Here is a 57,095-nt window from a genome sequence, read left to right on the forward strand (position 1 = left end):
CGGTGAGCCGGACCATGTCCACTCCTGTGGGGTTCGGGTGCACCACCCAAGGCTGGCGGCCCATCTCCGTGAAGATCCACCCCGCGCTGTTGGCCAGGAACGGTGTCGGGATCGCAATGATCGCCAACCACCCGAACCATTTCTGATGGGGAGCCCGCCCTCTGCGAGTCACCCACAGGCCTGCCAGCGCCAGCGCCGCGGAGCCGGCAGCGAAGCCGATCATCGCCCGGAACGACCAATACGTGACGAACAGGTTCGGCGTGTAGTTACCCGGGCCGAACTCTTCTTCGTACTGCGCCTGAAGGTCTTCGACGCCCTGCAGCGTCACGCCGGAAATACGGCCTTCTGCCAGGTAGGGCAGGACGTACGGCACCTCGATGACTCGTGTGACGCTGTCACAGTTGTTGTGTGTGCCGATGGTCAGGACGGAGAACTTCGGATCGGTTTCCGTCTCGCACAACGATTCCGCCGAGGCCATCTTCATCGGCTGCTGATGGAACATCATCTTGCCCTGACCGTCGCCGGTATAGATAACTCCTACGCCTGCAATGATCATGACGAGCAGACCGAGACGTGTAGCCGGGCGGAAGACGTTTCGCGCTTCGCCTTCGAGTTCGGCCGCCTCGTCGGGTGCCGATTCTCGAAGTGCGGCAGCACGCCGCATGTTTCGTACCATCCACCATCCACTGACCCCGGCGACGAAGGTAGCGGCAGTGAGCCACCCACCCGTGATCACGTGAGGGAATGCCCAGACAAGTGTGATGTTGGTGAACAGATCGGTGATGCTCTCGAGTTGCGCTCTCCCGGTTTCCGGGTTGTAGACAGCTCCGACCGGGTGCTGCATGAAGGAGTTGGCCGCGAGGATGAAGAACGCCGAGGCATTCACGCCGATCGCGACCAACCAGATGCACGCGAGGTGCACAAGCTTCGGGAGCCGACTCCAGCCGAAGATCCACAGGCCCAGGAAGGTGGATTCGAGGAAAAACGCCACGAGACCCTCGAGCGCCAAAGGGGCCCCGAAGACGTCACCGACGAAGCGGGAGTACTCGCTCCAGTTCATCCCGAATTGGAATTCCTGCACAAGACCGGTCGCCACGCCGAGGGCAAAATTGATCAGGAACAGTTTTCCGAAGAACTTGGTGAGCCGATACCATTTGTCGTCGTCGGTCACGACCCACATCGTCTGCATGATCGCCACCAACGGAGCCAAACCGAGAGTCAACGGCACCAGGATGAAGTGATATACGGTCGTGATCCCGAATTGCCAGCGGGCAAGATCCAGCGCTTCCATGTCCACCCCTATCGAGCCGATGTTCTGCGACTGCGGCTCCGCGCGATACCGCTACGGAAAATAATCAGGAAACCCGCTGGTGTCCCGGAAACCCCGGAATGAACCCGGACACAACGCAACTGAGTGCACTCAGCGGCGCCAGAATAACACCGCGACAACGACAGTGCAGCGAAATTCGATCGGAATCCGACATATTTCACCCTGGCGAGAAGGGTGAAACGCAGAGAAACCGTAGGTCATCCTTTTCGGTGGCCTTCTTGCTTTTGCCGGACGTTTCGAGCGGGAGGCGCCGATTGTTCCCACTGGTCACGCTGCCGCGCGGGGGCACCCCACGAATCCCGCGAGTGTGACGGCACGGTGCGATCAGACCCGGGAGCAGCCCGCGACGATGGTCAGCGGTAGCCCTCCAGTTCGGTGAATCTCGAGTGGAGCCGAAAGAGCACGACTATCCCTGCGAGTGCCAGAGCCACGCCGACCGGCGCCAGGCCATACCTATATATGCGACGACGAGTCGCTGCCCAAGGCCCCGGACACCGCTGCGAGGATGAATCCGACCAGCACCATCGGGAACCACAGACCGATAGCTGCGGGTCATCAGGCCGTTCCTCTGGATCAGGCCGGATCCACCGATCGGGTTTGCCTGCCCGACTGGTCGTAGCTTCCGAATTCCCTGTCGTAATGCAGAAATCAGATTTCAGACAGAGGTAGTTCAGCCACAAACATTGGTGTCGCGTAGAGACATGCTTCCGCACCCGACCTGTCGGCCTGGCACGGCTCGACGAGCCGAATATCCTGGAATCGGCCGCTTCGACACTAACATTCATTCGCGTCCACCGTCGAAGGAGTAGAAATCACACTCTTCCTGACGCATACTTCCGTGACGGGGTTCCGAGTTCGGGCGTCATCCCGATCACCCTTGCGATCTGCAATGTACGGAGACCGAAAAAGACCGAGAATCGGGAGAAGCATTGTCGGCGAGACCCGTCGGTGGTACAGGCACCGAGTGGCACCCCGCTCTCTGGCTGCGTGCCCTCACCGCGGCGCCGCCGGCCCCTTGGCCGACCGGCCGTTCCGTCCGTGCCGCAATCAGTGTGGCCGGCCCGCTGGTGGTCGGAGCCTTGACCGACCACCTTCTGATCGGCATGTGGATCAGCATGGGAACACTGCTTCTTGCTGCCGGTGAACGATCGGTCTCCTACTCCGCGCGCTTCCGGCAGATCATGGTCACCGCGCCGCTCGCGGCCGCGGCCTACTTGTTGGGCATGCTGTCGACCGGACCACACGTGCTGGTCGTCGTGGTGATGGCCGGAGTCGCATTCGTGTCCGGAATACTCAGTGGTTACGACGGTGCGCTGTCGGTCGGCACGATGCAGGCGATGCTCATTGCAGCTCTTGCATTGGGTCTTCCCGTCGCGGCACCGTACTGGCCGGCCGCAGGGTATTTCCTCGTCGGTGCCGTGATCTACGCACTGATGTTGGGCCTCGAGGCCATGGTCGACAGACGTCGCCCGCAACGCGAGGCCCTCGTCGGCCTGTTGAGAGCGCTGGGAGACCTCGCGCGCGCACAGGCGAGGGGGTCGACCGATCTCGCTACGTCCCGCGCCTGCGCGATCGGCGCAATCGACGCATTCCATGCGAGGGCCATCAGGGAGCGGGGCAGCGCGCACGGTCCTATGCACGAATACGATCGCGCAGCGACAATCGTGCGCGCCGCGGATCAGCTCCTCGCTCGACTCATCGCACACGACGCCGACCGTTCGTTGTCCGGTGCGGCAGCGGACCGCCCGACGGTGTGCGCGGACGCTGCCGCCCACCGTCGTCACCCGCCGTCCCCTGGCACCGAGCCGGGGTCGCTCGTGCGACTCGCGATGCTCGAGGCCGCAATCTGGGACAACTCTGCCGCGCTCGACCCGTTTCCCATCGTCGTCCGTGCGCGGCTGTCACTGCCCGGCAACGCATTACTCGCTTCGGCGGGCAGACTGAGCCTGTGTACTGCGCTGGCATACTCCGCGTTCTATCTCCTGCCGATTCCACACGGCTATTGGATCCCGCTGACCGTCGCCCTCGTGATGAAGCCCGACCTGGGGTCCGTATTCGCCCGCGCAGTGCTACGAAGCATCGGCACGGTCGGTGGCGCGGTCGGGGCGGTGGTGATCAGTGGACTGATCCACGACTCGATCGTCTCGTGTTTCGCAATCGCTGTTCTCGCCACATGCCTCCCCTGGGCGATGGCACGTTCGTACTTGTGGCAGGCGCTCTTCCTCACCCCGTTGATCATGATTCTCATCGATGTCGTGGTCCCGGCCGACAGGGTGCTCGACCTCGGCCTCGACCGCATCGCAACCACGTTCATCGGTGGACTCATCGTGATCGTGGCGGGCTACGTCATCTGGCCGTCGACGAGGCACGCACAGGTCACGTCGTCGTTCGGGGAGGCACTCGGAGCCATGACGCGATATGCACGAGACGTCGCCGAAAACCTGGACACCGCGGCGATCGGCGCAGAGCGCCAGAAGGTCTATCGACTGTTGTCGAACACTCGGGTCGAGCTGCAACGCACCCTGTCCGAACCGCCGCCCGCAGGATCCGAAGCGTGGGCCTGGATCCCGGTGATCAGTGCGGCAGAACGCGTAGCCGACACGATCACGAGCGCGTCGGCATCGAGGACTCCCCCGGACACGGTCCCGGGGGCCGACGAGCTGGCTGCGCTCGCCGACGATCTCGAATCGATCGCCCAGGCGGGACCCGTCGACGAGCGCGACGAGCGCAGCCCCACTCTCCCGGCACACGGCGACAGCTCGCCCGAAGCGTCGGTTCGCACGCTCGCCGACGAACTCGCGAATCTGCGCCCGATGCTGTCACATTCCCGTGCAATTGCACCTGAGCATCCTCGACTATCCAGGTAACACCCACGGCGCGAGCGAGACGGCAGCCTCGATACCTCGGCAGGCACATCGCAGTGGCAGCGTGGTTGGCGCCGGATCCACGGTTCGAAAGCGAGTCGCCACAATGCTGATTCCTGCGCCGGACTCGCTGTGGATGGGCATACTGTGACTACGGCCGACGGCCCGTGGCCTTGTTTGTACATTTCGGCGGCATCGGGGTCTCCTGCCCCTCCGCGGTAGCGGTCGCCGCCTATCCCTCCCGGAGAGGTCGATGGCGGAACCTCGAGCCGTACCGGCAGACTCGCCTGTTCCTGCCCGCGAACTCATCGCGATCTGTGTGCTGGCGATCGTCGCCGGCGCGGTTATCGGATTCGTCGGAGGCGCATTTCGCTGGTGCCTGGCAGTCGCCGACGAGTGGCGCGTCCACATGCTGCACTGGGCACACGGTCTACCCGGTCCGAGTTGGCTGATTCCGGTAGGGGTCACTGCGCTGTGCGCCGCGTTGGCTGCGCTGATAGTGCGCCCCATCCCACTCGCCGCCGGGAGCGGAGTGCAACACGTGGAGGCCGTCGCCCGAGGCGAGGCCGAACCGCCGCGTCTTCTCGTTCTGCCCGCGAAATTCTTCGGTGGCCTCCTTGCAATGGGATCGGGACTCGTTCTCGGCCGGGAAGGCCCGATAGTACATATGGGCGCGGTGGTCGGTGCTGAATCGGCGCGCAGGGCTCGCATGAGCGACGAGCACGTGCGGTTGCTGCAAACATCGGTGTCCGGCGCCGGTCTGGCGGTGGCGTTCAATGCACCGATCGGGGGCGCGCTGTTCGTCTTCGAGGAGGTGACCCGCGCATTCCGGTTCCGCACAGTGGTACCGGTCCTTCTGTCCGTAGGGGTCGGGGTCGCCTGCTCCCGGCTGATCCTGGGCGATCGACCTGATTTCGACGTCGGCCTCCTCGATCCTCCGTCGATCACCCTCCTCCCGGTATTCGTGGTGTTCGGATTGCTGACGGGATTGTCCGGCGCCGTGTACAACCGGCTCGTGATGCGGTTGCTGGCCGCCTCCGATGCCCTGCGTTCGGTGTCGCCGATTGCGAAGGCAGCCGTGATCGGCGGAATGATCGGCCTGGTGTCCGTGGTCGCACCACTCGCCGCGGGTGGCGGCGACACCGTGTCCCAGCACCTGGTCAGTGGCGGGACCATCGCACTACCCATAATGGCCTGGCTGGTCGTGGTGCGATTCGTCGCGGGTCCGCTGTCCTACGCCGCAGGCACTCCCGGCGGCTTGTTCGCTCCGCTGCTCGCGCTCGGGGCCCTGTGGGGCGTGCTGTACGCACGGGTCGCAGAGATTCTCATCCCCGGTATCGATTCCTCGCTGGCCGTGCCCATGGCGATCGTGGGCATGGCGGCCCTCTTCAGCGCATCCGTGCGGGCTCCACTCACCGGAATCGCGCTGGTCGTGGAGATGACGGGGACGACAAGCGTCACGGTACCCATGCTCCTCGCGTCGGCGGGAGCGGTGGTCGTCGCTCATCTCGTCGGGGTCGCGCCGATCTACGACAGCCTCCGCGCGAGGATGCTCGCCTCTTCCGGCCCACCGAACCACGGACCCGTGTGAGCTCGAAGAAGCCCGGAAGATCCTGATCGAGTGCGTATGTCCTCTCCCGGTCAGACATACTCGACTCCCTGATCTCCCCTTGTGCCGCGGCCTGTTCAGCAGCTTCCGCTGCGAGCCGCTGCCCCAGCACCGATTTGCGGCGACCGTAGGCGAAGTAGGCACCCACACCCAGCCATCCACCCCGCGAACCGGATCCACGTCTCCACAGGTTCAGCATCAGCCGGCCACACGCGATCACAGCGAGGATCGGAGCCCACGGCATGAAGCGGCATCCGGAATCCACGCGGTAGGTCGGGACGGGACGGCCGAGCACCATGACGCCGACACACACGAGGACGAATGCGAACAGTGTGCCGATATTGACCATCTCTTCGAGCACGCCCATCGGGAACACCGCGCCGAGAACTGCGACGACACCGCCGACGATCAATGTGATGCGCACGGGAACACCCTTGTGGTTCGTCCTGGCAAGTTTGCGCGTCACCAGTCCGTCCCGTGACATCGCGAACAGCACTCGCGTCCGACCGAGCATCATCACCATGACGACCGTGGTGAGTCCGGCGAGACCGCCGACATTGATGACCATCTGCACCCAGCAGATACCGTGTGCCTCGAATGTGGTGGCGAGGGTGGCACTTCCATCCCGACCAGCGCGCTCCCCGTCCGCAGGTCCGTGTGCTCGACAATTCCCGTCAGCACGAGAGTGACACCGACGTAGAGCACAGTGACGATCGCGAGTTACCCGAGAATCCCTCGCGGGAGAGGTTTCTGAGGATTCTTCGTCTCTTCGGCAGTCGTAGCGACCGCATCGAATCCGAGGAAGGCGAAGAACACGAGGCTCGCGGCGGCGAGGAGTCCGCACCATCCGTCGCTGCTGCCATCAGCTCCGGTGAGCGCAGGGAAGAGCGACTGGCTGGTCAACGGATCGGGTGGGCCATATGCCTACTCCGGGCATGGTGTGCTCCTCGGGATGGGTTGTGGTGCCCGCCGAACCTTGTGGGTGACCGGCGGCCGAAACAGCTCACGGAATACGCGCACAGTACGGTCGGCTGCATTTGCATGAGCATTTCAATGTGGCAATCATGGCACTGCAGTGATCTGCGTCGAGACCTTTCGATTCAGCTGATCAATATGTTCAAATTATGAGGCGCATCACCAGGGAAAGGATGTCATCGTGTTCAGTCTCGACCGGCTCGACACAGCGCTCCTCGCGGAGCTCACGCACAACCCGAGGGCGGGCATCGTCGATCTTTCGGCCAAGCTCGGCGTCGCGCGCAACACCGTCCAATCGCGGATCAAGAAACTCGAAGAGTCGGGCGCGGTCACCGGATACCGACCGGTCGTCGACCTCCCCAAACTGGGCCTACCCCTCCAAGCGTTCATCGGCGCCGAACTCGTCCAGGCGCGGATGGGCCTCGTGATCGCCGAACTCGAGCGATTCCCCGAGATCCTCGAAGTGCACGCGACGACAGGGCGGGAAGATCTCCTGATCAGAATGGCCGCCCAGTCACAGGAAGATCTGCTGCAGGTCCTCGAACGCATCCACAGCATCGAAGGTGTCGCGCACACCACCACGACCCTGGCGCTCACCACCCCCGTGGCATATCGCACACAGCCGCTGCTCGAACATCTCACCCGAGATGCAGGACACGGACGCTCGGTTCCGTCCACCCGGCCCTGACGGCCATCCGCACCACGCAGCCATACACACGACGCGCTGCACACACAACTCACGGGGGAGTCGCCCATGGGCGACTCCCCCGTGATTTCTACGTCACACAGAATCGATGCGCTGCTCCGCAATCCGGTTCGCGGCAGCCCCGGGCGTGATGTCCAGTGCCCGCGACAGGGCGAAGATCTCGACAGTTCGATCGAATATCCCCTCGACCCGACCACGGACGGTGGCGGCGTCCGAGCCGTCGACCTCCCCCGCAACCTGGATCAGACCACCGGCATTCGCTACGTAATCGGGAACCCAGATGATGCCGCGACCGCGCAGGATCTCCTCGACGGTCGGGTCGGCCAGCTGATTGTTGGCGGCGCCGCATACCAATTGAGCGTCGATCATGCCCCCGGTCGCCGCCGTGAGTGTGCCGCTGAGAGCGCACGGGGCATAGATATCCAGAGAAGACGTAAGGACTCCGTCCGCCACCTTCACTGACGGGAAGTCCGATGTGACCCTTGCCAGTGCAACTGGGTTCACGTCGGACACGACGATGTCGGCGCCATCGCGGGCGAGTAGTTCGACGAGCCGGTAGCCTACCTTCCCCAGCCCTTCGACCCCCACTCTGTGTCCGGCGAGAGTATCTCTCCCCCAGACAGTCCGGACACCCGCTCTCATCGCCTGGAACACACCGAGCGCCGTCACCGGTGAGCTGTCGCCGGATCCCCCCGCCGCGGTCGTCCGGCCGACCGCATGCGCGGTATGCATTCCGATCACGTCGAGGTCGCCGGCGTGGGTGCATACGTCGACGGCGGTGACATAGCGGCCGCCGAGCGAATCGACGAATCGCCCGTACGCGGCGAGCAACTCGTCGCTCTGGTCGAGGGCCGGATCACCCAGGATGACGGCCTTGCCGCCACCGAGGTTCACTCCCGCCACTGCGGCCTTGTAGGTCATTCCCCACGAGAGTCGCAGCACGTCCTCGAGCGCCGTCGCGTCGTCGACGTAGGGATAGAAGCGGGTGCCGCCGAGGGCCGGCCCGAGAGCTGTCGAGTGGACCGCGATGATCGCGCGGAGACCCGTCGCGGCGTCCTCGTGGAAGACGACCTGTTCGTGAGGCCGATCGGTCAGGCGCCGAGAGCGGGATCGGTGACCGTCGGACGGGCAGCGGTGGACGTGGTCATGTGCGGATTCCCTTCGGAGGATGTGAATCGGATGGCAGGAGGAGACAACTCAGAAATCGACATCGACGCCGAGTTCTTCGAGCCGGGCGCGATACTGCTCGACGGAGCGCAGCTTGACGTCCTCGTAGCCGCGCACCATGTCCGGAAGTTCCGCGATCCGCACGGCACGGTCGTACGAGCCAGCACACAGATCGGCGACGACCTGCTCGATCACGGCGGTGTAGTGCGCGAGCAGTGCACGTTCGGTCCGCCGGACGTGGGCGTAACCGAACGGATCGAACCGGGTGCCGCGCAGGCGCTTCGCTTTGGCGAGCATCCGCAGGGTCGAATGCGACTTCGGTCCGAATCCGACCTTCCTGCTGCGTCCGAGCGCCCGCAGCACAGGCGGATGCAGGCGGTAGGTGAGCTGGTATCCACCAGGCACCTGAGCCTGCACGTCGTCGACGAAAGCGGGATCGACGAGCATCCGTGCGACCTCGTACTCGTCCTTGTAGGCCGTGAATTTGAAAAGGCCTCGGGCCACGGCCTCACTGAGGTCGGTGCGGTCGGTAAGACGACGTTCGGCCACCCACACGGAGTGCACCCGCCCGATGTACCGCGCCGCGAGCGCCTCGTCCTGGAAATCGATGAGAGCGGCAGCGCGGATCTTCACCAGTCGCTGCACTTCACCGTGAAAGGTGGTGCCGTCGAACAACCGGTCGGGCGCCACTGTCACGACGCGGTCGCGGCGTGACGGTTCGGTCGCAGCGCGGAATGAATCAGGATCGGCGATCGCGGCGCGCCCCCACCGGAATGCAGCGATGTTGGTTGCCACCGCGACACCGTTGATCTCGATCGCCTCCTCGACAGCGGCGGCCGGGATCTGCAGTCCGCCGAGTTGGTGCGCCGCTCCCACGATCAGGAAGTTCGCCGCGGCCGTCTCACCGAACAGCGCCTGCGATGCGGCGAGCGCGTCGAACGAGGCCAACTCGCGAGTGGTCGCCTCGAGCCGCGCGAGCAGACCTTCCTCATCGGGATGATGGATCGACCGGTCGTACACCATGTCTCCGGTGGGCGTGCGGCTCGTCGACGCGACCGCGACGGTCGCGGCGGTGTCGGCGTAGGCAAGATTCTTCGGATCGGTGGCGGTGAGCAGATCCAGCGCAAGCAGGCAGGATGCCCCGCCGGTGCCGACGCGATTACCCGGTTCGAGGTCGCCCACGGCGAAACGCAGGTGGGAGACCACCGGACCGGCCTTCTGGCTCATCCCGATCTGGTCGAGCGATTCGACCTCGAATCCGGCACGCAGCGCCGCAGTGGCGAGCACCTGGTTGACGGTGACGATGCCGGTGCCCCCGATCCCGGCGAGGAGGACGTTGCTGGTCCCGGCCGGAACGTCACCGGCGATGTCCGGTACGGCGGGCGGTGTCGGGTGGGCACGTCGCTCGAGCGTGCGCTCCGGTGCTGCCTCGACCGTCACGAAGGACGGGCAGTCCCCATCGAGGCACGAGTAGTCGGTATTGCACGACGTCTGGTCGATGCGCGTCTTGGATCCGAATTCGGTGTCCACCGGCTGGACCGACAGGCAGTTGCTCTTGACGCCGCAGTCTCCGCATCCCTCACAGACCGCCTCGTTGACGACCACGCGGGTGGTGCGGGTGGGCAGAGTGCCGCGCTTACGCTGACGACGCGCATCGGCCGCGCAGTGCTGGTCGTAGATGAGCACCGTGACGCCCGGAACCTCACGCAATAGTTTCTGCGCTTCGTCGAGCCTGTCGCGGTGCCACACCACGGTGCCGCGCGCGAGGGACCGCTTACGATGCCGCGTGGGGTCGTCCGAACAGATGATGATCTTACGAACGCCTTCGGTGGTCAGCTTGTGTGTCAGGTGGGGGATCTTCAAGGCACCCTCGGCGTCCTGCGCGCCCGTCATCGCAACGACGTCGTTGTAGAGCAGCTTGTAGGTGATGTTCACCCCGGCCGCGACACACGCCTGGACGGCAAGCTGACCGGAATGGAAGAAGGTTCCGTCGCCGACGTTCTGGAACATGTGCCCGATGTCGGTGAAGGGCGCCTGCCCGATCCATTGAGCACCCTCCCCACCCATCTGGGTCAGGCCCGTCACCGCACTGTCGGTGCGACCGGACAGGGTGACGAGAGTGTGGCAGCCGATTCCGCCGCCGCCGATCGAACCCTCGGGCAGGGCGGTGGAGCGGTTGTGGGGGCAGCCGCTGCAGAAGTACGGGGTGCGCGAGGTGGAGAGGACTTCGAGTGGCAGTTGCGGGAGGGGCCCCGGCCCGAGTTCGATGTACTTGCGCAACACCCGACGCAGCGGTCCGCGGATCCGCCCGGCGGTCAGCTCACCGTCGAAAGGCATGAGCGGACGCCCATCGACATCCTTCTTTCCGAGGATGCGCGGTGCGGATTCCGTGCCGTAGAGGATCTCGCGGATCTGGGTTTCGACGAAGGCCGTCTTGTCCTCGACGACGATCAGCTCGTCGAGTCCGCGCGCGAAATCACAGACGAGGTCCGGACCGAGGGGGTAGGGCATTCCTATACGCAGCAACCGGATTCCCGCGCGGTGCAGGTCCGCATCGGCGACCCCGAGGTCGAGCAATGCCTGCCGCATCGCGTCGAAGGTGGTTCCGGTGGCCGCCAAGCCGATCCGAGAGTGCGGTGGGTCGATCTCGATGACGTCGAGTGCGTTGGCCTTGCCGTAGGCCAGGACGGTCTTCCATCGCGGACCGTACAGGTCTGCCTCGGCGATCACGCTGTCGCCGGGTGCCGCCATGGGGCGCTGACGGTACGTGAACGGTCTTCCCTCCCACTCGATGTCGGGCACGGTGATGGACAGATCCGACACCAACCCATCGATCGACCAGGCTCCGTCGGCGACATCGGCGACGATTTTGAGTGCGACCACACACCCCGACGCGCGCGACAAGGCGACACCGTGAAGTCCCATCGTGACGATCTCGGCGGCGTTGCGCGGGAACAGCACGGGGATTCCCAGTGCCGCGAGGGATCGTTCACTCACGGCGGGCACGGTGGAGGATTTCGACGCCGGGTCGTCTCCGACCATCAGCAGCATTCCGCCGTTCGGGTCGACGCCGTACATGTTGGCGTGACGTAGCGCGTCCGTTGCGCGGTCGAGTCCGGGCCCCTTGCCGTACCAGACGCCGACCACTCCGTCGTGGGTGCGCGTACCGGCTCCGAGCTGCCCCTGACTTCCCCATACCGACGTCGCTGCGAGTTCCTCGTTCAATCCGGGGGTGAAAGTGATGTCGTGTTCGGCGAGCACCTTCGGCATGCCGTGCAGCATCTTGTCGAGGCCGCCGAGTGGGCTGCCTTGGTACCCGGAGACGAATGTGGCGACGCGGCGCCCGTCGCGGATGTCGCGCACGTGCTGTTCCACGAGTTGCCGTGCAATCGCCTGCACTCCGGTGAGCAGCACCGTGCCCGAGCCGGATCGGTATCGGTCGTCGAGATCGTAGGGATGTCGTTCACTTCCGCGGATCACGGTCTCCGTCATCGCGCACCACCATTCCTTCGTGCGACACGCGTGCTCAATGTGCCGCTTCGATCAGATCATTTGGTGCAGCAATAGTGGGTTTAACTACCAGATCAAGTCAATAGATGAACATACAACGGATCAAAATGTCCATATGTGATCCACGGCACATTACCAAGGTGCGCACCGTGATCAGCTACCACACTCTCGACCTCGCCGACGACGGGTCGGCCCACACTCACGAAAATCACTTGCACACGCGCGTACAGTCAGTGATGTACGACACATTTTGCCGAAAGCCCTGGCAAAATTGTCGAGGGTGCGTTAATTCTCCCTACTTCTTGCGGCCGAGGGGGGTCTGCGCTCGCGTGGAGGCGGGAGGTCAGCGCATCCGGTCGCCAGATGGACGCATCGTCGCTCTGCCGACCCAGATCACCGGGCACGCCGGGTACCGGCACGCCTGGGCAGAGCACTGAATACCGACCTGTCTCCGAAAGGAGGCCGTCATGCGTACGACTCTTTCGGCCGCGGCGTGTGCAGCCGCCGGCGCCCTGCTTCTGAGCCCTCTGGCGGCGGGGATTGCAACAGCACAGAATGCACCGAACACCGTGGGAATGTCCCAGGAACAGGCCACCAGGACGTTGACCGACGCAAATGTGCCCTGGCGCATCATCAGCCGCGCCGGCAGCACCCTTCAGGATTGCACGGTGACCGAGCAACGCGACCGCGGATACGCCACCGAGACCGACTACGAATGGGACTACGACAAACAGGAATGGAAGAAGGTGGAAACCGAGGTGTGGCGGGGTGTCGGGCTGATCATCTTGTGCAACTGAAGACGCGGTGCGAGGCCGAATCGCTCGGCCGCTGACGACACCTCACAGCTCGCGAAATCTCGGAATCAAATGCTCGGCAACGTACTTCGCCTCGTCGATGAGCGGCCAGCCGGCCAGAATCAGGGACGTAAGCCCCGTCTTGTCCCGTAGTGTCCGCACGTGCCCGGTGATCTCGTCGGGCGTGCCCGCGTAGTACACCGCCGACGAGCCGGTCGCGAAGATGTCCAGCGGCGACCATGCCGTGATGCCGGCATAGAGTCCGTCACCGAGGTACAGATCGTCGGGCTCGGGCAGCTTTCCGGCGTTGATCGTGTCGACCCATCCCTGACGCTGCGCATCGCGCGCGGTGAAAGTCGTGAGATCCTGCTGCCCGTGGGTTCGGCGCCGAACCGCATCGTCAAGCACCTCGCGGATCCGGTCGATGCCGGCGTTTTCGAACAACGACCGGAACCGGTCGAGCGCCTCGGCCTGGGTCGGCCGCACGATGACACCCGACAACGCACCGAAATCGGTGTATTCGCGCCCTTGGGCTGCCGCGGACTCACGGGCTGCAGTGAACTTGGCATCGACGAAGGTCGTCTCGCGCAACATGATCAGGTAGGCGTCGAGCACCTTGCCGGCGTTCTCCAGCCCGGCCGGTGAATCGCCGGTGCCCCACAGCGGTACCGTATGACCGCAGGATGGCGGGTCGATGCGCAGCGGCGTGTTCGGGAAGTTCGATTCCGTGCCCTCGGCGTAGATCCGATGGAAGTCGGCCCAGTACTGCTCGCCGAGTTCGTAGCGCCGATCGTGCTCGACGTTCATATCGTACTTGGTGAGGATGTTCTCGCGCCCGTTGACGGAGTTGATCATCAGTCGGCCACCGCTGAAGGCGTCGAAGGTGAGCGCCTTCTCGGCGAGCAACCGGGCCGGTGTCATATTGGCGTACACCGCGACGAGGAACTTCATTCGGCTGGTGTGCGCGGCAGCCCAGGTCGCGGAGATGAACGGATCGTTCGGCCAGGTCGCGACGAGCGCGCCGTCGAAACCACCCTCGTCGATTGTCTCGGCGAGCTCGATCTGCCGTGTCCCGTCGACGGGAAACAGCCCGTTGTGGCTCCACGGATAATCACCGTCGGCCTGGGTGAGATACCAGAAAGTCTTGATGCCCATCAGTTCTCGTCCTTCTTCGGCAGTTCGAATGCCTCGACACGGGCGTGGTGCCGCAGAGTGTCGGCGTCGACCGTGTACAGCGCGTCGAGGTAGGCCACAGCGAACGACCCCGGGCCGGTCGAGTTCTGCTCGGCGATCTCGGCCGCGACGGCGACGTGCGTGTGTGCCGCGGCCAGACCGATCAGTGCGGTGGGCGCGACTGCAAGGTAGGCCGCGACGAGGCCACCGAGCGAGCACCCGGTGGAGGTCACGCGGGGCAGCATGGCGCTACCGCCCGCGATGCGGAGTCCGGTGACCGCACCGTCGCCACCACGACCCACGAGGTAGTCGACCGGTCCCGACGCGGACACCGCATCGGAATACTCGAGCAGAGCGAGCGCCGCCGGGATCGCCGCCGCCGCTTCGTCGGCGCTGTCGACACCGCGCGTGTCGCCGCCCTGACCCGCGAGCGCGATGATCTCGGACGCGTTGCCGCGGATCGCGGTGGGACGATAGGCGAGCAGGTCCGCGGCGAGTCCGGTGCGCCACGGTAGCCCACCGACACCGACGGGGTCGAGCACCCATGGTGTCCCCGCGTCGTGTGCGGCTTCTGCCGCGGCGGTGAAGGCAGCAGCGGTTCCGTCGTCGGGTGTCCCGAGGTTGACCAGCACTCCCCCTGCGATACGCGCGAAGCTGCCTGCTTCGTGCACATTGTCGATATGGGCGTTGCTGGCACCCGCCGCGAGCAGAACATTGGTCAGGAAGTTCGCGGACACGATGTTGGTCAGCGACTGCACGAGCGGGGTTCGTGCACGTAGCGTGCCGAGAGCATCTGCGAGGTCATCGATCGTCGGCGCGTTCGTCGTGGAGGTCATGAGGTTCCTGTCACAGAGGTGTCGGGTCTGGCTGGACGTCGGAATCGGCACGCACGGCCGCGAGGACATCGCGGGGCGGGGTACGGCGTCATGGGTTTCCCTCCTCGTCCGAGATCATCGGCAGCGCCGGATCCGCAGTCCACTCGGCGAGGGATCCGTCGTACACCGCGACGTCGTCGTGACCGGTCCGCACCAGAGCGAGCGCGACCAGGCACGCGGACACCCCGCCGCCGCAGTAGACGATGAGGGGGTGCTCAGCCTCGGACACCACGGCCTCGGCCAGGGCGGCCAGTTCCGTGTGAGGACGAAGAACTCCGGCACCGAGGAGGCTCTTTGCCGGCAGGTTCCGGCTGCCGGGAATACGGCCGCGCCTGGCGTAGCGCGTCGTTGCGATGCCCGCGAAGTGCTCGGGATCGAGTGCGCAGAGCAGCGTTCCCGATTCCGAACCCGCACTGATCCCGAGGACGTCGTCGCGGTCGCGCCAGAGGCCGTGGTCGGCGACCTCCGCGGGCTCGATTGCCGCCGGCGGTGCGGACTCCTCCGAGGAGAGTGGAAAACCGAGTTCTGTCCAGCGTGCGAGCCCGCCGTCGAGGACCCGCGCGCGAATGCCGATGTTGCGGAGCATCCACCACACCCGCGATGCCCAGGTCATCTCGCCCGCGTCGTACACCACGATGTCGGTGCCAGGCCCTACACCGATGCGGGCAAGCTCAGCGGAGAGGTGTTCGGGTTCCGGTCGCGTGAAGTGCAGCGGACCGTCCGGCGCGCTGAACTCGCCGAGCAGATCGATGTGGACGGCGCCCGGTATGTGCGCTCGAGCCCAGGTGGAGTGCCCTGATTCGGGGCGGTAGTCGCCGTCGAACCGCGGTTTCGGAAACGACACGGTGGCATCGAGCACCACGGCAGCTGCGAGGTCGCGCGCAAGGTCCTCGGCGGCGACCACTACGTCGTCGCTGCGGGAATCGCAGCCCCGCGCCATCCTCGGCTTCTCCTCGATCACATCAGCGACGCTAAACGACGAATAACGTATACGCAAGTATCCGATTGTTGACGGTGGCATAATCTCCGCATACACGGAACCTCTCGACAGGAGCGCAATGACCGACCGGGGCACCACGGCCGACCTGACCGGCTCATTGCTCGGAGAACTTCCCACCGGACGCGATGATCAGACGTCGAAGCAGTACCTGAGGCTGCGCGCCGACATCCTCGCGGGCAAGTTCCCGAGCGGCGCCGCACTGCACGAGACCCAGCTCAGCGAGACCTACGGAGCTTCGCGCACCCCCATCCGGGAAGCCCTGAACTGGCTCGCCCACGACGGACTGCTCGAACGCGCCACGCGGGGATTCCGCGTCAGGTCGGGGACCCCGGAGGACGTCATCGAGATCTACGCCGCGCGCGTGGCCCTCGAATCCGAAGCCGCCGGAGCCGCCGCGATCCGCCACACCGAACTCGACCTGGCCCGACTCGAACAGCTCCATGGCTTCTGCTGCTCGGCCTCCGACGACACCGAGGTCCGGGCAGGAAACTTCCGATTCCACGAGGCGCTGTGGCAGGCTGCGCACAATGCCACCATCACCGCACTCCTCATCCGGCTGACCACGCAGCTACGGATCTACGATTCGGGCCCGCCATCGACCTATGGCGAACCCGACATACTCAACGACGAACACGACCTCATCCTGAAAGCGCTCCGCGCGCGCGACGAGTCGGCAGCCCGCAAGCACATGCGGATGCACCTCGAACGCAGCCGCGAACAGCGCATCAAGATGTTCGCGGGAGGTTGAGGGTCGGCGCGAATGGTTCAGTGCCCGTTCGTTTCCCCACCGAATACCCGCTCGACAACGGCTCGCGCACGACGCGTGACCCGCAAGTAGTTGTCGAGGAACTCGGACGCGTCATCGCTGTGTTCGCCTGCTGCGCTCGCCACGGCCGCGAGCTGCCGACCCGGCCCCGGAAGCTGATCACTCGGCTTTCCCCGCACCAGAACGAGGGCGTTGCGCGCACGGGTCGCGGTGATCCACGCGTCCCGGAGCAAATCGACGTCGGCCTCGCTGATGAGCTCGGCCGCACCGATCGCGTCGAGCGTCTCGAGAGTCGACGTATTGCGCAGCGACTCGATCTCGTGCGCGTGCTGGAGTTGCAGCAATTGCACGGTCCATTCGACGTCGGACAGTCCGCCACGACCCAATTTCGTGTGGGTGGCAGGATCGGCGCCACGCGGAAGCCGTTCGGAGTCCATCCGCGCCTTGATCCGCCGGATTTCCCGCACCGCTTCCTGGGTGACCCCGCCTTCGGGGTAACGCACGCGGTCGATCATGTGGAGGAACCGGAGCCCCAGGTCGGGGTCGCCCGCGACAGTATGAGCACGCAGCAACGCCTGGACCTCCCACGTCTCTGCCCACTGTGTGTAGTAGGCCTCGTAGGATTTGAAGGTGCGCACCAGCGCCCCGCTGCGCCCCTCGGGACGTAGGTCGAGATCGACTTCGAGCGGTGGGTCGGTGCTCGGAGCCCCCAGGAGTCTACGGACGTGCTCGGCAACGGACACCGCCCATTTCACTGCGACGGTCTCGTCGGCGTCGGGAAGCGGTTCGCAAACGAACAACACGTCGGCATCCGATCCATAACCGAGTTCGGCGCCACCGAGCCGGCCCATGCCTATCACCGCGATTCGTGCCGGCGCCGGGCCCTTCTCACGCTCGGATCCCCGGATCACCGCGGCCAGTGCCGCTTCCAGTACCGCCGACCAGACGAACGAGAGCGCTTCGCACACTTCGGGAACCGACAACATCCCGAGAAGGTCAGCACTCGCGACCCGCGCGAGTTCCGCGCGACGCAGTGAACGGGCCGCAGCGATCGCACGAGACGGATCGTCGTAACGGGACGACGACGTGACGATCGCCTTCCCCACCTCGGCGGGTTTCGGTTCGAGGAGGCGTGACCCCGTGGAGGCATCAGCGTAGAGCCGGATGACATCGGGTGCCTTGATGAGCAACTCGGGCACGTACGCCGACGTTCCCAGCACCTTCATCAGGCGTTCCGCGACCGACGGCTCGTCGCGCAGTACCCGCAGGAACCACACCGTGTCGTACAGCGCGTCGGACAGTCGCCGGTAGGCGAGCAGGCCACCATCCGGATCGACTGTCTCACCGAGAGATTCGAGCAGCTGCGGAAGCAGCAGAGCTTGGATCCTTGCCTTGCGCGACGCGCCCCCGGACAGCGCGGTGAGATGCTCGAGGGCATGCTCGGGTGCGGTGTAGCCGAGGGCTGCGAGCTGCCGAACAGCGGCGTCGGGCGACAAACGCACTGCGTCCTTGTCGAGCCTGGTCACCGATTCGAGCAGCGGCCGATAGAACAGCCTCGCATGAAGTCGGCGGATGCGCGCCGAGTTGCGTTTGATCTCGGATTGGAGGACGCCGAGCGAATCCTTCCGTCCGTCCGGCCGCATGTGCGCCGCGCGTGCGAGCCAACGCAGGTTCTCGCGGTCGTCCGGAGGCGGGAGGGTATGGGTGCGCTTGAGTCGCTGCAGTTGCAGGCGGTGTTCGAGCAACCGGAGGAATTCGTACGACGCGCGCAGGTTCGCGGCATCGTCACGCCCGACGTATCCGCCGTCGGCGAGCGCGGACAGGGCCTCCACGGTGTTGGGAACGCGCAACGATTCGTCGGTACGCCCGTGCACCATCTGCAGCAGTTGTACGGCAAATTCGACGTCGCGCAGACTGCCTTTTCCGAGTTTGAGTTCCCGTTCCCGCAGATCCGCGGGGACGAGTTCTTCGACCCGTCGGCGCATCGCCTGCACCTCCGGCACGAAGGCTTCGCGCTCTGAGGCCGTCCACACCAACGGACTCAAGGCTTCGATGTAGCGGCGCCCCAGGTCGAGATCGCCGGTCATCGGCCTGGCCTTGAGGAGTGCTTGGAACTCCCACGTCTTGGCCCACCGGTTGTAGTAGGCCACATGAGATTCGAGGGTACGCACCAATTCGCCGCGTTTACCCTCGGGACGCAGCGCGGCGTCGACTTCGAAGAACGCCGACGTTCCGATCCGCATCATCTCGCCCGCGATACGGCTGGCTCTCGCATCGGCCGGTTCGGCGACGAAGATCACATCGACATCGCTGACGTAATTGAGTTCGCGCGCACCACATTTGCCCATTGCGATCACCGCGATGTCAGTGGGGCAGGGTCCGTCCGGGACGACGGTGGCGAACGCCACCGCGAGCGCCGCGGTCAACGCGGCGTCGGCGAGGTCGGCCAGCCTCTCCCCGACTTCGAGGTACGGCACGACGGGTTCGTTCTCGACGGTCGCGGCGAGGTCGGCTGCTGCGATGAGCATCAGCTGATCGCGGTAGGCCGTCCGCAACGCCGCAACGGCCTCCGGGCCTGTGATCCCGGCTCGGTGAATCAGCCGATTGGTGCGCCCTCCGGTCTCCGGAACCGACTCGACGCTGTCGAGCATCCGAACCGTGAACGTGTGTCGGTCGGGTAGTTCGAGAGATCCCGCGAGCATCCGCCACCGGTCGGGGTGCGCGACGACGTGGTCGCCGAACGCCGCTGACGAGCCGAACAGGGCGAGCAGTCGCCCCCGGAGGCCCTTGTCGGTTCGCAGCGCCGCGTCGAGTTCGGCCCACCCATCCTCGCCGAGCACGTCGGCGAGGCGGCTCATGGTCCGCAACGCGAGATCGGCGTTGGGAGCCCGGGACAACGCCCACATCAACTCGATGCTCTCGACGTCCGTCCACCCCAATTGCGCCAGCTCGTCGGCTGCCGTGCGTTCGACGAGTCCGAGCCGGCCGGGGCCGGGTACGGCGGAGCGCGCAGACGGCGGCTTCACCATGGCGTCTACAGCCCCAGGTACTGCTCGAGCTCGAACGGGGTCACCTGGCTCCGGTAGTTCTCCCATTCCCGCCACTTGTTGCGCAGGAAGTAGTCGAACACATGCTCGCCCAGAGTTTCGGCTACCAGTTCCGAATTCTCCATCTCACGCAACGCTATGTCGAGGTCGGTGGGCAGCTCCTTGTACCCCATCGCCCGGCGTTCGGCGGCCGTCAGTGACCACACGTCGTCCTCGGCCTCGGGCGCGAGGGTGTAGCCCTTCTCGATGCCACGCAGACCGGCCGCGACGAGCACCGCGAAGGCAAGGTACGGATTGCAGGCAGAATCCGGGGTCCGGATCTCGACTCGGCGCGACGACGCCTTGTTAGGGGTGTACATCGGAACGCGGACGAGCGCCGACCGGTTGGACGGACCCCAGCACGCTGCGGTGGGGGCCTCGCCGCCGTGCACGATGCGCTTGTAGGAGTTGACCCACTGATTGGTCACCGCGCTGATCTCCGGGGCATGCTCGAGAATGCCGGCGATGAAGGCCTTGCCCGTAGCCGAGAGCTGCAACGGATCGTCCGGATCGTGGAAGGCGTTGGTCTCGCCTTCGAACAGCGACATGTGGGTGTGCATCGCCGATCCCGCGTACTGCTGGAAGGGCTTGGGCATGAATGTCGCCCGCACGCCCTCCGCCATCGCGATCTCCTTGACCACATAGCGGAAGGTCATCACGTTGTCGGCCATCGACAACGCGTCGGCGTACCTCAGGTCGATCTCCTGCTGTCCGGGCGCGGTCTCGTGATGGCTGAACTCGACGGAGATTCCCATCGATTCGAGTGCATCGATGGCGTGGCGACGGAAGTGCGGCGCCGAACGGTGGACCGACTGGTCGAAGTAGCCCCCGTCGTCGGCCGGAACCGGCGGTGCGCCGGGTTCGCCGTTCTCGACGAGGAAGAACTCGATCTCGGGGTGCACGTAGCAGCTGAAGCCCAGATCGCTCGCCTTGTTGAGCTGGCGACGCAGCACGTGCCGCGGGTCGGCCCAGCTCGGGGTACCGCCCGGCATGGTGATGTCGCAGAACATCCGCGCCGAATACTGGTGTCCGCGGTCATCGGTCCAGGGCAGCACCTGGAAGGTCGTGGCATCGGGGCGCGCGACCATGTCGGCCTCGGAGATGCGGGAGAAGCCCTCGATGGCCGAACCGTCGAAGCCGATGCCCTCTTCGAAGGCACCCTCGAGTTCGGCAGGGGCGATCGCCACGGATTTGAGAGTCCCGACAACGTCGGTGAACCACAGGCGCACGAACCGAATGTCGCGCTCTTCGAGGGTGCGGAGCACGAACTCCTTCTGGCGATCCATATCGGCGAGCGTAGGCATGATCCGTTAATTCCGTGTTACATCGGCCGTTCCCGTTCGTGGCGTGTCGGTCACACCGGCGCCGGGTCAGCAGTGAGGGTCGGTCTCGGGCACCTCGACATCGATGAAATACCTGGTCACAACGTCGTCGACACAGGGGATCCCGTCCAGCACCACGGTGTGCTGGTTTCCGTCGAAGCTCACCAGCGCACCCCCGAGCTGACGCGCCAGATCCACCCCGGCCTGGTACGGCGTGGCGGGATCACCGGTTGTCGAGACCACGAGTACCGGAGCGAGCCCCGGCACGTCGGGGGTGTGCGGTTCCCCGGTCGCCGGAACGGGCCAGAATGCGCACACGTCGAGGGGAGCCTCCCCGGTTCCGCGTCCGTCGTCGAGGAAGGGGGCCGTCTGCCGGAAACGCATGTCGAGTTCACCGGCCTCGGCGCGTTCGGTGACCGGCTGGTCGTCGACGCATCGGACGGCATTGAACGCGTCGTTGATGTTGCTGTAGGTGCCGTCGTCCTCGCGGCCCTCGTACAGGTCGGCGAGTCGGAGCAGTGTGTCGCCGTTACCGTCGGCGAGGGAGCTCAGCCCACCTCGCAGCGACCCCCAGAATGCCGACGAGTACAGACCCTGTTGCACTCCGGTGATCGCGTCGCGGTAGCTCAGGCCGCGCGGATCAGTGGTGCCGGCGGGCTCCGCGATCAGCGGATCGACGATCTGATGGAACCGGGCCGACGCCTGCGCAGGGTCGTTACCCAGCGCGCAGTCGCTGCGAACGGCGCAGTCGGCAGCGAACTCGTCGAACGCCTTCTGGAATCCTTCGGCCTGAAGCACGATCTCCTCGACCGGGTCCTGCTCGGGATCGATAGCGCCGTCGAGGACCATCGCGCGGACGCGATCCGGGAAGGTTTCCGCATAGACGGTGCCGAGTCTGGTTCCGTACGAGTATCCGAGGAAATTCAGAGAGTCGTCTCCGAGCACACCCCGGATGACATCCATGTCCCGTACCACGTCCGCCGTACCGACATGCGCGAGCAGATCCTCGCCGGTGCGTTCGGCGCACAGCTGCGCGTACTCGCGGTTGCGTTTCTCGGACGCCTCGATTCCTTCGGGACTGCGATCTCCGTCGTCGACAGCGCGATCGGCATCGGTCTCGGCGGCGGTCAGGCAGCGGACCTGTGGATCGGAGGAACCGATGCCTCGCGGATCGAATCCCACGATGTCGAACTGTCCGGCCAGCTCGGTGCCTGCCGCAGCGAGCACGGTGGACAACCCCGATGCGCCGGGTCCGCCGGGGTTGACCAGGATCGATCCGATCCGCTCGTCGTCGGCCTCGATCCGCGACATCGCGAGGGTCGCCGTCGGCCCGTCCGGGTCGTCGTAGTCCAGCGGCACCGAGATCCGACCGCACTGTGCACCACTCCGAGCCAGAATCGGGCCGTCGACGCCGAAGCCGCCGCAGTCGCCCCACTCGACGCCCTGTCGATAGAACTGCGCCAGCTCCTCCGGCACCGCAACGGTGGACGGCGCTCGCTCGTCGGTGGCGGTGCCGGCGCATCCCGCCAGCACCAGAGCGCCCACAGCGGCGAGGACAGCGGACAGACGACGGGAGCGCACACGCGTGGAAACCGGCACCCGTGGATCGTGCCATGTCCACCACTCCGTCTCGATGTGTGACCGCACAGCGTTCGTATGTGACCAACCCCACCGCCCCGGGGCCTTAGCGGCAGCCGAGCCCGGTGGCACACTGAGACTGTCATCACCCGCCCGGGGACCCTCAGAAGGGCCTCGAGGAAGAAAGAGACAATGATGTCGGAAAATGTGACGTCCGTGTACGGTGGCGGCTCCGCCCCGGCCAACACCCCCCAGCGCAAGACGCGAGTCCACCATCTGCAGGCAATGAAGGCCGAAGGCGCCCGCTGGGCAGAGCTGACCGCGTACGACTACTCCACCGCACGCATCTTCGAAGAGGCCGGGATTCCGGTGCTCCTGGTCGGCGACTCGGCCGCCAACGTCGTCTACGGCTACGACACCACGGTGCCGGTGACCGTCGACGAACTGCTCCCGCTGGTCCGCGGCGTCGTACGCGGTGCTCCGCACGCTCTCGTGATCGCCGATCTGCCCTTCGGCACCTACGAGGCGTCCCCCGAGCAAGCCCTCGCCACGGCCATCCGGTTCATGAAGGAAGGCGGCGCACACGCCGTGAAACTCGAGGGCGGCGAGCGCATCGCACCTCAAATCGCCGCACTCACCGCAGCCGGTATCCCCGTACAGGCCCACATCGGCTTCACTCCGCAATCCGTCAACACCCTCGGCGGATTCCGGGTGCAGGGACGCGGCGACGGCGCCGAGCAACTCATCGCCGACGCCATCGCAGTCCAGGAAGCCGGAGCATTCTCCGTCGTGATGGAGATGGTTCCCGCCGAACTCGCCGGCCAGGTCACCCGCAAGCTGACCATTCCCACCGTCGGCATCGGCGCCGGCAACGAATGCGACGCGCAGGTCCTCGTCTGGCAGGACATGGCCGGGTACACGAACGGCAAGACCGCAAAGTTCGTCAAGAAATTCGGGTCTGTCGGCGACGAGTTGCGTAATGCCGCAGCGCAGTACGCATCGGAGGTGGCCGGCGGGAGCTTCCCCGGCCCGGAACATTCCTTCTGAGACCACTCGTCCGACACAAGCGCTGACGACCCCGCGAGGGTAAATTGCGGGTAATGAGTACGCCGTGGCACGCGCTCGAGTCGGGTGAGACCCTCACTCGACTCGACGCATCCGCCGCGGGTCTCGATTCGGCCGAGGCCGCTCGCCGACTCGCAGAGCACGGCCCGAACAGTCTCCCCACCCCCCGCTCGGACCGCTGGTGGTGGCGTCTGCTGCGCCAGTTCCACAATGTCCTGTTGTACGTGATGATGGGCGCGGCCATCGTCACGTCGTTTCTCGAACATTGGATCGACACCGCCGTCCTGCTCGGCGCCGTCGTCGTCAATGCGCTGATCGGCTTCATCCAGGAAGGTCGAGCAGAATCGGCGCTCGACTCGATCCGATCGATGCTCGCACCACACACACGGGTTCGCCGGGACGGCAGGATCGTCGACATCGCGGCGGTGGATCTCGTACCCGGCGATGTGGTCCGGCTCGTGTCCGGCGACCGGGTCCCCGCAGATCTGCGTCTGATCCGCGCCCGTGATCTCCGCATCGACGAGGCCGCACTGACCGGCGAATCCCTCCCCGTGGAGAAGTCGACCTCGCCCGTCGACGAAGACAGCGAACTCGGTGACCGCCGCTCCTCCTGCTATGCCGGGACGGTCGCGGTGTTCGGTCAGGGCGACGGGGTGGTCGTCGCCACCGGCACCGACACCGAACTCGGCCGCATCAACGCGCTGCTGACAGGCATCGACACCACCACCACACCTCTGCTGCGTCAGATCGCAGGTTTCGGCCGCTGGCTCGCGGCAGTGATCCTGGTCGCTGCGGCCGCCACGTACGCCTTCGGGGTGGTCGTACGTGGCGAGACCCCGGCCGAGATGTTCACGATGGCCGTGGCACTGGCGGCCTCCGCAATTCCCGAGGGACTACCCGCGGTCATGACGGTGACGCTCTCTCTCGGCGTCCAACGCATGGCGCAACGCCACGCCGTCGTGCGCAGGCTCCCGGCTGTCGAGACGCTCGGTTCCGTCACGGTGATCTGTTCCGACAAGACGGGCACCCTCACCCGCAACGAGATGACCGTCCAGAAGGTCGTGGGCGCCCGCCGCACGATCGATGTGGGTGGAGTCGGCTATGCGCCCGTCGGCACCTTGACCACCGGGGATGGAACCACCGTCACCAGAGAGTCTTCCGCTGCGCTGGATCTCGCCATCCGGACCGGGGTGCTGTGCAACGACTCGAAGGTGTTCGAGGCCGACGGGTCGTGGGAGATCGACGGTGATCCCACCGAGGCCGCGTTGCTGGTCCTCGGCAGGAAAGCAGGCCTGCGCGCGGACGCAGCCACCGCCGCGTGGCCGCGTCTCGATGTCGTCCCGTTCGAGTCCGAACACCGGTTCATGGCAACCCTCCACCGTCACGACGACGGACGACGCGAACGGATCCTTCTCAAAGGCGCCCCCGAAAGTGTGCTCTCTGCATGCACACACCAACTCGACGACAGAAACGACCGACACCCCGTCGAGATCGCATACTGGGATCGTCGCGCCAGGGAGGTTGCCGCACAGGGATTGCGGTTGCTGGCGCTGGCGTACCGCGACCGCGAGCCCGCGACAGGAACACTCGAATTCGAGGACGCGCACCAGGGCTTCACCTTTCTTGCGCTCGTCGGCATCATCGACCCGCCCCGCGAGGAGGCCGTCGTCGCAGTGCGCGAATGCCATCGCGCCGGGATCGAGGTCAAGATGGTCACCGGCGACCACGCCGATACGGCCGGAGAGATCGGCGCTCAGATGGGCCTGGGCGTCGGTAGGGCACCAGTGACAGGCGCTCAGATCGAGACCCTCGACGACACGGCATTGCGCCACGTCGTCGCCGAGACCGACGTATTTGCACGCGCGAGCCCCGAACACAAGTTGCGTCTGGTCCGCGCCCTGCAGGACAACGGCGAGGTCGTGGCCATGACCGGCGACGGAGTCAACGATGCTCCCGCTCTCACTCGCGCCGACGTCGGTGTCGCAATGGGTGAGGGCGGCACCGAGGCGGCCAAGGAATCGGCCGACATGGTGCTCGCGGACGACAACTTCGCCAGCATCGCAGCCGCCGTGCACGAGGGCCGCGGGGTCTACGACAACATCAAGAAGTTCGTGTTGTTCATGCTGCCCACCAACGGCGGCGAAGCACTCGTGGTCATCGCTGCCATCGTGTTCCAGCTGACCCTTCCGATGACTCCCGCCCAGGTGCTGTGGATCAACCTCGCCACCGTGAGCACCCTCGGTCTCGCATTGGCTTTCGAACCCACCGAGAAGACAGTGATGCAGCGTGCGCCTCGTCCACCGGGACAGTCGCTGATGACCCCGTTCTTCGTGTGGCGGGTGGCGATGGTGTCTGCGCTGATGATGACCGGCTCCCTCGGGTTGTTCCTGTGGGAGCTCGAATCCGGTACCTCGGTCGAGGTCGCCCGCACCGTCGCGGTCAACGCGATCGTCGTCGCCGAAATGTTCTACCTGTTCAACAGCCGCCGCATCTACAACTCCGTACTGGACCGCGAAGGAATGCTCGGAAGCCCCTACGTCCTCGGCGCCGTCGCGGTGTGTGCACTGCTGCAGTTGCTCTTCACGTACGCGCCGTTCATGCAGGCGGTTTTCGGTTCGGCGGCACTGACTCTCGCCGACTGGGGCAAAGTACTCGGCGCGGGTCTGCTGGTGTTCGTGGTTGCGGAATTGGAGAAATGGGTGGTTCGCCACGTCCGCCGCTCACGGATGCACGAGCGGTCATCGGCGTCTGCACTGTCACGATCGGCGTCATAGGTCGTTGTTCTTCTCGTCGTCGACCGTGACCAGCCGAACACTCGCGACCCGGCGGCCGTCCAGCGCATCGACGATCAGCCGATAGCGGCCGACGACGACGCTGTCTCCCACGACCGGGAGATGTTGTAGTCGCTCCTGCACGAACCCCGCCACCGTCTCGTAGTCTCCGTCTGGCAGTACGACCCCGGTCTCCGCCGAGAAGTCCTCGACGATCATCAAACCGTCGACGCACCCCGCATCCGAGTCCGACTCCCTCCTCGGATTCCGATCGCCGATCTCACCGATGATCTCCTCGACGATGTCTTCGAGGGTGACGATCCCGGCCGTACCGCCGTACTCGTCGACGACGACCGCAAACTGCTCGTCGCCGAGCCGCAGATCGTGCAGCACCGTCAACGCAGGGATGGTCATCGGCAGGTGCAACACTTCGCGGCACACGTCACGGACCGTCGCGTCGGGATCGGCGAGAATCAGATCGCGGACGTGGACGACCCCGACGACGTCGTCGAGTGATCGTCCCGTCACCGGATATCTGATGTGCCCACCGTGGAGTGCGTCGTCACGCGCGTCGACAATCCGAGCCGACGCCTCGAGAAAATGCACCTCAGTACGCGGCAACATCACCTCGGCCAGCGACCGTTCCACCGCGTCGAACACCTCCGACAACAGCATCCGCTCGTGCTCCGGAATCGCCGTCTGGTGGACCATGTCCCGAAGATCGTCATGGGTGACCTCCTCGCCTCGCGCGGCAGGGTCTCCGCCGAGGGCCCGCACCACCAGATCCGTGGACGCGGACAACAACCGGATCACCGGGCGCATCACGAACGCGAACTTGTCGAGGACGGGCCCGGTCAGGAGAGCCACACTCGTGGCGCGCTGGAGGGCGATCCGCTTGGGCACGAGTTCACCGAGCACCAGCGACAGGTATGAGATCACGAGCGTGGTGAGGACGAGCGCGATCGCCGAGGCCGCACCGTTCGGCAGCCCCCAACCGTTGAGTATCGGCTCCAGTCCAGGTGCGATCGCCGAAGCACCGTATGCCGCGGAGAAGAAACCTGCGACGGTGACACCGATCTGGACGGCCGACATGTATCGGTTCGGATCCCGCGCAAGCGCGCCGACCCGGGCGGCCCGGCCACCTCGCCGTTCGAGCGCCCGGATCCGGCCTGCGTTGAGTGACACCAACGCGATCTCGGTTGCGGCGAACACTCCGCCCAGCAGGATGAACGTGAGGACGAGTGCGGAATTGCCGAGAACGGACGCGGTCATGTGCCGATTCCGTCCGGTCTGCGTAGCAGTGCGAAATCGGCCATGTCACCTGACTCCTCGACGGTCGGACACGATGGACCCAGCTTAGAAGGGCGCTCATCGGCGTTTCAGGATTCGATGGCACACTCGACGGCGACCACGACCACCGAACCGTGAGGTGCGCTCCCCCATGACCCGATTCCGACGCGTCCCTGTCGCTGCTGCCGCAGCCGCAGCCATCATCGGCCTGCTCGGCGCGTGCGCCCCCGGAACCACCTCGGATCCGACGCCGTCGAACACCCCGGCACCGCCGGCATCCGAACCCGTGCAAGCACCTGGTGGTGTCACCGAGGCCCAGGCGGCCGACCTGTGCACCCGCATCGAGGGCCAACTGCAGAGCTGGCGCACCTATACGCCGTCCGTGGGGAAGGGTGGCCTGAACATCCTCGTCGGCGAATGGGGTGCGGCAAACGGAATCGACCTGATCGCACTGGCCGGGGATCGTGCGCGCGTCGACACCATCACCTCCGAGCAGTGCTCCCAAGTGCGCGACGAGACGTTGACCGCCCTGCAGATTCCCGACCTCGCCTCGGCCCTCGTCGGGTTCTAGGCGATGGCCGACCGACGCAAACCTTATCCCCTGATCGAACCGTACGACCACGGCTTCCTCCCTGTCGGCGACGATCAGCAGGTGTACTGGGAGGTCAGCGGAAACCCGGACGGCAAGCCCGTTGTGTTCCTGCACGGCGGGCCGGGTGGCGGTACGTCGCCGCAGCAACGCCGGTTCTTCGATCCCGAGGCCTACCGGATCGTGATGTTCGACCAGCGAGGGTGCGGGCGGTCGCGGCCACATGTTGCCGACGGGGCCGACCTGTCGGTCAACACGACCGACCACCTACTCGCCGATATCGAGCGGCTACGTGCATTCCTGGATATCGAGCGCTGGATGGTGTTCGGCGGATCGTGGGGGTCGACACTCGCGCTGGCGTACGCGCAACGTCACCGCGAGCGCGTCACCGAATTGGTGCTGCGCGGAATCTTCCTGCTGCGCCGCAGCGAGATCGACTGGTACTACAACGGCGGAGCCGGGGCGGTGTTCCCGGACCTGTGGGAAGGCTTTCTCGCACCGCTGGCCGGCGCCGGACCCGGGGAGCACCCGGTCGACACCTACCACCGGTTGCTGCACTCCCCCGATCCGGACGTCGCCTTACGCGCAGCGGTCGCGTGGTCGACGTGGGAGGGCGGAACGAGTTCGCTGCTACCGCATCCCGACCACGTCGCCGACACCGCGGAGCACCGCTTCGCACTCGCCTTCGCACGGATCGAGAACCACTACTTCTACCATCGTGGTTTCCTCGACGAAGGGCAGTTGCTGCGGGATGCGCATCTCCTGCACGGTATCCCGGGCGTGATCGTGCAGGGTCGCTACGACGTGGTGTGCCCCGCGACGAGCGCGTGGGATCTCCACCGCGCATGGCCCGGCTCGGCGTTGCACATCGTCGATGACGCCGGACACTCGGCGCACGAACCCGGCATCACCCACCATCTGGTGGAAGCGACCGACCTCTTCCGATAGCACGTGCTGCCCCGATATCACCGCGTCGCTACGGGAGCCGGCCGAATCCCACCACCGCCGAGTCGTCCGACCAGTCCAGCGTGTGGACGCGGATTCGGCCGAACTCGTTGCCGCCGACGGTAATCGCCTCGTCACCGCCGACCGCGACGACGATGTTGGTGTGCTGCCCGAAACCGGCGGTGTTCTCGTACAGGACGACGTCGCCCACCCCGGGCCGGTAGCCGGAGTCCACCGATTCGAAGCGATCGTGCTGCTCGTAGTACTCCTGCAGCGTGTACACCCCGGGGATCCGCCAGTGCCCGGAGTGCGGATTCGACAGTGGCATACCGGCTTCCCGCATGATCCAGCTGACGAAGTCGGCACACCACTGTTCTTCGATACCCTCCGAGTAGAAGGTGCCAGGGCGCTGCGTCCGGTGTTCGTCCTCGAGGAGTTGCACGACGGTCGCCTGCTCCGCCGACAACGCTTCGGTGTCGACGGCAGGGAACGACGCGGTGTCCCAGGGCAGGTATCGGCTCGGCGCCCACCACCACACGGCGGCGACGAGCATCAGCGCGAGCGCGGCGAGCACCACCACGATTCTCGTCGCCGCACGCCTGCCGCCGCCCGCCTTCCGGGTCTCGGTGCTCATGCCCGTGCGGGCTCGTACGTGAAGTGCACCTTCCGGGCGGCAGGATCCGCACGGGTCAGACGGACGGTGACGCGCTCGCCTTCCCGCGGTTCCCCTGCGCACGGTGCGATGACGGTCTCCGCCTCCACGAACACTTCGGCGTCGCGACGGTCGGTGGCGTCCTTGATCACTGTCGCGTCGAACTCCTGCCCGACCCTCGACGAGAGCACGATGGCCTCCGTGAGGTCGATGCATGCGCGCCCGACCTTTCCCGACAACGAATCCGTCGACGACATGATCTTCGGCAGCACAGGCAGCGTGTCGCGGATGTGCGACGGGATCGCGGCGCCCGCGGACACCGCGAGACACACTTCGGTCGTGTACCTGTCCGACAGGCGGCGCAGCGGAGCGGTCACATGCGCGTAGGGTGCACCGATCGCACCGTGCAGGCTCGATTCGGGTAGTTCACCGTCGAACGTCGCATACGACGCGCCGCGCAGCAGGGTCGGAGCCTCGCTCATGAGCACGAGCGTCGACGGCGTGTTCGCGTCGAGACCGGCAAGGAACGCACCGACCTGCACATCGTCGGGCCACGGCACCCCCAAGGCGGTCGCCGTGCGACGCAACGCCGCGACCGCGTCCTCATCCGCAGGCGGCAATGTCCGCAACAGGCCCACCTTCGCTTCGAGCATCAGCTGCGCCGCGCACATTCCGGTGAGCAGCGACACCTGCGAGTTCCAGTCGTCTGTATCCGTGCGGGGTTGCACCGTCAGTGCCCAACCGTCCTCGAGGGGTGTCACGTCCTGCTCGGGTAGACGCAACTCGATGGCTCCCCGTCCGAGTGCCGCCGCTGCCCGCAGCCGACCGAATTCGGGTAACGCTGCAATGGACGGATGCAGTGCCTCGGCCTCGGCGTCGCGTTGCACGCCCGTGTAGTCGAGTCGCGCGACGGTACGGATCAGCGCACGACGCACCGTGACCGCCACGGGTTCGGAGCGTTGGTCCATCTCGATCCGCCAGAGCACCACGGGACGGATCGCCTCGGGGAGCAGGCTCGCCGTACCCTCCGACAGTTCTCGCGGGTGCAGCGGAACGGACCCGTCGGGAAGGTAGAACGTCTGCCCCCTGCGATGCGTTTCCGCTTCGAGCGCACCGCCGGGTTCGACGACGGCGTACACGTCGGCGATCGCGTAGTGCAGAACGAAGCCGCCCGCCGTGCGCTCGAGGTGGAGCGCTTGGTCCAAGTCCATGGAGCCCGGGGGGTCGATGGTCACCAGCGGTAGGTCGGTGCGGTCCTCACGGTCGCCGCCGAACCTGTCCGTGCACGCGCGGGCTTCTGCGAGCGCATCCGCCGGATATCCGTCGTCGAGACCGAATTCGGAGCGTACGGATGCGAAGTCGATCGCAGGTGCGACGACGAAGGGTGCTGTCACCACTGGCGCAGTTCTACGCGTTGCAGCCCTCGTGCGTGCCGCAGTGTCAGTTGTTCCACTCGTCGTCTGCCTTGTCCGCCGCCTTGGTTCGCTCGGCCGCGATCTGCAGGGCGCGTTCGGCGGTGTCCTTGTCGGGATACGGCCCCATGCGGTTGAGGGCACCCGGATCCTTGCCCTGACTGACCTTGCCTGTGCTCACGTCGTAGTACCAGCCCTCATCGCTCATGATTCAAGTGTGCCCGAACAAGGTCGACTTTTTGCCGCTACACGCGGTACCGCACGGCTGGTACCGTCGGCCCGGCACCACAGACCGTCACCAATGAGGAGCCGAACACATGTCGTACATTCTCTTCGACACCCTTCTTCCGTACATCGGGCCTGAAGCCGCCTCGCACTGGGCACATCTGCTGGTCGTCGGACCGCTGTGATCGACAATTGACGTCCTCTCCGGCCTGAAGGCCAAGGATTCCTGCCAGCGCCGGTGTGGGTGCTCTCGGTGGGTTCCTGTGCTCCCCACCCACACGGGAGGCTTACCGTCTCTCCACAGGTGTTTCGCCTCTCCCCCGTCCGGCGGCGAGGATGTTTCGTGCGGCATTCAGATCGCGGTCGTGGACTGCCCCACACGGACACGACCATGATCTGATCGACAACGGGTTCTTCCCGTCGGCCCGGCCGCACACCAAGCATGTCTGGGACGACGGGAAGAACTTGTCGACCTTCACGACCGTCCGCCCGTATCGGGCGGCCTTGTCCTCGATCATGCCCAGGAACTGGCCCCCGGGCAGCGTCGTGGACGGATTTCGCGAGGCGGGTGCGGGCACGCTCGGCCCTTGGCGGGCCTCCGCGTGTGCTTTCACCTCCGCCGTGAACGACGGAGCACTAGCGCACATGCTGGTAACAGCACCCCGGCAGCGAATATCCAGAGGCAGAGCGGACGAGTCGGCCTGTAAGCCGGATCCTGTCCCCCGCCGAGACGGGGTGACGACCATCCATCTGGACACACCGTTGCCGGGTGCCTCGAGCGGTCCACCCGCAGGCTCGGGCGAGCAGCCCTCGAACACCTGCGCAGCCGCATCGGTTCCCCGAAGGGAATCGGTGTGGCCTTCGACCTTGCTCCGGGCGGGGTTTACCAAGCCACCCCGGTCACCCGGGGTGCTGGTGCGCTCTTACCGCACCGTTTCACCCTCACCTGCCCCGGAGGGCAGGCGGTCTGTTTTCTGTGGCACTGTCCCGCGAGTCACCTCGGGTTGCCGTTAGCAACCGCCCTGCTCTGTGGAGTCCGGACTTTCCTCGATTCAGGGCCTGGCACCATTCGGTGCCGGTTCCCCGCCCCGCGGTCGCCCGGCCGACTCATCCGCTCGAACAGACTAGCCTCCCGACTGTCACCGACGCGAACTACGGTCTGTAAGCATGACTCGATACGTAGCCCTGCTGCGCGGAATCAACGTCGGCGGCGTCAGGATCAAGATGGCCGATCTCGCCGCGCTGTTCACCGGCATCGGCCTCGCCAATGTCCGGACGGTCCTGGCCTCGGGAAATGTGTTGTTCGACGCAGACGGCACTGCTACCGATCTGAAGGCTCGGATCGAACACTCATTGTCCGACACGTTCGGGTACGACGCGTACGTGTTCGTCCATCCGCAGTCATACCTGTCGGCCGTCGCCGAGGCGTACCCGTTCGACGAGGACGTCGACGGCCGGCACTCGTACGCAGTGTTCGTCGCCGATGATTCGGTACTCGGTGAACTGGCCGGCCTCGGCAACACTCTCGATCCGACGGTCGAACAGATCGCGCTCGGTGACGGCGTCGTCTACTGGGAGGTCCAGAAGGGCGCGACCATCGGCAGCGACTTCAGCAAGAAGATCGGCGCGGCCAGGTACAAGCCGGTGACCACCAACCGCAATATGCGGACGGTGCGCAAACTGCTGTGAGTTCACGCTGCTGTGAGTCCCTGCCGCGCTAGCAGTGGTATCGCCGGTAGTGCCCGTGATGTGGGTGGGTGGGCCACTGCTGCATGTGCTGTGCGTACTGGTGGTGCTGCGCACGCGGCTGTTGTGCGTTCGGCGCGATCCACGGCTGCTGCGCGGCGGGGCGGTAGTACGGAATCGGTTGCGGGAGCGGCGCCGGCTCGGTCGGGAATCCGTAGATTCCCCGAGGATCACCATTGAGGTACGCCTGATGCTGTGCGTCGGCGCGAGCGACGATGGCCGCTTCCTCGCGGCGACGCTCGTCGCGGGAGCGCCGGCGGCTCCCTGCCGCGACCACAGCGAGTAGGACAACAAGCATCACCGCAGCGACCGCCGGTTCCTCCTGAGCGAACCCGACCAGCCACAGCACCCCCAAGGTGGTGAGGATCGGGTGGCGTCTCCACCAAGGTCGGCGATCCACCACGAATTCCGGGGCGGGCGAGACAGCGAACGGTGCGGGGGCAGGGGCAGGGTGGGCCGCGTACGCATGAACCTGATAGCCGCTCATCACTGTTCCTCCTGCTCGCGTGATGAACCCATCTTGGCAGAGCTCGCCTGTTCCCTGCCATAACGACGTCGTCACATGCTGGTCCGAGAACTCCCGAGAAAGATTTTCGGAATCTGTGTAACGAGCCGAGCGCGCAGCCGATACACGTGATGAGTGGCCGCGCAGGCACACCCCCGACATGTCTGCGCGGCCACTTTTCGCTTGCGGTCGCGATTGCTACAGATACGACGTGTCGTTGACCAGGCGCACAGATGATCCGCCGTCCGGATAGAACTCGGCGATGCTCAACGACGCCAGATCCAGATGCAGGCGGTACAACAGCGACGGACCAGAATCCAGGGCGAACTGCAGCAGCGTCTTGATCGGTGTCACGTGCGAGACCACGAGCACGTTCGAGCCCGGGTACTGGGTCGTCAGGTCGTCCCGGACGCCCGCGATGCGCGTACGCACGTCGTCGAAGCTCTCTCCCCCGGGCGGCCGCACCGATGTGTCGCCCAGCCAGTTCTTGTGCAGATCGATGTCGCGCTCGGCAGCTTCCTTGAAGGTGAGGCCTTCCCACTCGCCGAAGTCCGTCTCGATCAGCCCCTCGTGGACTGTCACCGGAAGGTTCAATGCGTCGGCGGCAGCGGCGGCGGTCTCTCTGGCCCGGCCGAGCGGCGACGACACCACCGCGGAAACGCCACCGCGCCCCGCGAGCATCTGCGCAGCCGCAGACGCCTGGCCCCGGCCCAGCTCGGTGAGCTCAGGATTTCCGCGACCCGAGTAGCGGCGTTCCACCGACAACGGGGTCTGGCCGTGACGCAGGAGCAGCATCCGTGTCGGAGCGCCGGTCGCACCGGTCCATCCGGGTGCCTTCGGTGTCTCAGGCTTCGGTGTCGTCGGTGCCTCGGCCTTCTCGGTGGCTCCGACCGGGTTCGCGGCTGCGTCCATCGCTTCGTTCGCGAGCCTGTCGGCGTATCCGTTCTGTGCGCGCGGCACCCACGTGTAGTTCACGTGCGAGAACCTCGACGCCAACTCCCGCGCCTGCGTGGCGAGCGGAATCATGTCGGGGTGCTTCACCTTCCAGCGCCCCGACATCTGCTCGACGACGAGCTTCGAATCCATCCGCACATCGACCTCGGCGGCACCGAGTTCGGCCGCCGCAGTCAACCCTGCGATCAACCCCCGGTACTCGGCCACGTTGTTGGTGGCACGGCCGATGCTCGCCTTGCGTTCGGCGAGCACCGCTCGGTGGTCGGAGTCGAACACGACCGCACCGTAGCCGGCAGGCCCCGGATTTCCGCGAGAACCGCCGTCGGCCTCGACGACGACCCGACTCACAGACCCGATTCCTTGGTACGGACCATGATCGCGTTGCATTCCGGGCAGTGGACGACCGCGTCGGCCGGCGCGGCCGTGATGCGGGCTATCTCGCCACGATCCAATTCGATGCGGCACGCGCCGCAACGACGGGCCTGCAGCAGCGCCGCGCCGATACCCGACCGCTCACGCTGCTTCTCGTAGACGGCCACCAACTCGGCAGGCAACGCCGCGACCAGGGTTTCACGGTCGCTACGGCAACGACCTTCGGCAACTTCGATGTCGGCGAGAGCCTCGTCTCGGGCGCGGGTCGCGTCGCCGAGCTGCTCATCGATCTGCGACACCTGCGCACCGGCGTGATCGTGGTCTGCCTTCGACGCCTCGCGCCGCTCCATGACCTCCAGTTGGTCGTCCTCGAGCGCAGCCTGGCGGCGCTCGAGGCTGCCGAGCTCGTGCTGTAGTTCGGTCAACTGCTTGGAGCCGACGCTGCCGCCCTCGAGCAGAGCGCGGTCGCGCTGCGCGCGCTGGCGCACAGCCTCGATCTCGCCCTCGATCTTGCGGATGTCACGGTCGAGGTCGTCGAGCACGATCTCGACGGCGACGGCCGCGTCCTTCCGGGACGCCCGCTCGGCCTGGAGCCGGTCCACCTCCTGCTGTTCCGGCAGGGTGCGGCGACGGTGCGCGAGACGGTTGAGCTCGTTGTCCACGGAGGCGATGGAAAGGAGCTTTGCCTGCACTGCGGGTTCGACGTTCACTCGGGTGGTTCCTGCTTTCGGGTTCTGGACTCGGGAATGGCTGCGACTGCGGCCCTGGTCGCGGCCGGACCGCGACGACGGTCTCGTAGCTGATTACCGTACCGCGCGGGCCGCTGTCGTCCAGGGATCGGTGCGCAGGTCCGTGACGCGGGACTGCCATCCGTCGCGCTCACCGAACGCTTCGTCGAGGATCGCGCTCGCCTGCGCGCACCACGGTTGTTCGCTGGCCCAGTGTGCGACGTCGACGAGCGCAGGCCCACCGGACCGCAGGTGTTCGTCTGCGGGGTGATGCCTCAGGTCGGCCGTCACATATGCGTCGACGCCCAGGGCAGAGACCTTTCCGAGGAACGAGTCGCCTGATCCGCCGCACACCGCCACCGTCCGGATCGGAGTTTCGGGGTCGCCGGCACCGCGCACACCCCACTCGGTGGGCGGCAGCGCCGCCGCGACCGTCTCGGTGAATTCGCGCAGTGTCTGTGGGTGCGGCAACTCTCCCACGCGCCCGAGACCACGGTTGCTCGGCAGCTCGGCGAGCTCGAACACGTCGAACGCCGGTACCTCGTAGGGATGTGCGCTGCGCAGCGCCGCGAGCACCGTGGCGCGCGCCCGGCGAGGGGCGATCACCTCGATGCGGTCCTCGGCCACCTGCTCGAGTTCCCCGACCGCACCGATCGACGGGTCGGCGCCGTCGACGGGACGAAACTGTCCTGTGCCCGACGCCGTCCAGCAGCATTCTCGGTAGTTGCCCAGGGCACCGGCTCCTGCCTCGAACAACGCAGCACGTACGGTGCCGGATGCCCCGCTCGGCACCATCACCACCCACTTGTCGGTGGCCGGTTCCGGCTTCGGATCGATCGGCCGCAACCCTGTCAGGCCCAGCGCCTGCGCCAACGCATCGGATACGCCGGGATCGGCACGATCGGCGTTGGTGTGCGCGGTGAACAGTGCGCAGCCACCCCGGATCAGGCGGTGGATGAGCGCGCCCTTGGGTGTATGTGCGCCGACGGTGTCGACGCCGCGAAGCAGCAGCGGGTGATGCACGAGCAGCAGGTCGGCGCCCCATGCGAGGGCCTGGTCGACGACGGCCCCAGTAGCGTCGACCGCGAGCAGCACCTTGCGGACCGGGTCATCGGGATCGCCCGCGACCAGCCCCACCGAATCCCACGGCTCCGCCAGCGACGGCGGATACGCCGTGTCGAGTACCTCGATCACCTCACGAAGCGTCGCTGTCACGAATCCTCCTGCGTTCGGTCGCGTTACTCACAGTCCTGATGTGCCGCCGACGACCCTACGCTGCGGTTCTTCGGGAACCGGGGACAATGGCCGGGTGACTCTCCTCGCCGCTCCGCACCCGCTGTTGCTGCCCGCCCCGGTCGTCTTGTTCGATCTCGACGGCACCCTGACCGATTCCGCGACGGGCGTGATCAACGGTTTCCTCCATGCCGCCGAGACTGTCGGTTTCGCCGTTCCCGACGGGAACCTCGAGTGGCTGCTCGGACCTCCCATGCGCGACACATTGCGCTCGTTCGGCCTCGGCGACGACGAGATCGAGCCGGGGTTGGCGGCCTACCGCGAGTACTACACCACCACAGGCTGGTCCGAGAACGCCCTGTTCGATGGCGTCGGCGCGATGCTCGCGGCCGTCCGCGGCACCGGCAGCCGCCTTGCGGTGGCGACCTCCAAGAACGAGTCTGCTGCTGTGCGGATTCTGGAACACTTCGGGATAGCGGACCACTTCGAGTTCATCGGCGGGGCCAGTGAGGACGGTGTCCGGCGCGCGAAGGCCGACGTAGTCGCGCACAGTCTCGCCGCGCTCGGTGTCGAAGCAGTCGATGCCGCGCAAGGCGGCACCTCCGATGTCGTGATGGTCGGCGACCGAGAACACGACATCCACGGGGCCGGCCGGTTCGGGATTCCCACTCTGTTCGTCGAGTGGGGCTACGGCACCGAAGCCGAGGGGGCCGCAGCCGCGAAGACCGTTGCCGCCGTCGACGACCTCCAGCACCTCCTGACCGGCAAGCACTGATATGACTGGAACAAGCGACATGCCTGGGACAGGCGTGACCGGGGCACGCATGCTGCATGTGACGTTCGTCTGCACCGGCAACATCTGCCGCTCGCCGATGGCCGAGAAGATCTTCCTCGAGCACCTGCGACGAGAAGGTCTCGACGACCGGGTCCGAGTGAGCAGCGCAGGCACCCACGGTTGGCACATCGGCTCCGACGCCGACCCCCGCACCGACGCCATCCTGCAGAGGCACGGATATCCGACCGGGCACCGCGCCGCGAAACTCGGCGACGACCATCTGTCGGCCGATCTGGTGGTGGCGCTCGCGACCGGCCACGACCGCGAACTCGCGGTGCTCGGCGTCCCGAACGAGCGTCGAGTGTTGCTACGTCTCTTCGATTCGGACGCCGACGACGACTCGGTTCCCGACCCGTATTACGGCGGGCTTGCCGCATTCGAGCAGGTACGGGAACAGATCGAAGCGTGCATGCCCGGTCTGCTCGACTGGGTGCGACAGCAGTGAGATACGCATCACGGTCTACCGTGGACCTGTGCGTCGACTGTCATTTCTCCTCCGCCCGAGCTGGCTTGTCCTCGCTCTGGTAGTGGTTGGCTTCGCATACGCATGCTTCACAGTGCTGGCGCCGTGGCAGCTCGGCAAGAACACGAGCACAGGTGAACGCAACGAGCGCATCGCGGAGTCCGTGTCGCAGAACCCGGTGCCCGTGGGCGAACTGTTCGGCGACGGCGGTGCGACCGTCGAGACCGAATGGCGGCGGGTGATCGCAGCGGGGAGTTACGTCCCGGATTCGGATGTCCTGGTGCGGCTGCGGAGCAGCGAGTCCAAGCCTGCCTACGAGGTCCTCACCCCGTTCGTGCTCGACGACGGAAGGACCGTCCTCGTCGACCGCGGCTACGTGCGTCCTGTCGAGGGCACTGCGGTGCCCGAGATTCCTGAGGCACCGACCGGATCGGTCGCTCTCGAGGCACGAATCCGCATGTCGGAGGGCACCGTCGAAGAGCGAGATCCCTTCACCGACGCTGGTTATCTGCAGGTCTACTTCATCGACTCGGGCCAGATCGCAGAGGCGTCGGGGCTCGACCTCGTCGACGGATACCTTCAGCTCGATCCGGAGCAACCCGGCGTCCTCGAGGCGAAGGCGCTGCCTCAACTCGATGCCGGCCCCTACCTGTCCTACGGGTTGCAGTGGCTCGCATTCGGCATCATGGCGCCCCTCGGGCTCGCATACTTCGTCTGGGCGGAGATTCGGGAACGTCGCAAGGCGAAGGCGCGGGACACCGATGAGGCCGCCCCCGCCGTGCCGGAACCTCCGTCGAACGACACGACGATCGTGCGTTCGGGTTCGGTGCGTTCCACCTCGACAGCTCGTACCACCAGCGACAAGCTGGCCGACCGATACGGCGGGCACCGGTGACCACGTCCTGCCACACGGCACTGCCCGGTGCTTCACCACACGAGGAGTTCCCGATGTACTCGACCGTCGACGACTACCTGGCCGACAAGGACCCCGCGGCCGTCGACGCATTCCGGAAATTCCGCACCCTGGTCCTCGCGCTGGGTGACGACGTCGAAGAGACGGTGCACACCTCGGAGATCTCGTGGGCTCGGGCGTCCTCATCGACGCCGAGAGTGTTCGCAGCAGCATTCCTGTACGCCACCCGCCTCGAAGTGGCCCTGGACCTCTCCCGGCGCGTCCACCACCCGACCTTGCGTGAGGCGTACCCCACGACGGGCAGGGTCACCACTCATCGCTTGAGTCTCTCGTCGGCAGACGACTTGGACGACGGGTTCTGCGCTCTGCTGGCAGAGGCATACAACACTGCCTCGATCACCGCCGGGTAGTTCGGAAGATCCGGCGCGCCGGCGACGTCCTCCGCTGTTACGGTCGCCCCAGCCGCGTCTCGAGTCCGTCCAGGATCAACTCAAGCCCGAATTCGAAGTTCTCCTCCCAGGTGGAATCGAACGTGTTCTCGGACAGCTCTGCCATTGCCGGGAATCGTCCCGAGCTCATCACTCGATTCAAAGTGGGCAGCTGGTAGGTCCAGAACTCGTCGTCCGACATTCCCGACTCCGACGATGCGTTGAGCCACAGGAGTTCCTGCCGCACGGTGCCGGTGACGTAGGAGTCGATCACCGTCGCAAGGTTCATCTTCTCCTGGTCACTCAAGGACAAGTTCTTCACTCCGGTCAAGAACAGATTCAGGTCCGCGACACTGTTGGGCCCCAATACCGGTCGGCTCCAGTTCACCTGCAGCGCCCACGAATGGGTGATGTAGAGCTTTCGTGCCTCGCGAGCAGTAGTGGACAAGAACTCCCGCCACCCCCGCTCAGCGGCGGTCCTCCTCGCTTGCGAAGGGCCGACCACGGCATCGAGCATCAGGTCCAGCAGTTCCGCCTTCGAGGGCACGTAGCGATACAGCGACATGGTGCCCACGTCGAGTTTCTGTGCCAGTTTTCGCATCGACAGCGCTTCGATTCCGTCGGTATCCGCGAGTTCGATGCCGGCGGTGACGATCTGCCCCAGCGTGAGCCGGGACTTGGGGCCCTTCGCCCGCTCAGGAAGGCCTTCCCACAACAGTTGAAGGCTCCTGGCCAGCGGATTCCGATCGGTCACGAACACTCCTAGCGTTAAACCCCTTGCTTACTGCGCACACCGTACGCTACCGTGCTGCGTGCATCGCATGGCGTACGTCGTACGCAACAATGAGGGGAGATGCGGAGATGAATTCAGGACCGGCCGTCCAGGCCACCGGCCTGATCAAACGGTACAAAGACAAGATCGCGCTCGATGGAGTCGACCTCCTCGTACCCCGTGGAACAGTCCACGGTCTACTCGGCCCCAATGGCGCGGGCAAGACCACGACGGTGCGAATCCTGGCCACCCTCACCGACGCCGACGGCGGTACCGCCACCGTGGCGGGATTCGACGTGGCGAACCAGCCCCGCGAAGTCCGCCGCAGAATTGGGTTGACAGGCCAGCAGACCGCCGTGGACGACCTGATGACGGCGCGCCAGAACCTCACCATGTTCGGCAGACTCTTCCGGCTCGACAAGACGGACGCTCAGCGCCGCGCCGACGAGCTACTGGATATCTTCGGACTCACCGACGCCGCCGGCCGATCACCCAAGAAATTCTCCGGTGGCATGCGCCGCCGACTCGACCTCGCAGCCTCGATGATCCTGGCCCCCCAGGTCCTGTTCCTCGACGAGCCGACCACCGGTCTGGACCCCGCCGGGCGCCGGGAGGTGTGGGAGGCAGTGCGGAACCTGGCGGACGCGGGCACAACCGTGCTGCTGACAACCCACTATCTGGATGAAGCCGACAAGCTGTGCGACCGGATCAGTGTGATCGACCAGGGCCGGAACTTCATCGAGGACACCCCTGCTGCGCTGAAACGGCGGATCGGGGACGAGCGACTGGAGCTGGTTGCCCACGATCCGACCGAACTGGCCAGGGCCGCCGAAGTCATCGTCCGCGTCCTGGACGCCGCCGCGGACGTGGAGGAGGCCGAGGGGCGCCTGAGCATCCCGGTGCCCGACGGCGTCGCCGCGCTGACATCAGTGGCTGCCGCCATCCGGGCCGAAGACATCGACATCGCCGACATCGGACTGCGCCGTCCGACTCTCGACGAGGCATTCCTGTACCTGACTTCCGCCGCAAGAGGCACTCTCGAGGAGACGCGATGACCACCACGACACCCGCGCTCGCCGAGACCACAGCTCCGGAGACCACCGGTTCACGTCTGATCTGGGCCGCACGCGACTGCTGGACCATTGTGCTCCAAGAGTTCACCCACCTGATCCGCCAGCCCAGCACGTTCGCCTGGCAAATCGGCTTCCCGGTGGTGATGGTGCTGATGTTCGTCTACGTTTTCGGGTCGGCGATGGACGTCACCGGCCAGGGCGCCGGTGAAGGCTATGTGGATTTCGCCATGCCCGGAATGTTTGCCATGACAATGGCGCTGGGGTTCATGGACACTGCCTATGCGGTGACCCACAACAAGGAGAAGGGCTTCATGGATCGATTCCGGTCGATGCCGATGTCTCCTTCCGCGCCTGTGACCGGGCGCGCACTGTCCGATGTCATCCGAGCGGCGCTGGACCTGGTGATCATCGCCGGGGTGGCTTTGCTGATCGGCTGGCGATCGGGCGGCAGTCTCGGAGCAACGTTGCTGGCCTTCGCGCTGCTGCTCTGGTTGAGGCTGGCTTTGATACTCGTGGGCATCTACCTGGGGCTGTGCATCACCAATACCGAAACCGCTGGAATGCTCTTCGCAGTGGCATTTCCCTTGGGATTCATCTCGTCGGTCTTCACCCCGCCGGAGATGATGCCCGGCTGGCTGGGCGCGATCGCGGCGTGGAATCCGGTTTCGTCGACGGCGACAGCGATCCGCGAACTGTTCCAGACCCCTGGCATCGACTATCTGGAGCCGGCCTACTGGATCGACGGCCACGCTCTGCCGGCAGCCATCATCTGGCCTGTGGTGATCATGTTGATCTTCGGGCCGTTGGCGGTCCGCCAGTTCAAGTCGCTGAGCCGGTAGGTCACCGACGAGCGGGGCCATCCCCGAGGAGCGTGTCCGAAGTGTGTCCACGAATGCAGTGTGTCCACGAATGCTGGAAGGGCACCTCCCGGTTTCCCGGAAGGTGCCCTTCCCCTGCACTGACACTGGTGGGCGCGGAGGGTTTCGAAACCACTCGCTACCTGGGACTATGCGCTGATCGGAGCGTTGCACCCCGGCTGGCCTGATGGATCGATCCACCCTCATATGACGGCAACTATCCGGTTCTGTCGTCATCGCCCGCCCCCACTGTCCGGAAACTGTCCGAACAAATGGAGGGACCACTCTCGTGAAGACACTTCGTGTATCGCCCAGTGACACTGTCTTGATCTACGGGCTCGGTATCGCCGCACTCGCCTTGTCCTATACCGCGCTCGCCGACCTCGCAGCCCGGGCCGGACTCGGCGACTGGCAGTCGGCGGTGTGGCCGCTCGTCGTCGACGGACTCATCATTGCCGCGACCAGAGTGGTCGTGACGCTCGTCGACGGGGACGCACGCCGGTACGGATGGGTGTTGCTGTGGTCCGCGGTCGTGGTCTCGATCGCAGGGAACGCCGCGCACCTACTCCTGCCGCCGGGGCCGGTGCATCCGGCGGTCGCGACGGCGGTGGCGGTGGTGCCGCCGGTGGCTGCACTCGCGGTGACGCACCTGGCGATCGTGCGGGCGAGGGCGCGCGCACACGTCGAAACCGGGGGTGAAAGTATGCCAGAAAATATGCCAGCGACGGTGGATGACGCACTCATGACGCATGCGTCAGCGCAGCTCAGCGTCGTATCCGAGGAACCCGCTCCCCCGCCGGCCGACGAGGCTGACGCACCGACCGACGCGGGTGACGCACTGCGTCATCGCGCGCGCCAGCTCCGCACCGAAGGGTGGAGCAACTACGCGATCGGCGAAGAGATCGGGAAGTCAGAGGCAACAGTTCGGCGGTGGCTGGCGACAGCTGCGTCGTAGCCGTCGTCCGCCCCACTGCTTGCCGAATCCACTGCGGCTTCTCCACCACTAGGTGACAACCTGAGCCGAATAGACGTAACAGAAGACGTTACAGAAGGGATTATCCGGGCATGGCACAGTTCAGGAAGTCGAAGAAGTTGGGACCCATCCGGATTACAGCATCCAAGCGCGGCCTGAGCACCTCCGTGGGCGCCGGCCCGCTACGTGTCAGCCGCGGCGCAGACGGAAAGACCCGCCGCACCGTGCGAGTCCCCGGCACCGGCGTGTACGACACAAAGGTCGTCGGCGGGAAGAAGTCGGCACCTCAACGGTCGAACTCGGGAAGTGCAGCACCCACTCCGCAGCGGACCATCGACCCCAACTCGGGGGTGGAGAAACTCCTCGCCGTCATCGGTTGGGTTGTCGTGGCCGTCGCAGTGATCATGCTGATCGCCGGTATTGCAGATGGGGCGTTCGGGGTGATTGTCGTCGGGTTGATTCTCGGCGGCCTGGGTCGGTTGGTCGTTGCGAGGCGGCGGAAGTCGAAGATTGAGCATTCTGACTGAGCTGGTTTGCCGTTCCCGGTAGCCTGGCTTCTCGCGTGGGCGGTGGGGCTTCGGCCCGGGAAGCACCGCCCACGTCCAACGCTATGATCATGACGCCCCGGCGGGTGGAGTCTCTCTGACAAGTGCTCCCTGGTTCCCGCCGGGGCTCTCCTACTTCCTGCGTCCGTCGCGGATCTGATACATGCGCGGTGCAGAGAGGCCTGCGGCCGCGGCCATCTTCGATGCCGTAAGGCCGGCGTCGAATCCGTCCCTGACGAGATGTCTGATCTCGGTGTCGATCTCGGCGAGTTCGGCTTCCAGTCGGGCCTTCTTATCTCGCTGCTCGGCGAGCTTCGCAATGATGTCCACCTGGTGAATATAGCGCACTTACATTACTTGCCCTGCTGGGTTGCACTTCAAACTATAGCGCGCTATAGTTTGAAGTGTCAGAGAGACCAGCACCAAGGAGCCCAACATGATCGCCAGCATCCGCACCGACATCCGCAACGCCTACGACGCCATCGCCACCGGCGACGAGCACCGCGTCACCCAGTACGCACGGGCCGCACACTCCGCCATCACCGAAGCCGCCCTCATGGGCGACACCGAAGCTGCCAGCCTCGCCTGGATGGTCGAAGACCTGATCTGACCGGGACCGGCCCCCGCTCCGGCGGGGGCCACCCAGCCCCACCCCACCACCTCAGACAGGACGAACACCATGACCGCACCGCAGATCAGCACCGAGACCCTCATCGCCAGCCTCGACCACATCATCGACCAGGCCCGCGACGACATGCGCACCCTCGCCCGGACAGCCACCCTCCGACCCCTCACCGAGGACGAGCTCGACGACTACGAACTCTTCGGCCGGACGATCAACCACCAGACGCTGCAGCGGGAGAAGTTCCTCCCCTAGTAGCTCAGAGACAACGATGCGCCCCACCTCGACCGAGGTGGGGCGCTTGGTTGCGCAGACTGCCAACCCCTCCGGTGTTGCACTATGATTCTTTAAAGTGTATAGTCATAGGTACAACAGCAGAGAGGAGGTGAGCGGATGACCGAAAGCCGATTGGCTCTCATCCTGACGGGCCTGACCCTGATCGTGAACTCGATCATGGCCTGGCAGAACCGGAAGGCGAGACCGAAAGGCAAACATCGGAAGCGGAAGCCTCGTAAGAGGTAGCCCCTGAGAAGGGACCGGGGTGAAGGAGTCACCCCGGTCCCACTCAGAGGATAAGCCCCCAACCTGAACAGAAAGGACAGTCAATGCTCCGACGCAACTACGACATCGTCGCGACCATCGGCAGCGGCGCAATCCTCACCGCACTGGGAGCACCGTGGCCCATGTGGATCGTCTGGGGCGGGATCGTCGTATTCATCACCCAAGATCGAATCCGGGCAGCTCGCAATGCCTGATGTGTACCTGTCCCGACAGCAGGTCGCCGACCGCATCGGTGTCGCGGCCGGCGCCCTGTCCCGGTACAAGCTGCCACCGCCGGATGTAATTGTAGGGCCAGTGGATGAGGACGGAACCGTGCCTCGCGGGAGCGTTCGAGGGTGGTTGCCCGAGACGATCGACACGTGGAACGCAAATCGCCCCGGCCGGGGCGCTAGAACCGACCTCCACTAGCCCGCTCCAGGAACGACGAAATGCGCCCCACCTCGCATCGCATGAGGTGGGGCGCATTCCTATCGGATCGAGCGTTCGGGGGTCGCTCGAGCCGAACCGACCGTATCAACGACAGCCGAGCAGACTGGCTACGGGGTGAACGCGCCCCCATCGACACGACAGAACGGAACCGACATGACTACCTACCGCGTGAACGTCACCCGCGAAGGCAAGTGGTGGATGGTCGCAATCCCCGAGCTCGACGAACTCACACAAGCACGCCGAATCGGCGAAGCCGAAGCGATGGCCCGCGACCTCATCGCACTCCGAACGATCACCGCACCCGCCTCCTTCAACATCGACATGCACTACATTCCCGAGGCCAATGCCCGCGCCGAGAAGGGTTGAACGGCAGGAACTCGCCGAATCGAAGGTCCTCGCATGTGAAATCGCCGACCACCATGCGCCTGCGCTCACACACTGCGCCCCACCTCGAAACGAGATGGGGCGCAGGGCGCTGTGACCTAGCAGGCGGGGACCAGTCAGGCCACGGCACTCAGCCTAACCACGCAGAGATCACCGCCCGACCGGGGGCAGCCCACCTGACCGCTCAGCCTTCGGCGGACTGACCAGACGTTGAATGTAGGCGGCGACAGCCATCACCGCAGCGGTACCTCCTGCAGTGGCTGCTGCCTTCCAGGAATCCCAGGTGAGCAGATCGAAATCCGGAGCGGCGACCGCAGTTACGAAGGCAGTGATCACCGCGAGGACCACAGTCACAACGAAACCCTGCACGAGGGTTCGCCACGCCCGATCCCTCGCGTCCGACTTCGCGTCAGGTTGTTCGTCGAGCACCAGCTCCCCCGTCACCGGGACAGGAACGGCCTGCTGTGCCGCTCGGATCGCGATCGTCGGGATGTCGGCGACCGCGGCGTCGATGCGTCTCTGTGCCTCGATCTGTACCCGCTCGCTGACTGCCTGGACGGCCGCCTGGGTACGTGCTTCGATCTCGTCGCCGACCTTCTCGATGACGTTCCTGGCGATGATGTCCACGACGTTGTCCGACATGGTCAGATCTCCTCGGTGGTGATGGCGTCGAAGCCCGGACGCTCGTGAGTACCGACCGTGCCGTCGGCGGACCACGTGATTCGACCGCCCTCGAAGTTCTGGTATCGGACGGTGCCTGTGCCATCGGCCCAGATCTCGTCTGAGATGGGCCATCCGAACCGACCGTTCTCGTAGCCGGATCGATCCCAGAATGCGCGGATCATCCCCGTGACGACGTGCCCGCCGTAGCCGTTCTTCCGGTAGATCGCTCCACCCTGGAAGCCCTGCACCACACCGTCCGGCAGCTCCGTGTGGCGTCCTACCGGGAAGCCGACGTAGGACTGTTCCCACCGCAGCGCTTCGTACGGCTCCATGATCGCCGCGGGAATGGCCCAGGCCCCGGTGGACGGATGCCAGTAGACCGAGCCGTGCTCGAAGTGGGCGTACTTCCCGCCGTCGACCGCTTCACCTTCCCCTGCGGTGATCCGCTCGCCCAGCCACGGGTTCGCATCCGCCTCGACGTCGACGGCGTTGACCAACGGCTCCGGGACCGCGGGCATCTCTCCGCTCGCCCAGTGGTGGACGCGCTCCTCGAAGACGTCCCACGGGAAGTTCGGGCCGACGTCGGTGTGGTTGCCGATCTTGAGCCCGTACGTGATCCCGGAGTGATCGCACACGCCCTGGACCTTCCGCGCGATCTTGTCGTAATCCTGCCCCAGGACCCGGATCTCGATGCCGTACTGGATGCTGTCCCGGACCGCTACCTGCGCAGCGAGATCGATGGCATTGCCGAACCGGTCGAGCCACTCCTGCCGGGACTGCCCCGCGCGGGACCCGGCAAAGCACAGGTTGAGGGTGTACGGGTTCGCATCGAGCACCGACCAGGCCGCTCGGTCGGTGTTGACCGATCCGATCAGGGTCTTGTTGTCGACGGTGTAGTGGTAGGAGACCTGCGCGACCTTGAAGTAGTTGTGCAATGACTCCGCGGTGCCGTTGCCCTCCTGGGTGTGCAGCACGAACAGCCACGGGCGAGCCCCGTTGCGGGAGCTGTGCGAGCTGTGCGACCCGGTGAGGTCGATTTCGTTCATCGTGTACGCGGGCACCATGGCCCCTTCCGTCTCGGTGGAGGTGATGTGTTCGTAGAGTGCGGTCGCCTCGCCGATGCGGGTGTCGTACCGATCCGGGAACGAGGAGCGTTGGACCGCCTGCGCGTACCAGCCAGGCGACCGTGCACCGGTGTCGTACGGGAGTTTCCTCAGCTCGGTGAAGAACAGCACCGCAGATTGGTACGGGTCCATCCGCTGCGCGACCGTGCCCCACCACGGCGGCTGCTGCTGAAAGAGGCCGGACGATTTCGAGTCCTTCCCGATCCGCTCGTGCGGGTACTCGAGCGATTCGGGGTCCGCGCGGTTGGCGTGCATGATCCAGTCGCATTCGACCGAGACCGTGGCGAATCCGATGATGATTCCCTGCCGGGTGATGCCGAGGTCGCGGCCAGCGCGGAGCACCTCGCGTGCATAGAAGTCCCGTTTACCAGCCATGACGCATACGGTAGGGACGCACCGTGCAGACTATTTCAGCCCGCCGGCCACTGCCTCGAACGCAGCGAACGCGTCGAGTTGCTCATCCTCCTCGAACCCGACCGGCTTCTCCGACGGATCCGGCCGGTACATCTGGAAGTTGAACTTGTCCCGATCCTCCGTCGACATCTGCTCAGTCGCCGACGCCTCCACCACATCCAACAGAGCGTGTAGATCCGGCAGCTCCCGCAGCGGATCCGTAATCCCCGCCAGGATCAGCTTCGCCCGGATCGTCCGCCAGTAATGCCCCGTCGCCTGCGCCAGCGAGACGACCGCACGGTAGGGCGGGCGGTGCCCAGCGTTGCTATCCGCCGCATCACCTCTCCCAGCGAGGCCGCGGAGAACGACTGCTCCGGATCCACCATCCAGACAAGGATCATTTCCCAGTCGGCCGGGTGCAGGTGATGCTGCACGAACAGGGTCATCGAGTCCTTCCGGAGCTCCGCTGACGACCCTTTCCCGGTTGCGGCGTTGAGCGCTTTGATCGCGGTCGGCTGCGGTTTGCGGACCCGCAGTGTCGCGCCTTCGACGGTGATGGTGTGCCACCGATCGCCGCCCTCGAGGATGTCCTCGACCTGGGAGATCAGATCGTCGAACCCCGTCGGTGCCTCGAAGGCAGGAGACGCAGCGGGAGGTGTATGTGAGGCCACGGCCGGCACCCTAGCTAATGGCCGGGTACGTGAAGATGTCGAACTGGGTCGCTCCCGAGTTGAACTCGGATTCCGTCTCCGTATCCCCGTTGTGGATTGGCAGCGACTCCCAGTGCTCGGAGATGAATCGGAGCGCGGCGGACACCTTGAACGTCTCCCCGGGCTGCACCAGCAGCGTGTCCCCGACCAGCAATGTGCGCTCACCCATCCGCACCTCGAGGATGCCGTAGTACGCCTCGTTCGCGGCGGTGACACCGCGCGAGTAGCCGACCCCGAACCTCGATATCGTCGTCGACGCTGTCGGGTCCGCTGGAGCCACGCCGACGACCTGTCCGATGTTGGTCCGAATGTAGGCCCGGGACTGCGCCTGCATGATCATCTTCGTCCCGCCCCGGGTCATCAGGGCGTACACGTTCTGGGCCAGCGGGGTGTCGTTGGTCCACTGCGCGTTGAGCGAGTGCACCGCCACATCCTTCGCGGTGCCGTCGTTCGGGTCGAACGCCCTCGTGACCGCGTTGGCGTAGTTGGTGGCGACGTGCCGCCACTGGAGATGATCCCTCGGCCGGATGTGGGTGCCGTCGACCATCGTGAAGTCGTCCGGATCCACGCACGGGACCACGATCGGTTCGGTCATCAGATACTCCCCTCCACCCACGGCGCGCCCCACAGGCGCAGCCTGCACCAGCGCGCATACATTTCGTGCCGGGCTGAGGACCCGGTCCGCCACTGCCCCGGCGTGGAGAACAACGCCCGGTACCGGAAGTGCACCGTCTCCCCCGGTTCGATCAGCCCGATGTCCACGTTGGTCACCCAGTCCGGGATGTCCCGGAAGAACCGGCCGAACAAGACCGACGTCGACGTCGAGCGGTTCGCCTTGAGCCGCGCACCGAACCCGTTGTCCGTGACCGCGGCCAGCGGAGCCGACGGGGACACTGCCACGTCGAAGCTGTACGCGTCGTCGATCGTGACCGTGTTCGGGTTGGACGTGACCAAGGATCGGGACGCCCGATGGACGCTCATGTGCAGGTGCATCGGGTCGTCGGACGTGTTGGTCCACAGGATGTCCGTGTCGATGAACGGGACACCGTCGGGCGCCCGGTCGACTTGGCCGTCGCGTCCGGACGTGGCCATGCGTTCCGCGAGGAGACTCGGCAGCCAAGACGGCGCGAACCCGGTGCCTTTCGACGTCGAGAGCATGAACTCTGCTGTGCAGACGCGTAGGGACATCAGCCCATCACCTCCTCATCCTGGACCGGGAACACCATCAACTGGATACGCACCGGGTCGAGCGTGCACTCATGCAAGGGGACACCACCGTTGGCGTTGTTCGACCACGGCGGTGGTGTCCACAGGGTGCAGCGGTACCAGAATTTGAAGTCCTCCCCCGGCGGGATCGGACCGAACCAGTCCTCGGTGATCATGGCGTCGTCCCAGATCCACGCGAGACCGGCCCACGGCAGCGTGGTGGTTCGGGTGGACATGTCCACACCGCCGCCGGACGCGCCCTGGTACTGGTTCGACACGTCCGGGGTGCGGGGATCGCTGCTGCCGATGGAGGTGGTCCACCGGTCCCGGATCTGCACCAGGTTGGGAGCGGACACTGTGAAGTACCGGCTGCCGCGCTGCACCCGCAGGAGGATCTGCGCGGGCAGCGGCGACGTGTTCGTCCACGATTGCACCCCGGAGTCGATCATCAACTTGCCCGGCAGGTTGGTTTGCGCGGTGAAAGGCCCGTTGCCGACGGAGGCGAACGACTGGTCGTACACATGCCGGGGCACCGACCACGGTTGGATGGCCAGCTCGCCGGTAGAGATGTCCAGATTTCGAGAAACACAGACTTGCGCCATGGTCACGTTCCGATCGGTAGACGGAGCAGGGACAGGGAAGTGACATCGGACGGAACAGTGTTCGACGGACCCACCGTGTAGTTGCCACCACCGGACAACCACGCCGTGCAGTACAACTCCGACCCGGCAGAGACCGAGAACGTCGAAGAACACAGGATCGTCGGCTCAGACGCCGTCCCGGACGGTTGATGCCGGCCCGACACCACAGGGGAACCGTCGAGATAGATGCGCCCCGTAGCGGCCACGGCGGAGTTCAGCCCATACCGGACGTTGTAGGTCATCAACCAGATACCGGAATCCGGGAACACCAGCGTCGACGAACCAGTCGCCACGTTCCAGTCGTCGGTCGAGGTGTCCACCGTGTCCCACTCGATGGGGATGTGGTTGCCCGCGGACAGGGTCTGCGGGTTCTGCCGGGACACCTTCAGATGCGACCACCCCGACGCCACGACATCCGCATCCCCGCCGTCCTCCGGTTCGTTGGCGATCACCACCGACCCGCCGTTGACGTTGGAGGCGATCAGATCACCGGTGTCCGAGTCTGTGGACAGCACCCAGTTCCCGATCCGCGACGATGCCGGATGCTCCACCTGCTCGAGCCGACGCTGCGTGTTCCGAGCCCACTCCGCGTCGTCCTTCGCCGGTTTGACCTTCGCTGTACCTGTCATGCCAACTCCGCCAATTCTGTCTTGTTCTCCATCGAGATCAGGGTGAGGGTGACATCGAACGACGCCGGGGTCGCGGACACCTGCATCTGGTCGATCATCATCAAATTCGAGACCCCAGCTGCATTGACCCGCACCACCCGGCCCGGGATCAGATCGTCGAGGTCGATGTCCGCCTCCGGATGCAGCGACGCACCGGACGGGATGACCAGCACATCGCGGATGGACGCGACGTCCTCCGCGTACAACTGCGCAGCCCGCTGAATGTTGGACACGCCGAACACGTCATCGAGCGACACCAGAGTTTGCAGCCGCAATCCGGCCAAAGGTGCCGTCGCCGTCTGCGCCCAGTTCTGCCCCTGCACCCGCACGTCGTTGAACGTCGCCGTGCCATCCCGCAACCGCTGGATCTCCACCAGGAAATCGCATTCGTACAGCTCCGCGATCGGCTCCCGCGTGAACGGCCCGAGGATGAACCGGCCTGCGTGCACAGTCCACTCCAAACCCAGCTTCACCAGGTCGTCGAACATCTGGTGCATCATCCGCGAGTCCGCAGTCGCCGAATAGGTGAACGCCTGCGACACCGCCGGAATGACCACCGGCGCCGCTGTCAGCTGATGCAACTCGTTCATCGATCGCACCGCCGAGTCCGCGATGGACGTCGGGTCTGTGTCCGCCCACGTCCGGGTGACCGGCACCCGGGTCCGCCACATGAACGTCGACGGGTCTTTCGCTGTGATCGTGGTGAGTGTCCGGCCGAGCGTGGCCTTCTGGATGGGCCCTGACCACACGGGCCGGTCTGAGTACCAGACCGTCACCCAGTGCACCCACGGCCGGATGTCCTCCATCAACTCCGGGTCCGCCTGGGTCAGCGCGGTGATATCGCAGGTGGACACCTCCAGCCGCTCCCGACCCCAGATGATGCCTTCGAGTCCGTTGCACAGCAGCGCTCCGAGGACTCGCCCGTCGCGGGTGTGAATAGAGACGGTGGTGGTCTCCCACAGGACACCGGGAGGCTCCACCTTCCGGATGTGCTCGAGCTCCGCCTCGACGGCCCAGCCGATGTCGGTCTCGACGTCGAAGTAGCGCGCCACACCGTGCGCCGTCTCCGCTTCTGCGGACCAGCCGATGACCGGCGCGGCGCCGAGGAACTTCTCCCCTCCGTGGTAGAAGTCCGCGTCTACGGACCAGCCGATGTCGGCGGGCGCGTCGATTGTGTTGTCCAGGCCCAGCCCGGCGGTGGCCGACCAGCCGATGTCTGCCTCGGCACCGACGTGCCGCTCCACCTCGGCGGCGGTCTGCGTGAACCAGCCGATCTCCGGGGAGCCCGACGCCGGATGATCCTGCGTCGTTTGGTCGAACGTGAGGTACCCGCCCGTGACGTTGCGCCGCTGCGTGAACAGCGAGTTCGTTTGGTACTGGAGTTCGAGGGTGTCCCCGGCGGACACGGACACCCCGGGCACGGTGCCGATAGCGTCCTGGTTGGCCGGAGAGCCGAGGACTTCCGATCCGTTGCGGACGACCCGGAACTGCTGGACGTCGCCCGTGAGCTGCACGGTGCCGGAGAACGCGATGTCCCCGACACCGGGCGCGTTCATCACCAACGTGCTGTCGGAGATGACCGTATCCGGGTACCCGGGTCGAACAACGAAGCCGGTGAGCTTGTTCCACGTGTTCTGGGTGGTCGCCTGGGACCCGGACTTGTCCATGCCCATTGACGACACAGCTCACCGCCTCCCTTCTGTGCTGGTCGTGGGTCAGGCGGCGATCGGAGTGTTGCCGATAACGAGGGAAGTCATGGTCAACGTGTCACCGTTAGCCACGGAGCGCGGGGTGGTGAGCTGCGCGGAGATCAGGAAGTTCCCGGCGGTCGTGGCATCCCACACCGAGATGTGTGTGATGGTCTCCGCCGTCGTCATCGCCCAAGACCCCGACATCGCATTGAGCGTGATCGACCCGCCGGCTGCGGCGTTCATCGTTGCCTGCCGACGCGTGGTTACCGCCGACGGGAACGTCGTCCCATTCGCTCCGGGGTTGTCGGTATGCAACTTCACGTACAGGCCGGGGACCGGTGCGGGAGCCTCGCCGCGTAGCCAGTCCAACACTTCATTCGCCGTATATACGGCCACACCGGCAGGCATCAGTTACCACCCTCGTCGTCGTCTTGCGTCGCCATCGCTTCGGCCCACAGATCAGGATCGGAGGACTTCTCGACCTCAGCCGTCGCCTCCATCCCCATCGGAATGTTCACGAGTCCCTGCCCCTCATCTCGACAATCACCGTGTACTCCGCACCCGGAGCGGACTCGGCGACCAGCTCCCAGCACAACATCGTGTCCAGCATTGTTGCCTGCCACGGTGCACCCGTCGGCGTGGTGATAATCCCGACCTGACGCTGCCTCTGACCGTTGTTGTCGATGTACGGACGACCCGTGATCGAGTCCGCCACCACCGTCATCCCCGCCGGCAACCCGGACACCGTCAGCGGATACACCCGATCGCACGCCTCATCCGACCCGCACGGACGCCAGAAGAAGTTCACCGTCAACGGTTCGGTCTCCGAGGTGTTGTTCACCCGGATGGACACCGTCGTCTCATCGCATGCCGTCGCCACATCCCCGGTCAGCTGCCACGTCCGCCGTTCGATCGAGCACAACGGCAAACAGCCACCGCACACAGGGATCTGCGCAGGCTCCAGATTGATGACCGGCGGCGCACACTCCGCGTTGTAGATCGTCGGCAGATCGCAACTGCCCATGTCGTCACAGTCCGGGGCGTGCGCCCACGTGATCGACTCCTCCACCGTCGTGTCCCACCCGACCACCGACGTCGTCGTGGCCCCGTACAGGTACGGGTTGGTGCACGCCATCTCCCAGTCCACCCGGAAGATCGAGGCCTGCCGGTGCCGATTGGAGCCGCCCTTACCCGCGTAGTCCGACACCGTCGGGGCGGAGGTGAGCACCGTCCCGAACGAGGTCCGATACAACGACGCCGGGGACGCGGACGTGTCATCCGGATGCGCCCGGTAAAACGCCAGATCCACACCACCCCGGATGTTGCCCTGCCTCAGAACACAGGACAGCCAGTTCAGCCCGTACCGGGCGCCGGCGTTGGTGCACGACACGATCAACGCCGAGAAGGACAGGTTCCGGGAGGTGTCCCGCGCCCACGATGCGACACCACCCGCGCAGATGGCCTGCGAGATGTCCCGCTGCACCGGCACCGTGTCCATCCCCTGCACATCCAGCAGCCACACCCCAGCGAACTCGAGTGACTCCGGGCGGGATGCGTCGTACCACGGGGCATTGTCCAGCGTGTACGGGCCGTTGTTGAGGACGTCGATCAGGCCGGGCCACGTGTCGTCGTACGGCACCGTGATGTCGCACGCGCACGGCATCTGCATCCCGATCTGGTCATCACTCACCGGGGCGCTGCGCTGCAGGTGCGACACCAGGCGCGACGAGTTGGACAGCTCCTGCCCGTTCAGCTCTAGCCATCCGCGGAACATCGGACTCCTAACTGTTCAGCAGGGACAGGAGGTGATCGGCGGACTTTTCCGCCGCCTGAGTACCGTGGACATTTACCGACCCGACGTGCACCGACTTGTTGCCGCCACCGCCGATACCGCGGGCGTCGAGCAAATCCACCAACCGATCGAACGACGCGGTCTGACGCGGGGAGAGCACACGCTCCGGGGCGATCGTGTTCTTCGGCATGATGCCGATCCCGTTCGCGACACCACCCTCATCGAACGAGTCGATAGCGGCAGCTGCGCCGAGACCCACCGACCCGATGACCCCGGCCGCCACCGCCGACAACGCCAACCCGACCACGGCACCCAACGCTGCGCCGATCGCCAAACCGATGGGGCCGGCAATCATCGCGCCGATAGCCGCAGCCACCAGAGTGACCGCGATGGTGATCAGCGCCGTCAACAGTGCAGACAGGACCGGCAAGAGGACATTCACCATCAGGTACCGCATCACCGACTTCATCAGTTCACGGTTGATGCGGTTCTGCTCCGCGAGCACCATGTCCGTGCTCGAGGCGGACCGCTCCAGCATCGAGGCGGTGTCCGAGAGCAACTGTCCGGTCTCGTCGAACGTTTGGAACTGGTCACCCCGGAACGCCTTCACATCCTCTGCGACCGCGTAGATGGTGTCCCGGATCTGGATCTCCACACCGGTGAGCCGGACGATGGTGTCGATCAGGGTGCCGCCGGAGTTGTCCTCGTCGCCGAGCACACCGCGAGGATTGTCGACCTCGGACTTCTGCTGCTCCAACGCTGCCTTCGCGATGTCCATGCCGACCTGCATGAGGGCGTCCGAGGCGGTGTTCGCGACCGACACCACCATGTCGGACAACTCCGCTGCCAGATCGAACGCGGAGCCGGGCGCACCGAACGGAGGTTCCGGGTCGTCCCCGGCCGTGTCGATCCCCTTGACCGCCTCGGTGGTCTCACCCTGCGCGGCGGTGACATCCTCGGTCGCCGCCACCAGAGCTTTGTTGACCACCCCGAGGGCGGACTGCATCGCCGTCTGCACCACCGGACCGAGGACCCCGGAGGACAGCCGGTTGGAGACATCCAGCACCTGGTCCTCGAGCTGCCGGTACTGCTCGGCGAGGACCTGCGCATGGGAGGACTGGCTACGGCGGGCCTGCGACTCGGTCGACGAGATCAGCTCACCCTGCTCGTTGAACTCCTCACGCAGGTCATCGAGGAAGTTCATAAGGTCCGGACTGACCTGCTCGATCTTCTCCCGGGGAGAAGGACCGAGAGCCTCGATCAGATCCACCGCGACCTTGGAGGCACTGTTGCCCAACGCTTCGATGGTGTCCGTGGCGACCTTGACCGCGTTCTCGTCCAGCGCCACCACGGCGTCCCTCACGTCCAGCACCGCGTCGATGACCGGGTGATCCTCCTGGATACCGAACCGGGCCATCGTGCCGTCGTAGTCGCCGTCCCGCACCAGGGTGTCAATCGAGGCGGCGACTTCACGCACCGACAGCACCGCGTCGACGATCCCGTGGTCTTCCTCGATACCGAACCGAGCCATCGTCCCGTCGTAGTCGCCCTTGTTCACCAGCGCGTCCACCGAGGTGGCGACCTCCTGCATGGTGAGCGCAGCGTCGACGATCGCCGAGTCCTCTTCGATCCCGACCCTGCTCAGACCGCCGTCATAGTCGCCCTTCGACAGGGCCTGGAGGGACGTCACCAGGATCTCGAACAGCTTGGTCTGCTCCGGCGACAGCACCCGCTCCGGCGCAATGATGTTCTTCGGCATGAAGCCGATACCGCGTGCCATGCCGCCGGAGTCGAACGGGTTGAGTGCGTCAAGGACGTTCCCGCCGATGCTCTTCGCCGACGACCAGGCCGACGAGAGCAGGCCACCGAGACCGTCGATCACGACTGCCGCGCCGTCGGTGATCGCGTCGACCCCGCCGTCGAGGAACTTCGGGGGCACCGCGTACCACTCCGGCGGAGGTGTTCCCACCTTCGAGGCGAACAGTCCTTTGATCGGATCGGTGATCGACGTGAGCACGTCGTGCACCTTGTCCACAAGGAACGAGCGCTGTTCGTCCGGGGACGGGCCGACCGTTCCCCCGATGCCGGGCTGGAAGAATCCGTTGGCTCC

At 65.6% G+C, this 57,095-nt stretch carries 55 protein-coding genes, 1 other RNA gene and 1 pseudogene (2 of these 57 cut by a window edge); 22 read left to right on the plus strand and 35 right to left on the minus strand.

Going from position 1 to position 57,095, the window contains the following annotated elements; translation table 11 throughout:
- A protein-coding gene (locus tag EV641_RS15980) for a cytochrome ubiquinol oxidase subunit I (protein WP_132472971.1) crosses the window boundary here: on the minus strand, nt 1–1,291 show its 5' portion. 206 nt of this gene lie to the left of the window's left edge; only the first 1,291 of its 1,497 coding nucleotides appear in the window; it begins with the start codon at nt 1,289–1,291; its stop codon lies beyond the left edge, outside the window.
- Nucleotides 1,292–2,259: 968 nt separating this feature from the next.
- On the opposite strand from EV641_RS15980, the gene EV641_RS15985 reads away from it, so the two are divergent.
- Together EV641_RS15985 and EV641_RS15990 are read left to right on the plus strand one after the other, a co-directional pair.
- The gene (locus EV641_RS15985; RefSeq protein ID WP_132472973.1) at nt 2,260–4,197 is read left to right on the plus strand and encodes an FUSC family protein; all 1,938 of its coding nucleotides are present in this window, start codon (nt 2,260–2,262) and stop codon (nt 4,195–4,197) included.
- 250 nt (nt 4,198–4,447) lie between these two features.
- A complete protein-coding gene (locus EV641_RS15990) occupies nt 4,448–5,785 on the plus strand; it encodes a ClC family H(+)/Cl(-) exchange transporter (protein ID WP_132472975.1) in 1,338 nt (445 codons plus the stop codon).
- A 283-nt stretch (nt 5,786–6,068) separates the two neighbouring features.
- Here EV641_RS15990 and EV641_RS30180 read toward each other — a convergent pair.
- A pseudogene (locus EV641_RS30180) lies at nt 6,069–6,371 on the minus strand (amino acid permease); the annotation flags it as partial.
- Nucleotides 6,372–6,523: 152 nt separating this feature from the next.
- Nucleotides 6,524–6,619 carry a hypothetical protein gene (locus EV641_RS30270; RefSeq protein WP_347238238.1) on the minus strand — a complete coding sequence of 32 codons (96 nt, stop codon included), beginning with the start codon at nt 6,617–6,619 and terminating at the stop codon, nt 6,524–6,526.
- Between the two features lie 340 nt (nt 6,620–6,959).
- On the opposite strand from EV641_RS30270, the gene EV641_RS16000 reads away from it, so the two are divergent.
- Entirely contained in the window at nt 6,960–7,466 is a 507-nt protein-coding gene (locus EV641_RS16000) for an Lrp/AsnC family transcriptional regulator (RefSeq protein WP_054719046.1), read from the plus strand.
- Nucleotides 7,467–7,559: 93 nt separating this feature from the next.
- On the opposite strand, the gene EV641_RS16005 is transcribed toward EV641_RS16000, so the two are convergent.
- Nucleotides 7,560–8,579 (minus strand): Glu/Leu/Phe/Val dehydrogenase dimerization domain-containing protein, encoded by a 1,020-nt coding sequence (locus tag EV641_RS16005; RefSeq protein WP_241997286.1) that lies wholly within the window; start codon nt 8,577–8,579, stop codon nt 7,560–7,562.
- Between the two features lie 102 nt (nt 8,580–8,681).
- Nucleotides 8,682–12,143 (minus strand): indolepyruvate ferredoxin oxidoreductase family protein, encoded by a 3,462-nt coding sequence (locus EV641_RS16010; protein WP_132472979.1) that lies wholly within the window; start codon nt 12,141–12,143, stop codon nt 8,682–8,684.
- 485 nt (nt 12,144–12,628) lie between these two features.
- Between EV641_RS16010 and EV641_RS16015 the strand changes: the two genes are divergently transcribed.
- Nucleotides 12,629–12,958, plus strand: a complete 330-nt coding sequence (locus tag EV641_RS16015) for a hypothetical protein (protein WP_054717462.1) — start codon at nt 12,629–12,631, stop codon at nt 12,956–12,958.
- A 42-nt stretch (nt 12,959–13,000) separates the two neighbouring features.
- Here the strand turns inward: EV641_RS16015 and EV641_RS16020 are convergent, their stop codons facing one another.
- The 3 genes from EV641_RS16020 to EV641_RS16030 form a co-directional block, all read right to left on the minus strand.
- A complete protein-coding gene (locus EV641_RS16020) occupies nt 13,001–14,110 on the minus strand; it encodes an LLM class flavin-dependent oxidoreductase (RefSeq protein WP_132472980.1) in 1,110 nt (369 codons plus the stop codon).
- A complete protein-coding gene (gene thiM, locus EV641_RS16025) occupies nt 14,110–14,964 on the minus strand; it encodes a hydroxyethylthiazole kinase (RefSeq protein WP_132472982.1) in 855 nt (284 codons plus the stop codon). Before thiM ends, EV641_RS16020 begins: the two co-directional genes overlap by 1 nt.
- Nucleotides 14,965–15,052: 88 nt before the next feature.
- Entirely contained in the window at nt 15,053–15,964 is a 912-nt protein-coding gene (locus EV641_RS16030; protein WP_241997265.1) for a rhodanese-like domain-containing protein, read from the minus strand.
- 97 nt (nt 15,965–16,061) lie between these two features.
- Here EV641_RS16030 and EV641_RS16035 point away from each other — a divergent pair, with 97 nt between their 5' ends.
- On the plus strand, nt 16,062–16,751 hold the full coding sequence (locus EV641_RS16035) for a GntR family transcriptional regulator (RefSeq protein ID WP_054713618.1): 690 nt from the start codon (nt 16,062–16,064) through the stop codon (nt 16,749–16,751).
- 17 nt (nt 16,752–16,768) lie between these two features.
- Here the strand turns inward: EV641_RS16035 and EV641_RS16040 are convergent, their stop codons facing one another.
- The 3 genes from EV641_RS16040 to EV641_RS16050 all read right to left on the minus strand — a co-directional run bounded on the left by EV641_RS16040 (nt 16,769) and on the right by EV641_RS16050 (nt 22,776).
- Nucleotides 16,769–19,798: a bifunctional [glutamine synthetase] adenylyltransferase/[glutamine synthetase]-adenylyl-L-tyrosine phosphorylase gene (locus EV641_RS16040; RefSeq protein WP_132472984.1), complete on the minus strand. Its 3,030-nt coding sequence runs from the start codon at nt 19,796–19,798 to the stop codon at nt 16,769–16,771.
- A gap of 5 nt (nt 19,799–19,803) precedes the next feature.
- Nucleotides 19,804–21,141, minus strand: a complete 1,338-nt coding sequence (locus tag EV641_RS16045) for a glutamine synthetase family protein (RefSeq protein ID WP_054713617.1) — start codon at nt 21,139–21,141, stop codon at nt 19,804–19,806.
- A gap of 84 nt (nt 21,142–21,225) precedes the next feature.
- Nucleotides 21,226–22,776, minus strand: coding sequence for an alpha/beta hydrolase (locus tag EV641_RS16050; protein WP_241997266.1), 1,551 nt, complete (start codon nt 22,774–22,776; stop codon nt 21,226–21,228).
- A gap of 174 nt (nt 22,777–22,950) precedes the next feature.
- On the opposite strand from EV641_RS16050, the gene panB reads away from it, so the two are divergent.
- Together panB and EV641_RS16060 are read left to right on the plus strand one after the other, a co-directional pair.
- Nucleotides 22,951–23,802 (plus strand): 3-methyl-2-oxobutanoate hydroxymethyltransferase, encoded by an 852-nt coding sequence (gene panB / locus EV641_RS16055; protein WP_132473161.1) that lies wholly within the window; start codon nt 22,951–22,953, stop codon nt 23,800–23,802.
- Between the two features lie 53 nt (nt 23,803–23,855).
- Nucleotides 23,856–26,594 carry a cation-transporting P-type ATPase gene (locus EV641_RS16060; RefSeq protein ID WP_132472988.1) on the plus strand — a complete coding sequence of 913 codons (2,739 nt, stop codon included), beginning with the start codon at nt 23,856–23,858 and terminating at the stop codon, nt 26,592–26,594.
- On the opposite strand, the gene EV641_RS16065 is transcribed toward EV641_RS16060, so the two are convergent.
- Nucleotides 26,589–27,863, minus strand: a complete 1,275-nt coding sequence (locus tag EV641_RS16065; RefSeq protein WP_132472990.1) for a hemolysin family protein — start codon at nt 27,861–27,863, stop codon at nt 26,589–26,591. The two genes, EV641_RS16060 and EV641_RS16065, sit on opposite strands and share 6 nt — an antisense overlap.
- 169 nt (nt 27,864–28,032) lie before the next feature.
- Between EV641_RS16065 and EV641_RS16070 the strand changes: the two genes are divergently transcribed.
- Together EV641_RS16070 and pip are read left to right on the plus strand one after the other, a co-directional pair.
- A complete protein-coding gene (locus tag EV641_RS16070; protein WP_054713614.1) occupies nt 28,033–28,452 on the plus strand; it encodes a hypothetical protein in 420 nt (139 codons plus the stop codon).
- A 3-nt stretch (nt 28,453–28,455) separates the two neighbouring features.
- Nucleotides 28,456–29,418 (plus strand): prolyl aminopeptidase, encoded by a 963-nt coding sequence (gene pip / locus EV641_RS16075; protein ID WP_132472992.1) that lies wholly within the window; start codon nt 28,456–28,458, stop codon nt 29,416–29,418.
- A gap of 28 nt (nt 29,419–29,446) precedes the next feature.
- On the opposite strand, the gene EV641_RS16080 is transcribed toward pip, so the two are convergent.
- The 5 genes from EV641_RS16080 to rnpB all read right to left on the minus strand — a co-directional run bounded on the left by EV641_RS16080 (nt 29,447) and on the right by rnpB (nt 32,814).
- Nucleotides 29,447–30,049 carry a CHAP domain-containing protein gene (locus tag EV641_RS16080; RefSeq protein ID WP_132472994.1) on the minus strand — a complete coding sequence of 201 codons (603 nt, stop codon included), beginning with the start codon at nt 30,047–30,049 and terminating at the stop codon, nt 29,447–29,449.
- Nucleotides 30,046–31,464 carry an RNB domain-containing ribonuclease gene (locus EV641_RS16085; RefSeq protein ID WP_054719490.1) on the minus strand — a complete coding sequence of 473 codons (1,419 nt, stop codon included), beginning with the start codon at nt 31,462–31,464 and terminating at the stop codon, nt 30,046–30,048. Before EV641_RS16085 ends, EV641_RS16080 begins: the two co-directional genes overlap by 4 nt.
- 43 nt (nt 31,465–31,507) lie before the next feature.
- A complete protein-coding gene (locus tag EV641_RS16090; protein WP_054807486.1) occupies nt 31,508–31,687 on the minus strand; it encodes a hypothetical protein in 180 nt (59 codons plus the stop codon).
- Nucleotides 31,688–31,991: 304 nt separating this feature from the next.
- A complete protein-coding gene (locus tag EV641_RS30275; RefSeq protein ID WP_347238237.1) occupies nt 31,992–32,351 on the minus strand; it encodes a transposase in 360 nt (119 codons plus the stop codon).
- Nucleotides 32,352–32,392: 41 nt separating this feature from the next.
- Nucleotides 32,393–32,814, minus strand: an RNA gene (gene rnpB / locus EV641_RS16100) — RNase P RNA component class A.
- A gap of 57 nt (nt 32,815–32,871) precedes the next feature.
- Here rnpB and EV641_RS16105 point away from each other — a divergent pair.
- The gene (locus EV641_RS16105) at nt 32,872–33,393 is read left to right on the plus strand and encodes a DUF1697 domain-containing protein (RefSeq protein ID WP_132472996.1); all 522 of its coding nucleotides are present in this window, start codon (nt 32,872–32,874) and stop codon (nt 33,391–33,393) included.
- Between the two features lie 28 nt (nt 33,394–33,421).
- Here EV641_RS16105 and EV641_RS16110 read toward each other — a convergent pair whose 3' ends face one another.
- The 4 genes from EV641_RS16110 to EV641_RS16125 form a co-directional block, all read right to left on the minus strand.
- Complete coding sequence (locus EV641_RS16110) at nt 33,422–33,937, minus strand: hypothetical protein (RefSeq protein ID WP_132472998.1); 516 nt, start codon at nt 33,935–33,937, stop codon at nt 33,422–33,424.
- Between the two features lie 216 nt (nt 33,938–34,153).
- On the minus strand, nt 34,154–35,296 hold the full coding sequence (locus tag EV641_RS16115; protein WP_199233275.1) for a bifunctional RNase H/acid phosphatase: 1,143 nt from the start codon (nt 35,294–35,296) through the stop codon (nt 34,154–34,156).
- Complete coding sequence (locus tag EV641_RS16120; protein WP_054720537.1) at nt 35,254–35,991, minus strand: C4-type zinc ribbon domain-containing protein; 738 nt, start codon at nt 35,989–35,991, stop codon at nt 35,254–35,256. Before EV641_RS16120 ends, EV641_RS16115 begins: the two co-directional genes overlap by 43 nt.
- A gap of 93 nt (nt 35,992–36,084) precedes the next feature.
- Nucleotides 36,085–37,224, minus strand: coding sequence for a Nif3-like dinuclear metal center hexameric protein (locus EV641_RS16125; protein ID WP_132473002.1), 1,140 nt, complete (start codon nt 37,222–37,224; stop codon nt 36,085–36,087).
- 94 nt (nt 37,225–37,318) lie between these two features.
- Between EV641_RS16125 and EV641_RS16130 the strand changes: the two genes are divergently transcribed.
- The 4 genes from EV641_RS16130 to EV641_RS16145 are packed head-to-tail and all read left to right on the plus strand — an operon-like array spanning nt 37,319 to nt 39,863.
- The gene (locus tag EV641_RS16130) at nt 37,319–38,017 is read left to right on the plus strand and encodes an HAD hydrolase-like protein (RefSeq protein WP_054715149.1); all 699 of its coding nucleotides are present in this window, start codon (nt 37,319–37,321) and stop codon (nt 38,015–38,017) included.
- Nucleotides 38,018–38,066: 49 nt separating this feature from the next.
- The gene (locus EV641_RS16135) at nt 38,067–38,522 is read left to right on the plus strand and encodes a low molecular weight protein-tyrosine-phosphatase (RefSeq protein ID WP_054715152.1); all 456 of its coding nucleotides are present in this window, start codon (nt 38,067–38,069) and stop codon (nt 38,520–38,522) included.
- Between the two features lie 28 nt (nt 38,523–38,550).
- Nucleotides 38,551–39,435: an SURF1 family protein gene (locus EV641_RS16140; RefSeq protein WP_054715155.1), complete on the plus strand. Its 885-nt coding sequence runs from the start codon at nt 38,551–38,553 to the stop codon at nt 39,433–39,435.
- Between the two features lie 53 nt (nt 39,436–39,488).
- Entirely contained in the window at nt 39,489–39,863 is a 375-nt protein-coding gene (locus EV641_RS16145; protein ID WP_132473004.1) for a DUF5655 domain-containing protein, read from the plus strand.
- A 37-nt stretch (nt 39,864–39,900) separates the two neighbouring features.
- Here EV641_RS16145 and EV641_RS16150 read toward each other — a convergent pair whose 3' ends face one another.
- Nucleotides 39,901–40,635, minus strand: coding sequence for a TetR/AcrR family transcriptional regulator (locus EV641_RS16150; RefSeq protein ID WP_158289178.1), 735 nt, complete (start codon nt 40,633–40,635; stop codon nt 39,901–39,903).
- Between the two features lie 107 nt (nt 40,636–40,742).
- Here EV641_RS16150 and EV641_RS16155 point away from each other — a divergent pair, with 107 nt between their 5' ends.
- From EV641_RS16155 to EV641_RS16170, 4 genes are all read left to right on the plus strand, one after another.
- On the plus strand, nt 40,743–41,708 hold the full coding sequence (locus tag EV641_RS16155; RefSeq protein ID WP_132473006.1) for an ATP-binding cassette domain-containing protein: 966 nt from the start codon (nt 40,743–40,745) through the stop codon (nt 41,706–41,708).
- Nucleotides 41,705–42,565 (plus strand): ABC transporter permease, encoded by an 861-nt coding sequence (locus tag EV641_RS16160; RefSeq protein ID WP_054715165.1) that lies wholly within the window; start codon nt 41,705–41,707, stop codon nt 42,563–42,565. Before EV641_RS16155 ends, EV641_RS16160 begins: the two co-directional genes overlap by 4 nt.
- A gap of 307 nt (nt 42,566–42,872) precedes the next feature.
- Nucleotides 42,873–43,538 carry a DUF2637 domain-containing protein gene (locus tag EV641_RS16165; RefSeq protein WP_158289179.1) on the plus strand — a complete coding sequence of 222 codons (666 nt, stop codon included), beginning with the start codon at nt 42,873–42,875 and terminating at the stop codon, nt 43,536–43,538.
- A 110-nt stretch (nt 43,539–43,648) separates the two neighbouring features.
- Nucleotides 43,649–44,083: a DUF4236 domain-containing protein gene (locus EV641_RS16170; RefSeq protein ID WP_132473010.1), complete on the plus strand. Its 435-nt coding sequence runs from the start codon at nt 43,649–43,651 to the stop codon at nt 44,081–44,083.
- Between the two features lie 150 nt (nt 44,084–44,233).
- Here the strand turns inward: EV641_RS16170 and EV641_RS16175 are convergent, their stop codons facing one another.
- A complete protein-coding gene (locus tag EV641_RS16175) occupies nt 44,234–44,431 on the minus strand; it encodes a hypothetical protein (protein ID WP_132473012.1) in 198 nt (65 codons plus the stop codon).
- A gap of 106 nt (nt 44,432–44,537) precedes the next feature.
- On the opposite strand from EV641_RS16175, the gene EV641_RS29250 reads away from it, so the two are divergent.
- The 4 genes from EV641_RS29250 (at nt 44,538) to EV641_RS29500 (ending at nt 46,079) form a co-directional block, all read left to right on the plus strand.
- On the plus strand, nt 44,538–44,711 hold the full coding sequence (locus EV641_RS29250) for a hypothetical protein (protein WP_158289180.1): 174 nt from the start codon (nt 44,538–44,540) through the stop codon (nt 44,709–44,711).
- Nucleotides 44,712–44,780: 69 nt separating this feature from the next.
- Nucleotides 44,781–44,978 (plus strand): hypothetical protein, encoded by a 198-nt coding sequence (locus EV641_RS16180; RefSeq protein WP_132473014.1) that lies wholly within the window; start codon nt 44,781–44,783, stop codon nt 44,976–44,978.
- Nucleotides 44,979–45,328: 350 nt separating this feature from the next.
- Nucleotides 45,329–45,478, plus strand: a complete 150-nt coding sequence (locus EV641_RS29495) for a hypothetical protein (protein ID WP_199233276.1) — start codon at nt 45,329–45,331, stop codon at nt 45,476–45,478.
- Nucleotides 45,479–45,866: 388 nt separating this feature from the next.
- Entirely contained in the window at nt 45,867–46,079 is a 213-nt protein-coding gene (locus EV641_RS29500; RefSeq protein WP_199233277.1) for a hypothetical protein, read from the plus strand.
- A gap of 168 nt (nt 46,080–46,247) precedes the next feature.
- Here EV641_RS29500 and EV641_RS16195 read toward each other — a convergent pair whose 3' ends face one another.
- From EV641_RS16195 to EV641_RS16245, 12 genes are all read right to left on the minus strand, one after another.
- Nucleotides 46,248–46,739 carry a hypothetical protein gene (locus tag EV641_RS16195; protein ID WP_132473018.1) on the minus strand — a complete coding sequence of 164 codons (492 nt, stop codon included), beginning with the start codon at nt 46,737–46,739 and terminating at the stop codon, nt 46,248–46,250.
- A 2-nt stretch (nt 46,740–46,741) separates the two neighbouring features.
- The gene (locus tag EV641_RS16200) at nt 46,742–48,259 is read right to left on the minus strand and encodes an N-acetylmuramoyl-L-alanine amidase (protein WP_241997268.1); all 1,518 of its coding nucleotides are present in this window, start codon (nt 48,257–48,259) and stop codon (nt 46,742–46,744) included.
- Between the two features lie 30 nt (nt 48,260–48,289).
- Nucleotides 48,290–48,427 (minus strand): hypothetical protein, encoded by a 138-nt coding sequence (locus tag EV641_RS29255; RefSeq protein ID WP_158289181.1) that lies wholly within the window; start codon nt 48,425–48,427, stop codon nt 48,290–48,292.
- A gap of 86 nt (nt 48,428–48,513) precedes the next feature.
- Complete coding sequence (locus tag EV641_RS16205) at nt 48,514–48,948, minus strand: hypothetical protein (protein ID WP_132473020.1); 435 nt, start codon at nt 48,946–48,948, stop codon at nt 48,514–48,516.
- Between the two features lie 10 nt (nt 48,949–48,958).
- Nucleotides 48,959–49,582 (minus strand): hypothetical protein, encoded by a 624-nt coding sequence (locus EV641_RS16210; protein ID WP_241997269.1) that lies wholly within the window; start codon nt 49,580–49,582, stop codon nt 48,959–48,961.
- On the minus strand, nt 49,582–50,175 hold the full coding sequence (locus EV641_RS16215; protein ID WP_132473024.1) for a hypothetical protein: 594 nt from the start codon (nt 50,173–50,175) through the stop codon (nt 49,582–49,584). The genes EV641_RS16210 and EV641_RS16215 overlap by 1 nt, the downstream gene beginning before the upstream one ends.
- The gene (locus EV641_RS16220) at nt 50,175–50,795 is read right to left on the minus strand and encodes a hypothetical protein (protein ID WP_132473163.1); all 621 of its coding nucleotides are present in this window, start codon (nt 50,793–50,795) and stop codon (nt 50,175–50,177) included. The genes EV641_RS16215 and EV641_RS16220 overlap by 1 nt, the downstream gene beginning before the upstream one ends.
- A 2-nt stretch (nt 50,796–50,797) precedes the next feature.
- On the minus strand, nt 50,798–51,463 hold the full coding sequence (locus EV641_RS16225) for a hypothetical protein (protein ID WP_132473026.1): 666 nt from the start codon (nt 51,461–51,463) through the stop codon (nt 50,798–50,800).
- Nucleotides 51,460–53,169 carry a hypothetical protein gene (locus EV641_RS16230; protein ID WP_241997271.1) on the minus strand — a complete coding sequence of 570 codons (1,710 nt, stop codon included), beginning with the start codon at nt 53,167–53,169 and terminating at the stop codon, nt 51,460–51,462. Before EV641_RS16230 ends, EV641_RS16225 begins: the two co-directional genes overlap by 4 nt.
- A gap of 48 nt (nt 53,170–53,217) precedes the next feature.
- Entirely contained in the window at nt 53,218–53,601 is a 384-nt protein-coding gene (locus EV641_RS16235; RefSeq protein ID WP_132473030.1) for a hypothetical protein, read from the minus strand.
- A 106-nt stretch (nt 53,602–53,707) separates the two neighbouring features.
- Nucleotides 53,708–54,967 carry a sugar transferase gene (locus EV641_RS16240; protein WP_241997272.1) on the minus strand — a complete coding sequence of 420 codons (1,260 nt, stop codon included), beginning with the start codon at nt 54,965–54,967 and terminating at the stop codon, nt 53,708–53,710.
- A gap of 7 nt (nt 54,968–54,974) precedes the next feature.
- Nucleotides 54,975–57,095: the 3' end of a hypothetical protein gene (locus EV641_RS16245; protein WP_132473032.1), read on the minus strand. 3,582 nt of this gene lie beyond the right edge of the window; only the last 2,121 of its 5,703 coding nucleotides appear in the window; its start codon lies off the right edge, out of view; its stop codon occupies nt 54,975–54,977.

Origin of the sequence: Rhodococcus sp. SMB37, from assembly GCF_004345605.1 — a bacterium.
In the GTDB taxonomy this organism is placed as follows: Bacteria; Actinomycetota; Actinomycetes; order Mycobacteriales; family Mycobacteriaceae; genus Rhodococcus.

What these genes read in the sequence shown, in the direction of transcription:
- EV641_RS16215 (WP_132473024.1), bottom strand. Translation starts at nt 50,175, where the DNA reads ATGTCCCTACGCGTCTGCACAGCAGAGTTCATGCTCTCGACGTCGAAA.
- EV641_RS16230 (WP_241997271.1), bottom strand. Translation starts at nt 53,169, where the DNA reads ATGGACAAGTCCGGGTCCCAGGCGACCACCCAGAACACGTGGAACAAG.
- EV641_RS16210 (WP_241997269.1), bottom strand. Translation starts at nt 49,582, where the DNA reads ATGACCGAACCGATCGTGGTCCCGTGCGTGGATCCGGACGACTTCACG.
- EV641_RS29495 (WP_199233276.1), top strand. Translation starts at nt 45,329, where the DNA reads ATGCTCCGACGCAACTACGACATCGTCGCGACCATCGGCAGCGGCGCA.
- EV641_RS16155 (WP_132473006.1), top strand. Translation starts at nt 40,743, where the DNA reads ATGAATTCAGGACCGGCCGTCCAGGCCACCGGCCTGATCAAACGGTAC.
- EV641_RS16015 (WP_054717462.1), top strand. Translation starts at nt 12,629, where the DNA reads ATGCGTACGACTCTTTCGGCCGCGGCGTGTGCAGCCGCCGGCGCCCTG.
- panB (WP_132473161.1), top strand. Translation starts at nt 22,951, where the DNA reads ATGTCGGAAAATGTGACGTCCGTGTACGGTGGCGGCTCCGCCCCGGCC.
- pip (WP_132472992.1), top strand. Translation starts at nt 28,456, where the DNA reads ATGGCCGACCGACGCAAACCTTATCCCCTGATCGAACCGTACGACCAC.
- EV641_RS16035 (WP_054713618.1), top strand. Translation starts at nt 16,062, where the DNA reads ATGACCGACCGGGGCACCACGGCCGACCTGACCGGCTCATTGCTCGGA.
- EV641_RS16170 (WP_132473010.1), top strand. Translation starts at nt 43,649, where the DNA reads ATGGCACAGTTCAGGAAGTCGAAGAAGTTGGGACCCATCCGGATTACA.
- EV641_RS16225 (WP_132473026.1), bottom strand. Translation starts at nt 51,463, where the DNA reads ATGACAGGTACAGCGAAGGTCAAACCGGCGAAGGACGACGCGGAGTGG.
- EV641_RS16200 (WP_241997268.1), bottom strand. Translation starts at nt 48,259, where the DNA reads ATGGCTGGTAAACGGGACTTCTATGCACGCGAGGTGCTCCGCGCTGGC.
- EV641_RS16080 (WP_132472994.1), bottom strand. Translation starts at nt 30,049, where the DNA reads ATGAGCACCGAGACCCGGAAGGCGGGCGGCGGCAGGCGTGCGGCGACG.
- EV641_RS29500 (WP_199233277.1), top strand. Translation starts at nt 45,867, where the DNA reads ATGACTACCTACCGCGTGAACGTCACCCGCGAAGGCAAGTGGTGGATG.
- EV641_RS16135 (WP_054715152.1), top strand. Translation starts at nt 38,067, where the DNA reads ATGCTGCATGTGACGTTCGTCTGCACCGGCAACATCTGCCGCTCGCCG.
- EV641_RS16020 (WP_132472980.1), bottom strand. Translation starts at nt 14,110, where the DNA reads ATGGGCATCAAGACTTTCTGGTATCTCACCCAGGCCGACGGTGATTAT.
- EV641_RS16115 (WP_199233275.1), bottom strand. Translation starts at nt 35,296, where the DNA reads ATGCAACGCGATCATGGTCCGTACCAAGGAATCGGGTCTGTGAGTCGG.
- EV641_RS30275 (WP_347238237.1), bottom strand. Translation starts at nt 32,351, where the DNA reads ATGTGCGCTAGTGCTCCGTCGTTCACGGCGGAGGTGAAAGCACACGCG.
- EV641_RS16160 (WP_054715165.1), top strand. Translation starts at nt 41,705, where the DNA reads ATGACCACCACGACACCCGCGCTCGCCGAGACCACAGCTCCGGAGACC.
- EV641_RS16045 (WP_054713617.1), bottom strand. Translation starts at nt 21,141, where the DNA reads ATGGATCGCCAGAAGGAGTTCGTGCTCCGCACCCTCGAAGAGCGCGAC.
- EV641_RS16235 (WP_132473030.1), bottom strand. Translation starts at nt 53,601, where the DNA reads ATGCCTGCCGGTGTGGCCGTATATACGGCGAATGAAGTGTTGGACTGG.
- EV641_RS16105 (WP_132472996.1), top strand. Translation starts at nt 32,872, where the DNA reads ATGACTCGATACGTAGCCCTGCTGCGCGGAATCAACGTCGGCGGCGTC.
- EV641_RS16040 (WP_132472984.1), bottom strand. Translation starts at nt 19,798, where the DNA reads ATGGTGAAGCCGCCGTCTGCGCGCTCCGCCGTACCCGGCCCCGGCCGG.
- EV641_RS16110 (WP_132472998.1), bottom strand. Translation starts at nt 33,937, where the DNA reads ATGAGCGGCTATCAGGTTCATGCGTACGCGGCCCACCCTGCCCCTGCC.
- EV641_RS16070 (WP_054713614.1), top strand. Translation starts at nt 28,033, where the DNA reads ATGACCCGATTCCGACGCGTCCCTGTCGCTGCTGCCGCAGCCGCAGCC.
- EV641_RS16145 (WP_132473004.1), top strand. Translation starts at nt 39,489, where the DNA reads ATGTACTCGACCGTCGACGACTACCTGGCCGACAAGGACCCCGCGGCC.
- EV641_RS16090 (WP_054807486.1), bottom strand. Translation starts at nt 31,687, where the DNA reads ATGAGCGATGAGGGCTGGTACTACGACGTGAGCACAGGCAAGGTCAGT.
- EV641_RS16195 (WP_132473018.1), bottom strand. Translation starts at nt 46,739, where the DNA reads ATGTCGGACAACGTCGTGGACATCATCGCCAGGAACGTCATCGAGAAG.
- EV641_RS16240 (WP_241997272.1), bottom strand. Translation starts at nt 54,967, where the DNA reads ATGTTCCGCGGATGGCTAGAGCTGAACGGGCAGGAGCTGTCCAACTCG.
- EV641_RS16180 (WP_132473014.1), top strand. Translation starts at nt 44,781, where the DNA reads ATGACCGCACCGCAGATCAGCACCGAGACCCTCATCGCCAGCCTCGAC.
- thiM (WP_132472982.1), bottom strand. Translation starts at nt 14,964, where the DNA reads ATGACCTCCACGACGAACGCGCCGACGATCGATGACCTCGCAGATGCT.
- EV641_RS16060 (WP_132472988.1), top strand. Translation starts at nt 23,856, where the DNA reads ATGAGTACGCCGTGGCACGCGCTCGAGTCGGGTGAGACCCTCACTCGA.
- EV641_RS29250 (WP_158289180.1), top strand. Translation starts at nt 44,538, where the DNA reads ATGATCGCCAGCATCCGCACCGACATCCGCAACGCCTACGACGCCATC.
- EV641_RS16010 (WP_132472979.1), bottom strand. Translation starts at nt 12,143, where the DNA reads ATGACGGAGACCGTGATCCGCGGAAGTGAACGACATCCCTACGATCTC.
- EV641_RS15990 (WP_132472975.1), top strand. Translation starts at nt 4,448, where the DNA reads ATGGCGGAACCTCGAGCCGTACCGGCAGACTCGCCTGTTCCTGCCCGC.
- EV641_RS16065 (WP_132472990.1), bottom strand. Translation starts at nt 27,863, where the DNA reads ATGACCGCGTCCGTTCTCGGCAATTCCGCACTCGTCCTCACGTTCATC.
- EV641_RS16220 (WP_132473163.1), bottom strand. Translation starts at nt 50,795, where the DNA reads ATGGCGCAAGTCTGTGTTTCTCGAAATCTGGACATCTCTACCGGCGAG.
- EV641_RS29255 (WP_158289181.1), bottom strand. Translation starts at nt 48,427, where the DNA reads ATGTCGACGGAGGATCGGGACAAGTTCAACTTCCAGATGTACCGGCCG.